This window comes from Caballeronia sordidicola, from assembly GCF_001544455.2.
Taxonomy (GTDB): domain Bacteria; phylum Pseudomonadota; class Gammaproteobacteria; order Burkholderiales; family Burkholderiaceae; genus Caballeronia; species Caballeronia sordidicola.
In genome coordinates, this window is record NZ_FCOC02000002.1 from 1 (window position 1) to 56,339 (window position 56,339).

General features: G+C 60.0%; 54 protein-coding genes, 1 other RNA gene and 1 pseudogene (1 of these 56 running past the window's edge). 23 read left to right on the forward strand and 33 right to left on the reverse strand.

Annotation, left to right across the window (positions count from 1 at the left end):
• Positions 1-161 (reverse strand): annotated as a pseudogene (locus AWB64_RS32165) (YceI family protein); the annotation flags it as partial.
• Positions 162-317: 156 nt separating this feature from the next.
• Complete coding sequence (locus AWB64_RS03175) at positions 318-878, reverse strand: cytochrome b (RefSeq protein ID WP_060817203.1); 561 nt, start codon at positions 876-878, stop codon at positions 318-320.
• 446 nt (positions 879-1,324) lie between these two features.
• On the opposite strand from AWB64_RS03175, the gene AWB64_RS03180 reads away from it, so the two are divergent.
• The 5 genes from AWB64_RS03180 (at position 1,325) to AWB64_RS03200 (ending at position 5,930) form a co-directional block, all read left to right on the forward strand.
• Positions 1,325-2,089, forward strand: a complete 765-nt coding sequence (locus AWB64_RS03180; RefSeq protein ID WP_082850352.1) for a paraquat-inducible protein A — start codon at positions 1,325-1,327, stop codon at positions 2,087-2,089.
• Positions 2,086-2,781 carry a paraquat-inducible protein A gene (locus AWB64_RS03185; RefSeq protein ID WP_082850353.1) on the forward strand — a complete coding sequence of 232 codons (696 nt, stop codon included), beginning with the start codon at positions 2,086-2,088 and terminating at the stop codon, positions 2,779-2,781. The genes AWB64_RS03180 and AWB64_RS03185 overlap by 4 nt, the downstream gene beginning before the upstream one ends.
• Positions 2,774-4,453: a PqiB family protein gene (locus AWB64_RS03190; RefSeq protein WP_060817204.1), complete on the forward strand. Its 1,680-nt coding sequence runs from the start codon at positions 2,774-2,776 to the stop codon at positions 4,451-4,453. Before AWB64_RS03185 ends, AWB64_RS03190 begins: the two co-directional genes overlap by 8 nt.
• Positions 4,450-5,154 (forward strand): PqiC family protein, encoded by a 705-nt coding sequence (locus AWB64_RS03195; RefSeq protein ID WP_060817205.1) that lies wholly within the window; start codon positions 4,450-4,452, stop codon positions 5,152-5,154. Before AWB64_RS03190 ends, AWB64_RS03195 begins: the two co-directional genes overlap by 4 nt.
• Positions 5,155-5,318: 164 nt before the next feature.
• Entirely contained in the window at positions 5,319-5,930 is a 612-nt protein-coding gene (locus AWB64_RS03200; RefSeq protein WP_060817206.1) for a glutathione S-transferase C-terminal domain-containing protein, read from the forward strand.
• A 72-nt stretch (positions 5,931-6,002) separates the two neighbouring features.
• On the opposite strand, the gene AWB64_RS03205 is transcribed toward AWB64_RS03200, so the two are convergent.
• The 4 genes from AWB64_RS03205 to AWB64_RS03220 form a co-directional block, all read right to left on the reverse strand.
• The gene (locus tag AWB64_RS03205; protein WP_060817207.1) at positions 6,003-7,028 is read right to left on the reverse strand and encodes an alpha/beta hydrolase; all 1,026 of its coding nucleotides are present in this window, start codon (positions 7,026-7,028) and stop codon (positions 6,003-6,005) included.
• A 553-nt stretch (positions 7,029-7,581) separates the two neighbouring features.
• On the reverse strand, positions 7,582-8,157 hold the full coding sequence (locus AWB64_RS03210; protein ID WP_060817208.1) for a TetR/AcrR family transcriptional regulator: 576 nt from the start codon (positions 8,155-8,157) through the stop codon (positions 7,582-7,584).
• 244 nt (positions 8,158-8,401) lie between these two features.
• Positions 8,402-9,679, reverse strand: coding sequence for a tRNA 2-thiouridine(34) synthase MnmA (gene mnmA / locus AWB64_RS03215; protein WP_082850354.1), 1,278 nt, complete (start codon positions 9,677-9,679; stop codon positions 8,402-8,404).
• Positions 9,592-10,077, reverse strand: coding sequence for an NUDIX hydrolase (locus AWB64_RS03220; protein WP_060817734.1), 486 nt, complete (start codon positions 10,075-10,077; stop codon positions 9,592-9,594). Before AWB64_RS03220 ends, mnmA begins: the two co-directional genes overlap by 88 nt.
• A 226-nt stretch (positions 10,078-10,303) precedes the next feature.
• Between AWB64_RS03220 and AWB64_RS03225 the strand changes: the two genes are divergently transcribed.
• From AWB64_RS03225 to AWB64_RS03235, 3 genes are read left to right on the forward strand one after another with little or no spacing between them, the layout of a single operon-like run.
• The gene (locus AWB64_RS03225; protein WP_060817735.1) at positions 10,304-11,455 is read left to right on the forward strand and encodes a Re/Si-specific NAD(P)(+) transhydrogenase subunit alpha; all 1,152 of its coding nucleotides are present in this window, start codon (positions 10,304-10,306) and stop codon (positions 11,453-11,455) included.
• 1 nt (position 11,456) lies between these two features.
• The gene (locus tag AWB64_RS03230; protein WP_060817210.1) at positions 11,457-11,786 is read left to right on the forward strand and encodes an NAD(P) transhydrogenase subunit alpha part 2; all 330 of its coding nucleotides are present in this window, start codon (positions 11,457-11,459) and stop codon (positions 11,784-11,786) included.
• Positions 11,783-13,225, forward strand: coding sequence for an NAD(P)(+) transhydrogenase (Re/Si-specific) subunit beta (locus tag AWB64_RS03235; protein WP_060817211.1), 1,443 nt, complete (start codon positions 11,783-11,785; stop codon positions 13,223-13,225). The genes AWB64_RS03230 and AWB64_RS03235 overlap by 4 nt, the downstream gene beginning before the upstream one ends.
• A 97-nt stretch (positions 13,226-13,322) precedes the next feature.
• Here the strand turns inward: AWB64_RS03235 and AWB64_RS03240 are convergent, their stop codons facing one another.
• Positions 13,323-13,628, reverse strand: a complete 306-nt coding sequence (locus AWB64_RS03240; RefSeq protein ID WP_060817212.1) for a helix-turn-helix domain-containing protein — start codon at positions 13,626-13,628, stop codon at positions 13,323-13,325.
• Positions 13,621-13,908 carry a type II toxin-antitoxin system RelE/ParE family toxin gene (locus AWB64_RS03245; protein ID WP_157766580.1) on the reverse strand — a complete coding sequence of 96 codons (288 nt, stop codon included), beginning with the start codon at positions 13,906-13,908 and terminating at the stop codon, positions 13,621-13,623. The genes AWB64_RS03240 and AWB64_RS03245 overlap by 8 nt, the downstream gene beginning before the upstream one ends.
• A gap of 356 nt (positions 13,909-14,264) precedes the next feature.
• Between AWB64_RS03245 and AWB64_RS03250 the strand changes: the two genes are divergently transcribed.
• The 3 genes from AWB64_RS03250 to AWB64_RS03260 are packed head-to-tail and all read left to right on the forward strand — an operon-like array spanning position 14,265 to position 18,243.
• Positions 14,265-15,602 (forward strand): THUMP domain-containing class I SAM-dependent RNA methyltransferase, encoded by a 1,338-nt coding sequence (locus AWB64_RS03250; RefSeq protein ID WP_060817213.1) that lies wholly within the window; start codon positions 14,265-14,267, stop codon positions 15,600-15,602.
• Positions 15,603-15,632: 30 nt separating this feature from the next.
• Complete coding sequence (locus AWB64_RS03255; RefSeq protein WP_060817214.1) at positions 15,633-17,036, forward strand: aminopeptidase P N-terminal domain-containing protein; 1,404 nt, start codon at positions 15,633-15,635, stop codon at positions 17,034-17,036.
• Positions 17,026-18,243, forward strand: a complete 1,218-nt coding sequence (locus AWB64_RS03260) for a UbiH/UbiF/VisC/COQ6 family ubiquinone biosynthesis hydroxylase (protein WP_060817215.1) — start codon at positions 17,026-17,028, stop codon at positions 18,241-18,243. Before AWB64_RS03255 ends, AWB64_RS03260 begins: the two co-directional genes overlap by 11 nt.
• Here AWB64_RS03260 and AWB64_RS03265 read toward each other — a convergent pair.
• Positions 18,240-18,515, reverse strand: coding sequence for a hypothetical protein (locus tag AWB64_RS03265; RefSeq protein ID WP_060817216.1), 276 nt, complete (start codon positions 18,513-18,515; stop codon positions 18,240-18,242). The genes AWB64_RS03260 and AWB64_RS03265 overlap by 4 nt on opposite strands.
• Between AWB64_RS03265 and dusB the strand changes: the two genes are divergently transcribed.
• From dusB to ruvB, 6 genes are all read left to right on the forward strand, one after another.
• Entirely contained in the window at positions 18,514-19,626 is a 1,113-nt protein-coding gene (gene dusB, locus AWB64_RS03270; protein WP_060817217.1) for a tRNA dihydrouridine synthase DusB, read from the forward strand. The two genes, AWB64_RS03265 and dusB, sit on opposite strands and share 2 nt — an antisense overlap.
• Positions 19,623-19,856 (forward strand): Fis family transcriptional regulator, encoded by a 234-nt coding sequence (locus AWB64_RS03275; RefSeq protein ID WP_056355686.1) that lies wholly within the window; start codon positions 19,623-19,625, stop codon positions 19,854-19,856. Before dusB ends, AWB64_RS03275 begins: the two co-directional genes overlap by 4 nt.
• A gap of 105 nt (positions 19,857-19,961) precedes the next feature.
• A complete protein-coding gene (gene purH, locus AWB64_RS03280) occupies positions 19,962-21,527 on the forward strand; it encodes a bifunctional phosphoribosylaminoimidazolecarboxamide formyltransferase/IMP cyclohydrolase (protein ID WP_060817218.1) in 1,566 nt (521 codons plus the stop codon).
• A 117-nt stretch (positions 21,528-21,644) separates the two neighbouring features.
• Positions 21,645-22,187, forward strand: a complete 543-nt coding sequence (ruvC, locus tag AWB64_RS03285) for a crossover junction endodeoxyribonuclease RuvC (protein WP_060817219.1) — start codon at positions 21,645-21,647, stop codon at positions 22,185-22,187.
• Between the two features lie 21 nt (positions 22,188-22,208).
• Positions 22,209-22,799 carry a Holliday junction branch migration protein RuvA gene (gene ruvA / locus AWB64_RS03290; RefSeq protein WP_060817220.1) on the forward strand — a complete coding sequence of 197 codons (591 nt, stop codon included), beginning with the start codon at positions 22,209-22,211 and terminating at the stop codon, positions 22,797-22,799.
• Between the two features lie 125 nt (positions 22,800-22,924).
• Entirely contained in the window at positions 22,925-23,989 is a 1,065-nt protein-coding gene (gene ruvB, locus AWB64_RS03295; protein WP_060817221.1) for a Holliday junction branch migration DNA helicase RuvB, read from the forward strand.
• 5 nt (positions 23,990-23,994) lie between these two features.
• Here the strand turns inward: ruvB and AWB64_RS03300 are convergent, their stop codons facing one another.
• Genes AWB64_RS03300 through tyrS form a run of 3 tightly spaced genes read right to left on the reverse strand, consistent with a single transcriptional unit; the run spans position 23,995 to position 26,424 of the window.
• Positions 23,995-24,657 (reverse strand): histidine phosphatase family protein, encoded by a 663-nt coding sequence (locus AWB64_RS03300; RefSeq protein WP_060817222.1) that lies wholly within the window; start codon positions 24,655-24,657, stop codon positions 23,995-23,997.
• A gap of 47 nt (positions 24,658-24,704) precedes the next feature.
• A complete protein-coding gene (dtd, locus tag AWB64_RS03305; protein WP_060817223.1) occupies positions 24,705-25,163 on the reverse strand; it encodes a D-aminoacyl-tRNA deacylase in 459 nt (152 codons plus the stop codon).
• Positions 25,164-25,167: 4 nt separating this feature from the next.
• On the reverse strand, positions 25,168-26,424 hold the full coding sequence (gene tyrS / locus AWB64_RS03310) for a tyrosine--tRNA ligase (RefSeq protein ID WP_060817224.1): 1,257 nt from the start codon (positions 26,422-26,424) through the stop codon (positions 25,168-25,170).
• A 405-nt stretch (positions 26,425-26,829) separates the two neighbouring features.
• On the opposite strand from tyrS, the gene AWB64_RS03315 reads away from it, so the two are divergent.
• Complete coding sequence (locus AWB64_RS03315) at positions 26,830-27,963, forward strand: anhydro-N-acetylmuramic acid kinase (RefSeq protein WP_374728603.1); 1,134 nt, start codon at positions 26,830-26,832, stop codon at positions 27,961-27,963.
• A 109-nt stretch (positions 27,964-28,072) separates the two neighbouring features.
• On the opposite strand, the gene erpA is transcribed toward AWB64_RS03315, so the two are convergent.
• From erpA to rplM, 3 genes are all read right to left on the reverse strand, one after another.
• Complete coding sequence (gene erpA, locus AWB64_RS03320) at positions 28,073-28,438, reverse strand: iron-sulfur cluster insertion protein ErpA (RefSeq protein WP_031357523.1); 366 nt, start codon at positions 28,436-28,438, stop codon at positions 28,073-28,075.
• 233 nt (positions 28,439-28,671) lie between these two features.
• Positions 28,672-29,064 (reverse strand): 30S ribosomal protein S9, encoded by a 393-nt coding sequence (gene rpsI, locus AWB64_RS03325; protein ID WP_056355701.1) that lies wholly within the window; start codon positions 29,062-29,064, stop codon positions 28,672-28,674.
• Positions 29,065-29,075: 11 nt separating this feature from the next.
• Positions 29,076-29,504: a 50S ribosomal protein L13 gene (rplM, locus tag AWB64_RS03330; RefSeq protein WP_031357525.1), complete on the reverse strand. Its 429-nt coding sequence runs from the start codon at positions 29,502-29,504 to the stop codon at positions 29,076-29,078.
• A 646-nt stretch (positions 29,505-30,150) separates the two neighbouring features.
• Between rplM and AWB64_RS03335 the strand changes: the two genes are divergently transcribed.
• Complete coding sequence (locus AWB64_RS03335; protein ID WP_060817225.1) at positions 30,151-30,573, forward strand: OsmC family protein; 423 nt, start codon at positions 30,151-30,153, stop codon at positions 30,571-30,573.
• 62 nt (positions 30,574-30,635) lie between these two features.
• On the opposite strand, the gene rnpB is transcribed toward AWB64_RS03335, so the two are convergent.
• The 3 genes from rnpB to pyrC form a co-directional block, all read right to left on the reverse strand.
• Positions 30,636-31,053, reverse strand: an RNA gene (gene rnpB, locus AWB64_RS03340) — RNase P RNA component class A.
• 44 nt (positions 31,054-31,097) lie between these two features.
• Entirely contained in the window at positions 31,098-31,952 is an 855-nt protein-coding gene (locus AWB64_RS03345; RefSeq protein ID WP_082850355.1) for a DUF3025 domain-containing protein, read from the reverse strand.
• A 34-nt stretch (positions 31,953-31,986) separates the two neighbouring features.
• The gene (gene pyrC / locus AWB64_RS03350) at positions 31,987-33,081 is read right to left on the reverse strand and encodes a dihydroorotase (protein WP_060817738.1); all 1,095 of its coding nucleotides are present in this window, start codon (positions 33,079-33,081) and stop codon (positions 31,987-31,989) included.
• Between the two features lie 247 nt (positions 33,082-33,328).
• Here pyrC and AWB64_RS03355 point away from each other — a divergent pair, with 247 nt between their 5' ends.
• Both AWB64_RS03355 and AWB64_RS03360 read left to right on the forward strand, forming a co-directional pair.
• Positions 33,329-34,231 (forward strand): class II glutamine amidotransferase, encoded by a 903-nt coding sequence (locus AWB64_RS03355; RefSeq protein ID WP_075643232.1) that lies wholly within the window; start codon positions 33,329-33,331, stop codon positions 34,229-34,231.
• Positions 34,232-34,290: 59 nt separating this feature from the next.
• A complete protein-coding gene (locus AWB64_RS03360; RefSeq protein ID WP_060817226.1) occupies positions 34,291-34,635 on the forward strand; it encodes a YegP family protein in 345 nt (114 codons plus the stop codon).
• A gap of 86 nt (positions 34,636-34,721) precedes the next feature.
• Here the strand turns inward: AWB64_RS03360 and AWB64_RS03365 are convergent, their stop codons facing one another.
• From AWB64_RS03365 to AWB64_RS03395, 7 genes are all read right to left on the reverse strand, one after another.
• Positions 34,722-35,447: an amino acid ABC transporter ATP-binding protein gene (locus AWB64_RS03365; protein ID WP_060817227.1), complete on the reverse strand. Its 726-nt coding sequence runs from the start codon at positions 35,445-35,447 to the stop codon at positions 34,722-34,724.
• Entirely contained in the window at positions 35,444-36,121 is a 678-nt protein-coding gene (gene gltK / locus AWB64_RS03370) for a glutamate/aspartate ABC transporter permease GltK (RefSeq protein ID WP_060817228.1), read from the reverse strand. The genes AWB64_RS03365 and gltK overlap by 4 nt, the downstream gene beginning before the upstream one ends.
• Positions 36,121-36,861 (reverse strand): amino acid ABC transporter permease, encoded by a 741-nt coding sequence (locus AWB64_RS03375; RefSeq protein WP_060817229.1) that lies wholly within the window; start codon positions 36,859-36,861, stop codon positions 36,121-36,123. Before AWB64_RS03375 ends, gltK begins: the two co-directional genes overlap by 1 nt.
• Positions 36,862-36,931: 70 nt before the next feature.
• Positions 36,932-37,825 (reverse strand): glutamate/aspartate ABC transporter substrate-binding protein, encoded by an 894-nt coding sequence (locus AWB64_RS03380; RefSeq protein ID WP_060817230.1) that lies wholly within the window; start codon positions 37,823-37,825, stop codon positions 36,932-36,934.
• 279 nt (positions 37,826-38,104) lie between these two features.
• Positions 38,105-39,421, reverse strand: a complete 1,317-nt coding sequence (locus AWB64_RS03385; protein WP_060817231.1) for a Glu/Leu/Phe/Val family dehydrogenase — start codon at positions 39,419-39,421, stop codon at positions 38,105-38,107.
• 109 nt (positions 39,422-39,530) lie between these two features.
• A complete protein-coding gene (locus AWB64_RS03390; RefSeq protein ID WP_060817232.1) occupies positions 39,531-40,499 on the reverse strand; it encodes a LysR family transcriptional regulator in 969 nt (322 codons plus the stop codon).
• Between the two features lie 262 nt (positions 40,500-40,761).
• On the reverse strand, positions 40,762-42,636 hold the full coding sequence (locus tag AWB64_RS03395; RefSeq protein ID WP_060817740.1) for an ABCB family ABC transporter ATP-binding protein/permease: 1,875 nt from the start codon (positions 42,634-42,636) through the stop codon (positions 40,762-40,764).
• Between the two features lie 288 nt (positions 42,637-42,924).
• Between AWB64_RS03395 and AWB64_RS03400 the strand changes: the two genes are divergently transcribed.
• A complete protein-coding gene (locus tag AWB64_RS03400) occupies positions 42,925-43,335 on the forward strand; it encodes an acyl-CoA thioesterase (protein ID WP_099050483.1) in 411 nt (136 codons plus the stop codon).
• Here the strand turns inward: AWB64_RS03400 and AWB64_RS03405 are convergent.
• Together AWB64_RS03405 and AWB64_RS03410 are read right to left on the reverse strand one after the other, a co-directional pair.
• Entirely contained in the window at positions 43,281-46,469 is a 3,189-nt protein-coding gene (locus AWB64_RS03405) for a sensor domain-containing protein (RefSeq protein ID WP_063493155.1), read from the reverse strand. The genes AWB64_RS03400 and AWB64_RS03405 overlap by 55 nt on opposite strands.
• Before the next feature lie 168 nt (positions 46,470-46,637).
• Positions 46,638-47,114 carry a nitrate reductase associated protein gene (locus AWB64_RS03410; protein WP_060817233.1) on the reverse strand — a complete coding sequence of 159 codons (477 nt, stop codon included), beginning with the start codon at positions 47,112-47,114 and terminating at the stop codon, positions 46,638-46,640.
• A gap of 193 nt (positions 47,115-47,307) precedes the next feature.
• Here AWB64_RS03410 and fdhD point away from each other — a divergent pair, with 193 nt between their 5' ends.
• The gene (gene fdhD / locus AWB64_RS03415) at positions 47,308-48,144 is read left to right on the forward strand and encodes a formate dehydrogenase accessory sulfurtransferase FdhD (RefSeq protein WP_060817234.1); all 837 of its coding nucleotides are present in this window, start codon (positions 47,308-47,310) and stop codon (positions 48,142-48,144) included.
• A gap of 64 nt (positions 48,145-48,208) precedes the next feature.
• Here the strand turns inward: fdhD and AWB64_RS03420 are convergent, their stop codons facing one another.
• From AWB64_RS03420 to AWB64_RS03445, 6 genes are all read right to left on the reverse strand, one after another.
• Positions 48,209-48,973, reverse strand: a complete 765-nt coding sequence (locus tag AWB64_RS03420) for an enoyl-CoA hydratase (RefSeq protein WP_060817235.1) — start codon at positions 48,971-48,973, stop codon at positions 48,209-48,211.
• Positions 48,974-49,049: 76 nt separating this feature from the next.
• Positions 49,050-50,249 (reverse strand): acetyl-CoA C-acyltransferase, encoded by a 1,200-nt coding sequence (locus AWB64_RS03425; RefSeq protein ID WP_060817236.1) that lies wholly within the window; start codon positions 50,247-50,249, stop codon positions 49,050-49,052.
• A gap of 44 nt (positions 50,250-50,293) precedes the next feature.
• Positions 50,294-52,729, reverse strand: coding sequence for a 3-hydroxyacyl-CoA dehydrogenase/enoyl-CoA hydratase family protein (locus AWB64_RS03430; protein WP_060817237.1), 2,436 nt, complete (start codon positions 52,727-52,729; stop codon positions 50,294-50,296).
• A gap of 76 nt (positions 52,730-52,805) precedes the next feature.
• Entirely contained in the window at positions 52,806-54,593 is a 1,788-nt protein-coding gene (locus AWB64_RS03435) for an acyl-CoA dehydrogenase C-terminal domain-containing protein (RefSeq protein WP_060817238.1), read from the reverse strand.
• An 83-nt stretch (positions 54,594-54,676) separates the two neighbouring features.
• Entirely contained in the window at positions 54,677-55,276 is a 600-nt protein-coding gene (locus tag AWB64_RS03440; protein ID WP_060817239.1) for a TetR/AcrR family transcriptional regulator, read from the reverse strand.
• Positions 55,277-55,460: 184 nt separating this feature from the next.
• A protein-coding gene (locus tag AWB64_RS03445) for a phospholipase D-like domain-containing protein (protein ID WP_060817240.1) crosses the window boundary here: on the reverse strand, positions 55,461-56,339 show its 3' portion. It continues 399 nt past the right edge of the window; the window shows 879 of its 1,278 coding nt (coding positions 400-1,278); its start codon lies beyond the right edge, outside the window — the gene reads right to left on this strand; the stop codon is at positions 55,461-55,463.

Genomic DNA, 56,339 nt, shown 5'->3' on the forward strand with positions numbered 1-56,339 from the left:
TTGAACTTGCCATCGACGGGCACGTTCATTTGTTTGGACGTCGCCGTGACGGTGCTTTTGGTTGTATCGACCTGGGCTTGGGCGAACGCGGAAACCGCAGTGACAAGCGACGCCGCGGAAACGCCAGCAATCAACCAACGGGAAATTTTCACGTGTTTCATGTGTGTCCTGAAGCAATCCGGATAGTGGGACGAGCCGCTATTTGAGGAGCAAACGCAAGTCTGTGCAACCCGCCACGAAGAAACTGGCTATCAACAAACAGGAATCAATAATTGTCGATTTCCGGCGAATACATCGCAAAAAAGCACGCAGGGAAATTATCGGAGGAACGGAATCATGCGCGCAAGCAGGCCGTCGCGATCGACAAAATGGTGCTTCAGCGCTGCAAGCACATGCATGGCGACCAGCACCAGCAGCGTGTAATTCAGGTAGATGTGGACCATTTTGAGCGTGACCTTCAGCGCGGCGTCCGGGCCGATGATGGTCGGCAACGGGACCAGGCCAAGATAGACGACCTGGATTCCGGCGGCCGAACTGTACAGATAGCCAGACACCGGAATGATCAGCATCAGCACGTAGAGCAGGAAATGCGTGAGATGCGCGACGCCCTTCTGCCATGCCGGCATGCGCCGTGGCATTGACGGCGTCTTGTGCGTGCTGCGCCAGAGCACACGGATCACGGCGAGCGCAAACACGGTCACGCCGATCCATTTGTGCCACGAGAAATACTTGAGTTTGGTTGGCGTGAAACCGGGGATATCGGTCATGATCCAGCCGAGATAGAAACCGCAGACGATCAATAGCGCAATGAGCCAGTGGAGGCCAATCGCGGTGCGGCTGTAGCTCTCGGAGCTGGCGAAGTTCGGGCTGCGTTCCATACGGTGTCCACCAGAAGAAGTGCGGAATTGACGTTTCCGACCCATAGGTTTATCGCTGGGAGATGCGGTAAACCCGGGATACAGGTCTTAAGGCCGCCATCCTACCCGAACAAGTAAAAAACGGCTTTGAGGAGAGAAATAGTTGCCGATCTACAGTTGCTGCGTAGTTGACATCAGGCTGACGCCGCGATGAAAAATCGCATCGGGGGCAGCAAGCCGCGTCCGCTAAACGATAGCAACATGGAATGATCGGACTCGACACTCGAATATCTGGCGCATGCCAAGACCGATTGTTTCTGGGCGCCGCTGCGCTCGAGCGACACCGTGCGCCGGTGTTTGTTAGTTTGTTACCATGCGCGCTGGCCCGGCCCTTGCTCTTTTAAGCGGCTGCCCCGGAACCAGAACACACACGATACTGAACACGCCCGCGAGCCAGCATTGCACTCATGGAAGAAAACGATCTGATTGCCTGCCACGAATGCGACACGCTTTTTCACAAGCGTACGCTGCCCGCGCGCAGTTCCGCGAAATGCACGCGATGCGGCGCCACGCTCTACCCCAGCGTATCGTCGAATCTGGACAAACTGTGCGCCGTCACGCTCGCCGCGCTGATCACGTTCCTGATTGCGCAGGCGTTTCCCATTGTCGAACTCGAAACGAACGGGATCACGTCGCAAACCACGTTGATCGGCGCGATTGTCGCGTTGTGGGGCGAGAACATGGAAGTGATCGCCGTCATGGTTTTTTGCGCGACGATCCTCTTTCCGCTCACCGAGCTTGTCGCCATGCTGTATCTCGTGGTCGCGCTGCGTGCCGGATTCATCCCCGCCGGATTCAGTCAGGTGCTGCGCGCGATCCAGTTTGTGCGGCCCTGGGGAATGATCGAAGTCTTCATGCTCGGCGTGCTGGTCACGCTGGTCAAAATGATCAGCATCGCGCGAGTGATTCCCGAGGCGGCGCTGTTCGCATTCGGCGCGCTGACGTTGCTTTTCGCGTTGATCCTGACCTTCGATCCCCGCGCACTATGGGAAATTGCGGAGCGGCTGACCAAACGCGGCCCCCTGCGATACACCCCGTTCGGCGGCCTGCAATCCGGCATGGGCCCGGACCGGCAGACCGATCTTCAGTCCGATTCGCCGCTTGATTTGCTGCGGCCGCTCCTGCCGTCAGGCACACCGCCGGACGCAGCTCCTCCACCGCCGAAGCCATGAACGACCTGCCCGAATCTGCCGGACCGACCGGCGCCGCAGCGCCGGCCGAAAGCGCGCCGGTCTACACCACTGCCGCGCGTGCGGGGTTGATCGGCTGCCACGCGTGCAGTCTCGTGCAAAAACGCGCGCACACGGTCGAAACGCAGCGCTGCACCCGTTGCGGCGCGAAGCTGCACCGGCGCAATCCCGATTCCGTCGCGCGCACCTGGGCGCTGCTGGTGTCCGCCGCGATCCTTTATATTCCGGCGAACCTGTATCCGGTGCTACATACCTCATCGATTGTCGGTTCCGAGGACGACACCATCATGAGCGGCGTCGCCATGTTCTGGAACGACGGCGACTATCCGCTCTCGGCGGTGATTTTCATTGCCAGTATTCTCGTGCCGATGCTCAAGCTCGGCACCCTCGCCTATCTCACCTGGGCCACGCAAACCGCCTCCAAATGGCGTCCGCGCCAGCGCACGACGCTTTACAGGATCGTGGAAAAGATCGGCCGATGGTCAATGCTCGATGTTTTCGTCGTCACCCTTACCGTGGCGCTCGTGCGCTTCGGGTCGCTGGCGGTCATCACGCCAGGTCCGGGCGCGCTGGCGTTCGGCTGCGTCGTGGTGCTGACCATGCTCGCCTCCATGCAATTCGACCCGCGGCTGATGTGGGATCACATCGAACCTTCAGGAAAGAAATATGACTAGCCCGCAAGGCCCCTCAAACGACACGGCCAAGGGCCCGAACGAGCCTTCGCGAAATGCAGGCGGATCGCCACCCGGCGGTCTGCCGCCCAATCTCCCCGATCCTGTAATCGAGCCTCGCAGCCGCTGGATTCCATCGCTCGTATGGGTGATTCCGCTGGTCGCGGCGCTGATTGGCATTGCGCTGGTCGTGAAATCCGTGGCCGGGCGCGGGCCGACCATCACCATCAGTTTCGTGAGCGCCGAAGGACTCGAGACCGGCAAGACCAAGCTGAAATACAAGGACGTGGATGTTGGCACGGTCAAGAACATCACGTTGTCGAAGGATCATTCACGGGTTCTCGTCGATGTCCAGTTGACCAAGGTCGCCGAGGATTTCGCGGTGAAGGACACGCGTTTCTGGGTCGTGCGCCCGCGCGTGGCGGCGAGCGGCGTGACGGGGCTCGGCACGTTGTTGTCTGGCGCCTATATTGGCGTGGACGCGGGGAAGTCGAAGGAAGACGAGACCCATTTCGTGGGGCTCGAAACGCCGCCGGCGGTCACGGGCGATCAGAAGGGACGTCAATTCACCTTGCGCGGCGAGTCGCTGGGTTCCATCGATATTGGCTCGCCGATTTATTACCGTCGTGTGCAGGTGGGCCAGGTCGTGGGCTTTTCCCTCGATAAAGACGGCACCGGCGTCACCATGCAAGTGTTCGTGAACGCGCCCTACGATCAATACGTGGGCACGAATTCGCGCTGGTGGCACGCAAGCGGCGTGGATCTGCGGCTCGATTCCAGCGGCTTCAAGCTCAACACGCAATCGCTCGCAACCGTGGTGCTGGGCGGCATTGCGTTCCAGACGCCGCCGAACCAGGAACCTGGTCAGCAGGCGCCGGACAACATGACGTTCCGCCTCGGTTCCGACGAATCGGACGCCATGCGCGATCCGGACGGCCAGCCAATCCGCGTTGTCATGAACTTCAACCAGTCGTTGCGCGGCTTGTCGGTGGGTGCGCCCATCGATTTCCGGGGCATTTTGCTTGGCAGCGTGACGGGTATCGCGATTGACTATGATCCGAAAACCCGCACGTTCCAGATGCCGGTGACCATGAATATCTATCCGGACAGGCTCGGCAAGCGTTTCCGCGACTCCGCGCCGCGCCAGAACACCGTGGCGGGGCAGGAACTGCTGCAGAAGCTGGTGGCGAACGGCTTGCGCGGACAATTGCGGACCGGCAATCTGCTGACCGGACAGCTGTATGTCGCGCTCGATATCTTCCCGAAGGCGGCAAAGGCCACGGTGAACGTCGCGGCCGATCCGCTCGAATTGCCGACAGTGCCCAACACGCTGGACGAACTGCAGCTGCAGGTGGCGGATATCGCGAAGAAGCTGGACAAGATTCCTTTCGACGATATTGGCAACAACCTGAACAGCGCACTGAAGAACGCGAACAGCCTCTTCAAGCAGCTCGATACCCAAGTGGCCCCGGAAGCGCGTGACACGCTCACGGCCGCGAAGAAGACCTTCAGCGAAGCGCAAAGCACGCTGCAGCAAGACTCGCCGCTGCAGTCGGACGTTCATCAGGCGCTGCAGGAACTCACGCGGACGCTGCAATCGCTCAATGCGCTCTCCGATTATCTGGAACGTCATCCGGAGTCGTTGCTGCGCGGAAAACCAGGAGATAAGCCATGAGTCTGGCCAGAATTTTCAAGGCCGCCGGCGGCGTGGCGGCATTGGGCCTCGTGGCCGCGCTCGCCGCATGCAGCAGTTCGCCGCCCGCCCGTTTCTATACGCTTGGCGGCGGTTCAGGCGACGCCGCTGTGAAAACGGTGGCGCCTGCTTCGTTCTATCTGGAACTGGCGCCAGTCGACATGCCGCCGCAAGTTTCCAAGAACCAGATGGTCGTGCAGGACGGCACGGCGCAAGTGCGCGTGCTGGAGGATCAGCGCTGGGCGTCGCTGCCCGCCGACGAAGTGCGGCGCGCGTTATCGGCGGATCTGTCGCAGCAGCTTGGCGCAATCGATGTCTATGGCACGCCGTATCCGGCGGGCGCGGCGGTTTATCGTGTGAAGGTAAATGTGCAGCGCTTCGAGTCGTCGCCGGGAAAACGCGCGTTGATCGACGCCGTCTGGAGCGTGCGCGGCGTCAGCAATCAAGCTGTGCTGACGTGCCGGACAGTCACCGAACAACCGGTTGGCGACGGCTTTGACGCGCTCGTGGCAGGGCATCGGCAAGCCGTGGATGCGCTTTCCCAGGCAATTTCCGCAGGCGTGCGCACGGTAAGCTCGGCGCCGCCGTTGACGGCATCCGTCGCGACGAAAAGCGCGAAACCGGCAACGCCCATTGCGCCGCGTCTGCTGCCCTGCCCCGTGAACGCGGTGCCCGCGCAGTGAACTGAGACGCCGGCCAGATCCTGACGCAACCCGGTTGCACCGAAAGGCGCGCCGGGTTTTTTGTCGCCCGACCACAACGCCGGCATCTTGAAATTAAGTCGGCGTGCGTCGGGCCGGTTAAGATCGCTCTCCATGACTACTCTTTTGCAGAATCCACAACACAGATGATGAAACTGATCGGTTCGCTCAACAGCCCGTATGTTCGCAAGACGCGGATTGTGATGGCAGAAAAGAAGATTGACTGCGAACTGGTGCTCGAAAACGTCTGGGCATCTGATTCGAAAATCCATAGTTTCAATCCGCTTGGCAAGGTGCCGTGCCTGATTCTGGACGACGGCGAAGCCGTTTTCGATTCGCGCGTGATTTGCGAATACGTCGATACGCTTACGCCGGTCGGCAAGCTCTTGCCGCAGGAACGCCGTGAACGCACGGAAGTCCGATGCTGGGAAGCCCTCGCCGACGGCATGCTGGACGCCGCCGTGCTGATCCGGCTGGAAGGCACGCAGCGCGAAGAAGCGCAACGAAACGACGCGTGGATCGCGCGGCAGCAGCGCAAGATTGATGACGGCCTGAAAGCGATGTCCAAAGGACTCGCCGCCAAGAACTGGTGCTCGGCCAATCACTTCACGCTCGCCGACATTGCCTGTGGCTGCGCACTCGGCTACATCGACTACCGGATGCCCGATCTGAACTGGCGCGAGGATTACCCCAATCTCGACAAGCATTTGCAGCGTTTGTCGCTGCGCCAGTCTTTTATCGATACGCTGCCTGTCTGAGTTCTCGGCACGCGTCACGAAGTCACGAAGAAAAGCCCCTTTGCCGGGGCTTTTCTTTTTATTCCAACCCGCTTACTTCGCCAGCGCCTTCTTGAGCACCGTGTTCGCCTGATCGATCGCGGCGCGCGTGGCCGGCGTCTTCGCGAGCGCGTTGAGCATCACGAAGTCGTGGAACGTGCCTTCGTAGCGCACGGCCGTCACCCGGACGCCCGCCTGCGAGAGCTTGCGCGCGTAGGCTTCGCCTTCGTCGCGCAGCACGTCGTTTTCGTCGGTGATGACGAGCGCGGGCGGCAGATCCTTCAATTGATCCAGCGACGCCCGCAGCGGCGACGCCGTGATCTTCTCCCGATCGGACGCGTTCGGCGCGTAGGCGTCCCAGAACCACTTCATGGCGTTCCTGGTGAGCCACGGGCCGTCCGCGAATTCGTTGTATGAGCCGTCGTCGAAGTTCGCGTCGGTGACCGGATAGAACAGCACCTGATAACGCAGCGCCGGGCCGCCCTGCTCCTTCGCCATCAACGTGACGGCTGCCGCCATGTTGCCGCCCACGCTGTCACCGGCCACGGCCATGCGGGTTGCATCGACGTTGAACTGCTTTGCATGTTCGGCCACATAGCGCGTTGCCGCGTAAGCCTGCTCGATCGGCACCGGGAATTTGGCCTCGGGCGAGCGGTCGTAGTCGACAAAAACCACGGCCGCCTGTGCGCCGTTGGCGATTTCGCGGATCAGGCGGTCGTGCGTGTTCTTATCGCCGAGAACCCAGCCGCCGCCGTGGAAATACATGATCACAGGGAGCACGCCCTTTGCATGCGCCGGGCGCACGACGCGGATGGCGATCTTGCCGGTCGGACCGGCCTCGATCACGCGGTCTTCGATTTGCGCGGCTTCCTTCTGGATTGGCTGCGACTGGGCGCCGGCGAGCACGTTGCGGGCATCGGCGGGAGACAGGGTGTAGATCGGCGGCCCTTTTTGCGCCGTGAGCGCGTCGATGAACTGCTGTGTCGCCGGTTCGAGCACGGGCGCAGCCTGCGCAATGGCGCTTGCGCCGAGCGTTGCAGCAACTGCAGAGGCGATGACGAGAGACTTGAGCTTGAACATGCTGACTCCTGTTAGTGACGGTGCGGTGGATAAGTGATGAATAATGTGAAGCGTTAAATCGGCTAAAAATGCTCGGGAAATGCCTAAAAAAGTCTGTGAATTCAAATGCATCTACTTGTAGATAGACAACTATATTCAGTGCTTCCAGAATCTTTACGGCCTTTCTTGCTGCCTTTCTTGCGGCTTTGCAGCGCCTTCGTCAACGTAAATATGGGTTACCGCGTGGATCGATGCAGACTGCTAAAGGTCAAGGGCGACAACCACTTACAATGAATTACCCGCTTTTGCGCAATTCAAATGCATATCGCTAGTGGTTTACTCGTCAACCAGACCGGTCCGCTATGCACTGTCACACCATCTTCAAATACGGTAAAAAAGTAAGATAAAAACGCCATGAATCTACAATTTCGGCCGACTATCGGAAATCAAAATCTATCTACTCAAAGATAGACAAAAATCGATAAAGAGTTATTCATTCGTAGCAATATTCCGAACAATCCCGGAAAGCGCGCATTTCATTACAGCGTCACACTTCTCGCACTCGCGATTTCAATCAGCGCTTTACTGTTTGCGTGACTTCATCAAGACGTACTTTGGAATGAAACAGGCGGCACGCCAACAAACTACCTTGATACGCCGCAAATAGCGCCCGGGCGGTCACATCGGGTTTCCCGTTGACTCGCAAGGTCTCCTGCTTCTCGCCTTCGGCCAGCACCTTTGCCAGCCACGATTCATTCGCTTTAAAAAAAGCCTGCACTGCATGACGGACATCTTCCGGTAATGACTGAATATCCGCAGCCAGCATTCCACACAAACAAACCTGATCGCCTTCGCCTACGATCTTGCCGAACAATTTCACGTACCGATCGAGTTTCTTCTCCGCAGAAGCGGAACTGTCGATGGCGTAAATCGATGACATGACGTCAGCGCTATACGTGTTCACCGCCTCAAGCACCAGATCTTCCTTCGACGGGAAGTAATAGTGAATGCTCGATGTCTTTACCCCAACCAGCGTCGATAGGTCCCGATAACTGAAACCGTTATACCCGCGCGTCATCAACAGGATTTGCGCGTGTTCGAGTAACTGCTCGCGAACGGTGTTTTTGTCTGGGGTTTTCTCGTTGTTCATTTCGGGGTTCTGCTTAGATACTGCAGTCGTTTTTTGCGCCAATGTGCTTCACTAATACCTTGTACCTAGGCTCTTGCGGTGTCGTGCTCTAACTTCAACCTAAGCCATGGCCGTAATTTATCTACTAGAAGATAGATTGTCAAGCGATGTAACGTCGATATCCGCATCTTTTTCTAGAGTCTTTCACAATGTACAAGGAAGCGGGCTGCGGCCCGCTTCCTTTGATGCATCGATACATACAGCTTTATCGCGACGTCAGCAACGCAGCCCGCGCCTCTTGCCGCGCCGGCTGCGCAGTCGCCGCGTGCTCGATTATTCCGCCACCCAGGCAAACATCGCCCCGATAAAGCACCGCCGATTGTCCCGGCGTAACGGCCCATTGGGCATCGTTGAAACGCAACTCGAACCGGCCATCCGCTTGCGGCGCGCCCACCACGCACGCCGAATCCGACTGCCGATACCGCGTCTTCGCCGCACATTCCAGGCCCTCGGCCGGCGCCACGCCTGCCACCCAGCTGGTATTTCCGGCCACGAGCGAATGTGACAACAGCCACGGATGATCGTGTCCCTGCACCACATACAGCGTGTTGGAAGCCATGTCCTTGCCCGCGACGAACCACGGATCGCCGCTGCCGTCCTTGCTCCCGCCAAGGCCAATGCCCTTTCTCTGTCCGAACGTATAGAACGCCAGCCCGACATGCTCGCCGATCACCTTGCCATCGGGCGTTTTCATTGGACCGGGCTGGGTCGGCAAATAGCGGTTCAGGAACTCGCGAAAAGGCCGTTCGCCAATGAAGCAGATGCCCGTTGAATCCTTCTTCGCTGCATTCGGCAAGCCGATCTGCGCCGCGATTTCGCGGACCTTCGTCTTCGGCATCTCGCCGAGCGGAAACAGCGTCTTCGACAATTGCGCCTGATTCAGCCGATGCAAAAAGTAAGACTGGTCCTTGGTGTGATCCGTGGCCTTCAGCAACTCGAACAGGCCGTCGCGTTCACGCACGCGCGCGTAATGTCCGGTCGCGATGGTTTCGCCGCCAAGCGACATGGCGTGGTCGAGGAAAGCCTTGAACTTGATCTCGGCATTGCAGAGCACGTCCGGATTTGGCGTGCGGCCAGCCGAATATTCCCGCAGGAATTCCGCGAACACGCGGTCCTTGTATTCGGCGGCGAAGTTGACCGCTTCCACGTCAATACCGATCAGATCCGCGACGGACACCACGTCGATCCAGTCCTGCCGCGTCGAGCAGTATTCGCTGTCGTCGTCATCTTCCCAGTTCTTCATGAACAGGCCGATCACGTCGTAGCCCTGCTCCTTGAGCAGCCACGCGGTCACCGACGAATCCACGCCGCCCGACATGCCCACCACGACTTTCTGTTTTCCGGCCTTGCTCATTTTGCTCTCTGCGTTGTCTTCTCTGTGCGGCTTCTGCCTGGCTAAATCCGATCCTGCACCGGCGCGACCGAATGCGTATGAATGAAGTCGAGCGGCACGCGCCGCCCGGCAAGGTAATGATCGAGACATTCGAGCACGGCCGGCGACCTGTGCCGGTCAGCGCAGGCGCGCAACTCGCCGGCGGTAAGCCAGATGGCGCGCACGATGCCATCGTCCAGTTGCGCGCCCGGCACCGGGCCCGAAGTCGTGCCGCAAAACGTGAATCGCAGATACGTCGCCGATTTTCCCGGCCGCTCGAAATGCGTGAGATACGCGCCAACGAGCGCCTGCGGCTCGAAGTTATGCCCGGTTTCTTCCAGCGTTTCGCGCTTGACGGCGTCCACAAGCGTTTCTCCCGCTTCCAGATGCCCGGCCGGCTGATTAATCTTGAGCCCGTCGGACGTGTGCTCCTCGATCACGAGAAAGCGCCCGTCCCGCTCCACAATGGCAGCGACCGTTACGCGCGGTGTCCAGCGTTCTGTTTTCATGGGACCGTATTTTACCGTTTTGCGCGTTTTCCCGTCGTTCGCGGCGTGCATGCGGGTTGTTGTCCGATGGCGTCATTTTTCACGAATGTTTCGGTTACAGTGGCAATCAGCCGTAAAAAGCAGCTTAAAGAAGCGCTTATTCATGTGCGGACGTTTCCATCGAGCAAGAAATAGCGCGAGCGGCTGCACACGGTCATGACAGAACTAGAACGTGAGGAGGATGAAGATGCATATCGGAGTGCCTGCCGAAACGCGGGCGAACGAGGCGCGCGTCGCGGCCACGCCGGAAACGGTCAAGAAGCTCGTGTCGCAGGGTCATCGCGTCACGGTGCAACGCGGCGCGGGACTGCCGGCGAGCTATATAGACGAGGCATTCGCCGCCGCCGGCGCCGAGCTTGTCGATGCCAATACCGCGTTCGCCGCCGATCTCGTCCTCAAGGTTCATTCGCCCAACGAAACCGAGCTGCTATTACTGAAATCCGGCGCCGTGCTGGCCGGCATGCTCGACCCCTTCAACGCCGATAACAACACGCGGCTCGCCGCATCGGGCGTCACCGCTTTCGCACTCGAAGCCGCGCCGAGAACCACGCGGGCGCAGAGCCTGGACGTGTTGTCGTCGCAGGCGAACATTGCCGGATACAAGGCTGTGCTGGTCGCCGCCAATATCTATCAGCGCTTCATGCCCATGCTGATGACCGCGGCCGGCACCGTCAAAGCCGCGCGCGTGCTTGTGCTGGGCGCGGGCGTCGCGGGTTTGCAGGCCATCGCCACGGCCAAGCGCCTGGGCGCTGTGATCGAAGCGTCGGACGTGCGCCCTGCCGTGAAAGAGCAAATCGAGTCGCTCGGCGCGAAGTTTCTGGAAGTCCCCTACGAAACCGATGAAGAGCGCGAAGCCGCGGTCGGCGTCGGCGGATACGCGCGTCCCATGCCCGCAAGCTGGCTCGCGCGGCAATCCGTGCTGGTCGCCGAGCGCGCGAAGCAAGCGGATATCGTGATCGCGACCGCGCTGATTCCCGGGCGTCCCGCGCCAACGCTGATTGCCGCCGAAACGGTCCAGCAGATGAAGCCGGGTTCCGTCATTATCGATCTGGCTGCCGGGCGCGGTCCCGAATACGAAGGCCGGCGCGGCGGCAATTGCCCGCTGACCGAGCCCGATCAGGTCGTGATGAAACACGGTGTGCATCTGGTCGGCTATACCAATCTTGCATCGATGGTCGCAACCGATGCTTCCGCCCTCTACGCCCGCAACCTGCTCGACTTCATCAAGCTGATCGTGACGAAGGAAGGCACGTTGAACATCGACATGGCCGACGACATTGTCGCGGCCACGCTCCTGTGCCGCGACGGCCAGGTCACGCGCGGGATCAAAGGAGACTGACATGGAACTGGTTAATCACACGGTCATCAACCTGATCATCTTCGTGCTCGCGATTTACGTCGGGTATCACGTGGTCTGGAACGTCACGCCCGCGCTGCACACGCCGTTGATGGCGGTGACAAACGCGATTTCGGCGATTGTGATTGTCGGCGCAATGCTCGCGGCAGGATTGACAATAGGCGGCGCTGGCAAGTTCTTCGGCACGCTCGCGGTGTTGCTGGCGGCGGTCAACGTGTTCGGCGGATTTCTCGTCACGCGGCGAATGCTGGAGATGTTCAAGAAGAAAGCGCCGAAGCAGATTGCCGCTGCGTCGAAGGAGATTGCGCAATGAGCATGAGCGTAGTCACCCTCCTGTACCTCGTCGCCTCGGTGTGTTTCATCCAGGCGCTCAAAGGATTGTCCAACCCGAAGACCGCGCGTTTGGGCAACACGTTCGGCATGGCCGGCATGGCGATAGCGATTCTCACGACCATTGCGTTGATCGTGAAGCAGGCGGCCGCGCTCGGATCGGATTTGTCGCTGGGCCTCGGGCTGCTGTTTGCGGCGCTCGTGGTCGGCGGCGCGATTGGCGCGTATGTCGCGGCGAAAGTCGAGATGACGAAGATGCCCGAACTCGTCGCCGCCATGCACTCGCTGATCGGCCTGGCCGCGGTGTGCATCGCCTATGCCGTCGTGTCGGAACCTTCCGCATTCGGACTCGCCGCGTTGGGCGAACCAATTCCCGTGGGCAATCGCGTGGAGTTGTTTATTGGCACGTTCGTGGGTGCGATCACGTTCTCCGGTTCGGTGATCGCGTTCGGCAAGCTCTCGGGCAAATATCAGTTCAGGCTGTTCAAGGGCGCGCCGGTCGTGTATCCCGGCCAGCACATGATCAACTTGCTGCTCGCCATCGCGATGCTCGGCTTCGGCATCATCTTCATGTTCACGCAATCATGGCTGCCGTTCGTGATCATGACGCTGATCGCGTTCGCGCTGGGCGTGCTGATCATCATCCCGATCGGCGGCGCGGACATGCCGGTGGTCGTGTCCATGCTGAACTCGTATTCGGGCTGGGCCGCGGCGGGTATCGGTTTCTCGTTGAACAATCCCATGCTGATCATCGCGGGATCCCTGGTTGGTTCGTCGGGTGCGATTCTTTCGTACATCATGTGCCGCGCGATGAACCGCTCGTTCTTCAACGTGCTACTGGGCGGGTTCGGTAACGAAGGCGGCGCGGCGGCAGGCGATGGCGCGAAGGAACAGCGCCCGGTGAAATCCGGTTCCGCCGATGACGCCGCGTTCATGCTCGGCAACGCGGAAACCGTGGTGATCGTGCCGGGTTATGGACTGGCCGTGGCGCGCGCTCAGCATGCGCTGAAGGAACTTACCGACAAGCTGATCGAGAAAGGCGTCGACGTGAGGTATGCCATTCACCCGGTCGCGGGGCGTATGCCGGGACATATGAATGTGCTGCTGGCCGAAGCCGAGGTGGACTACGAACTCGTCCACGAGATGGAAGATATCAACGGCGAGTTCCAGCAAACGGACGTGGTTCTGGTGCTTGGTGCGAATGACGTGGTGAATCCGGCGGCTAAAACCGATCCCAAGTCGGTGATCGCCGGGATGCCGATTCTTGAGGCGTATCGGGCGAAGACGATTATCGTGAACAAACGGTCTATGGCAGCGGGTTATGCGGGGCTGGATAACGAACTGTTCTACATGGACAAGACGATGATGGTTTTCGGGGACGCGAAGAAGGTTATCGAGGATATGGTGAAGGCGGTGGAGTGAGGGCGCGCTGCCGGGGTGGAACGGAACGTCGGTGTACTCATAAGAGACACCGGCGTTTTTTGCTCGATGCCCGTTCGACGGCCCTTTTGGCACACCTTTAAAACATTGCTTCCAGGCCTTTACGGTCAACCAGATCGAGCAGTTTCAGCGATGGTCCGTTTGGCCGCTTTTGGCCCTGCTCCCATTTCTGCACCGTCGAGGCACTCGTGTTCAGGCACGCCGCAAACACCGCTTGACTCGCCCTGCTGCGCTGACGCAGCCGCTTGATCTGCGCCGCGCTGTAATCCTTGATTGGTGGCAGACATAGCGCATCGAACTCCCGCAATGTCATGGCGTCCATTGTTCCGGCCTGGTGTAGGCCTTCAGCGGTTTCATATACCGCCTTCAGTAGTTTGTCATTCATTGCTTTCCACCTCGATTAACTCGCCTGCATGCAGCGCCTGGACTAATGTGCGCGCGTCATAGCCCAACAACTGTGATGCCAACAACTTCAACGCTACCAGCCCCGTGCCGCTCACGTTGGCCCGCTCGGTCTTGGCAAATCCGAAAACAAAAAATGCTCGCTCATCCGTTCGAAACGCCAATAGCGTTCGTAATCCGCCTCGTTTGCCTCGTCCGTTGATACCCACTCGTTTTTTGAAAACGTGCCCGCCCAAATTGGCATCTATCAGACCTTGGCTCATCTCCCTAACGGCATTCACAGCGCCGTGTTCAACACGCTTTCCGAATCAGCCCAGCGTGCAAACCACTTGGTTTTGAAAACGCGCAAATTTTCCTCCCGCAATTATAGCACTTAGTGCGATAGATACCCGTGTTGTTCGAGTTCCTACTGTTGAGCCACGATATCGAATTTGAGGTCGCGACATAACTAGCCGATTGGCTAACATGATCTGCCGCTCCTGTTAGGACCGCATTCGAATCTGCCTCTGCTATCGCACTTTCTGAAAAGCTCGTCCTCCTCTGCTCTTCTGGCCGCTTCGTCCCCTCCCCGCCCGCCGCGTACAATATCCCCCTTCGATTCCCCTAAAAGCACCGCCCCATGGCCACTACTTTCCTTTTCGACTGGTTTGTCCCTTGCCCGCGCGGTCTCGAGGCGCCGCTGGCGGCCGAACTCGCCGAAATCGGAGCGAAGCACGTAGAAGGCTCCCAATTCAGAACCGGCAAGGAAGTCCCGGGCGGCGTGCATTTCCGCGGCTCCTGGGCGGCCGGCATGGCGGCCAACCTGCATTCGCGCATCGCGAGCCGCGTGCTGCTCAAGCTCGCCCAAGGCCCGTACAGAAGCGAACACGACATCTACGAACTCGCGTACCAGCAGCAATGGGAAAAATGGTTCTCGCCAAACGAAACCATTCGAGTCGATATCACCGCGATCAAATCACCGCTGCGCAGCCTCGAATTCGCGACCCTGCGCGTAAAAGACGCGGTGTGCGACCGTCTGCGCGAGCTGACCGGCAATCGTCCGAGCGTGGATACCGCCCAGCCCGACGTCCGTGTCTTCGCGTTCCTGACGCTCAACGAATGCACGCTTTACATCGATACCTCCGGCGATCCGCTCTTCAAGCGCGGCTGGCGCCTCGACAAAGGCGCGGCTCCGCTGCGTGAAAACCTCGCAGCCGGCATTCTGCGGCTGACCGGCTGGACGCCCGGCACGCCGCTGTTCGATCCGATGTGCGGCAGCGGCACGTTCCTCGCCGAAGCCGCGCAGGTGGCGCTGAACATCGCGCCGGGTGTGGAACGCCGCTTTGGCTTTGAAAAGCTGAAGCAATACGACGTGAACGCGTGGCAAAAGCTGAAAGGCGCGGCACTCGATGCAAAACATGCCGCGCGCTCGTCGCGCAAGGATTTGCAGATCTACGGCAGCGACATTTCCGGCGACATGCTCGACAAGGCCTATTCGAACCTCGAACGCGCGGGTCTGCCGGAGCTGTCGTTAAAACAGGTCGATGCGCGCCACATGACGCCGCCGACGAGCGAACCCGGCATCCTGGTCGCGAATCCGCCGTATGGCGAACGGATCGAAGTACGTGGGCGCGGTCCGCGCGGCGAACTTCGCGAACCGAAAAACCGTGGCCGCGATGAAGACGAAGAAGCGTTTCACCGCGCACAGCCCGATCCGGCCGACCAGGAGTTTTTTATCTCGTTCGGCAATGCAATGAAGCAGCGCTTTCCGGGCTGGCGCGCTTACGTGCTGACATCGGACAGAAAATTGCCGGGCATGCTGCGCCTGCGTGAATCGACGAAAACACCGCTTTTCAACGGTGCGCTCGAATGCCGCCTGTTCCGCTTCGACCTGATCGCCGGAAGCGTGCGCAATCGCCCGGCAGCGGCGGAACCCACGGCAGACCAGGCACCTGCAACGCCCGACGCAAACGAATAAAGCAGGGCGAAGCGGCGCTACAATCGCTGCATGAACTCATCGAATGAAGCCCAATCCATCGGTCTCGACGTCTATCGCGACCGCCGTGAGCGCGTCCTCGCGGCGTTGCGCGAATCGGGCGGCGGCGTTGCCATCGTGCACACCGCGCGCGAAGTCTTGCGCAACCGCGACGCCGACTATCCGTACCGCCACGACAGCTACTTCTACTACTTGACGGGCTTCACGGAACCGGAAGCCACGCTGGTTCTGGACGCAAGCGCCCACCCAGAAGAACCCGCGGCCATCTTGTTCTGCCGCGAGAAAAACGTCGAGCGCGAGACGTGGGAAGGCTTCCGCTACGGTCCCGAAGGCGCGCGCCTCGCGCTCGGTCTGGACGCAGCATTTCCCATCGATCAGCTCGACGCCGAAATGCCCCGCCTGCTCGCCGATAAACCCGCGTTGCATTACGCGCTAGGCGTTTCCACCGAACTCGACACTCAAGTCCGCAACTGGCTCGCGGCCGTCCGGGCGCAGAGCAGGATTGGCGTGAAAGCGCCATCGAAAGCGGTCGACCTGCTGCCCATGCTGGACGAAATGCGTCTGATCAAGGACGAGCACGAACTCGCGATCATGCGCCGCGCGGGCACGATCTCGGCCGAAGCACACCGACGCGCGATGCAAACCTGCCGTCCCGGCATGCACGAATACGAAATCGAAGCCGAATTGCTGTACGTGTTCCGCAAACGCGGCGCGCAAGCGCCCGCGTACGGTTCGATTGTCGCGGCCGGCGCGAATGCGTGCGTACTGCATTACCCGGCGGGCAACGCGATCGCGCGCGAAGGCGACCTGATTCTCATCGACGCCGCGTGCGAACTCGACGGCTACGCGTCCGACATCACGCGCACGTTTCCGGCGAGCGGACGGTTCACATCGGCGCAACGGGAAATCTATGACATCGTGCTGGCCGCGCAATACGCCGCCGTCTCCGCCACGCGCGCAGGCGTGAGTTTCGACGCGCCGCACGAAGCCGCGGTACGCGTTTTGTCGCAAGGTTTGCTCGACACGGGAATCATCGACAAGAACACATTCGCGACCGTCGATGACGTCATAGCCGAACGCGCGTACCAGCGTTTCTACATGCACCGCACGGGCCATTGGCTCGGCATGGACGTGCACGACGCGGGCGATTATCGCGATGCCAACGCGCCGCTGGACGACCACGGCGCGCGTGCGTGGCGCACGTTGAAGCCGGGCATGACGCTGACCATTGAACCCGGCTTGTACATCCGCGCCGCCGAAGATATCCCGGAACGCTACGCGAACATAGGCATCCGGATTGAAGACGACGCCATTGTCACGGCCGACGGCTGCGAACTGACAACACGCGAAGTTCCCGTCGATGCCGACGAAATCGAAGCCTTGATGCGCAACGCGCAAGCCCCCGATGCAAATTGAAACCGCAGAAACCCTCGGCCATGAATTGCCGGCTGATTATCACTTCGACGTCGCCATCGTCGGCGCCGGACCGGTCGGCCTCGCACTCGCAGGGTGGCTGGCGAAGCGCAGCGCGACGTCGCGTTTATCGGTGGCGTTGATCGATGCCCGCGCGCCCGGCGCGGCCTCGAGCGATCCGCGCGCGATCGCGGTCTCGCATGGCAGCCGGGCGATGCTGGAGTCGTCACTCGGTTTTCCCGCCGATGCCACGCCGATCAAGCGCATCCATGTTTCGCAGCGCGGCCGGTTCGGCCGGACCCTGATCGATCACGACGAACACGGCTTGCCAGCACTCGGATATGTGGTGCGTTACGGCTCGATTGTCGCGACGCTCTCGCGGGCCGTGGCCGAAACCAGCGTTCACTGGTTTACGGAAACGACGGCATCCACGCCCTTGCACGATCACGATGGCGTGACGTTGCCGATCCATTCTTCGGCCACGGGCGACCGCACCATTCGCGCGCGCATTCTGGTGAATGCCGAAGGCGGGTTGTACAAGGAATCGGATGCATCGACTTCCATAAAGAACACGCGCGACTACGGTCAGACGGCGATTGTCGGGACGGTCAGCGTGTCGTCGCCGCAACCGGGCGTTGCCTGGGAACGCTTCACGCCAGAAGGCCCGATTGCGTTGCTGCCGTCGGGCGGCGCGCGCCAGGCAGACTACGCGCTCGTGTGGTGTTGCGCGCCGGAAGAGGCGAGCCGCCGCTCACAACTTTCCGACAATGCATTTCTCGCCGAACTCGGCGCGGCTTTTGGCGAACGCATGGGCCGTTTCACGAAAATCACCGGCCGCGCGATGTTTCCGCTTGGGCTCAACGCGCTGAATGCGCTCGTCGATCGGCGCACTGTCGCCATTGGCAACGCGGCGCAAACGCTGCATCCGGTCGCGGGGCAAGGGCTCAATCTCGGCTTGCGTGACGCGCACGCGCTATGCGACGTGTTATCGACCAATGGTCCTACTACCGTCGCGCTGAGCCTCTTCGCCCAGCGGCGCGCGCTCGACCGGCGAATGACAATTGGCGCCACGGACACGCTTGCGCGAGTTTTCACGATCGATTTCGCGCCGCTTGCGACAGTGCGCGGCCTGGCCTTGAGCGCGCTGGAGTTCGTGCCGCCGGTTAAAACCGCGCTGGCGCGCCAGATGATGTTCGGGCAACGGCGCTAATCGTTTGCTTGTGTCAAAAACGGCTCCGCACTTCGCGCCATCCGGCCAAATCCGCTGAGCGCGTGTGTGTCAACTTCGACGGACTGCATATTTCGAGCCGTTCTATTGCGCGAAAAACCGAGCAAGGCCTCTATGAAGCCGGCAACTTTCATAGAAGATTTAACAACTTGCAGTGCGATTGCATCTAATTGACGCAGCGCGTTCGCGTTAAAATAGCTGTTTTCCTTCAGCGCTGATCGCGTCTCTCCAATCACGGACGCTGCGAGTTTCATGCCTATTTCCACACTGGCCATCGGCCCCCACATCTTGCGCAACAACCTGTTCGTCGCCCCCATGGCCGGCGTAACGGACCGCCCTTTCCGGCAGTTGTGCAAACGCATGGGCGCGGGCTACGCGGTGTCCGAAATGGTTGCATCGAATGCGCAATTGTGGAAAAGCGAAAAGACCATGCGGCGCGCGAATCACGCCGGCGAAGTCGAGCCTGTTTCTGTTCAGATCGCGGGCGCTGACCCGGCAATGCTGGCTGAAGCGGCGCGGCACAACGTCGCGAACGGCGCGCAGATCATCGATATCAACATGGGCTGCCCAGCCAAAAAGGTTTGCAATGTGGCGGCCGGTTCCGCCCTGCTGCAAAACGAAACGCTCGTTGCCGAGATCGTGCAGGCCGTAGTGAACGCAGTTGGCGTGGGTCCGGACGCCGTCCCGGTCACGCTGAAAATCCGCACGGGCTGGAATCGCGAGAACAAGAACGCGCTGAATATTGCGCGGATTGCGCAGGACGCCGGCATTTCCATGCTGACCGTTCATGGCCGCACGCGCGCCGACCTTTATAAGGGCGACGCGGAATACGAGACCATTGCCGCGGTCAAGGCGTCCGTGCGCATTCCGGTCGTGGCGAACGGCGACATCGGCACGCCGGAAAAAGCACGCCACGTGCTGGCCGTGACCGGCGCCGACGCAATCATGATCGGACGCGCCGCGCAAGGACGTCCGTGGCTCTTTCGCGAAATCGAACACTTCCTGCTGACGGGTGAATATTTGCCGGCTCCGCGTATCGACGAGATCCAGCAACTGATGAACGCGCATCTCGAAGATCACTATGATTTCTATGGCGAATTCACGGGCGTTCGTACAGCGCGCAAACACATCGGCTGGTACACTCGCGGCCTTTCCGGCGCCAACACGTTCAGACATCGGATGAACACGCTGGACTCCACACGAGAACAATTGCTCGCCGTGAACGAATTCTTCGACGCCCAAAAGGCGTTGTGCGACCGTCTTGTCTATGTCGAAGAACCCGGCACAGACGCTGACGGAGGCGGCACCAACGAAGCGTTCGAATCGTGCGGCGCGCAGAACCACACAGACCGATTAGCCGCATGAGCAGACACAACATAGAACAATGCGTCCGCCAGAGCCTGGACAATTATTTCCAGGACCTGGACGGTTCGAAACCGCACGACGTCTACGAAATGGTGATTTCGTGCGTGGAAAAGCCGATGCTCGAAGTCGTGCTGAAACAAGCCGACGGCAACCAGTCGCTCGCAGCGGAGTATCTCGGCATCAATCGCAACACGCTCAGGAAGAAGCTCCAGCAGCACGGCCTGATTTAGTCACTTGTCTCATTGATGTATCTCCCGGACCGTCGCGGCGTACGGCGGTCGATCCGAATTTACTGATTCCCTCGACTCCCCTACCGGCTCCCCGCCGTTCCCATCATGATCAAGCAAGCGCTCCTTTCCGTTTCAGACAAGTCCGGCATCGTTGAATTCGCGAAATCGCTTTCGGAGCTGGGCGTAAGCCTGCTTTCGACTGGCGGCACTGCAAAACTTCTCGCCGATGCCGGCCTGCCCGTCACCGAAGTCGCCGACTACACCGGTTTTCCGGAAATGCTCGACGGCCGCGTGAAAACGCTGCATCCGAAGGTTCACGGCGGCATTCTGGCGCGCCGCGACTTGCCCGAACACATGGCGGCGCTCGAGCAGCACGGCATTCCGACCATCGACTTGCTGGTGGTGAATCTTTATCCGTTCGTGCAGACAGTCTCGAAGGAAGAATGCTCGCTGGAAGACGCCATTGAGAATATTGATATTGGTGGCCCGACCATGCTGCGTTCGGCGGCGAAGAATCATCGTGACGTGACGGTAATCGTCGATCCTTCGGATTACGCGACCGTTCTCGAGGAAATGCGTGCGTCCAGCAACACGGTCAGCTACCCGACCAACTTCCGGCTTGCAACCAAGGTATTCGCGCACACGGCTCAATATGACGGCGCCATCACGAACTATCTGACGAGCCTGACCGACGCGTTGGAACACAAGAGCCGCAATACGTTTCCGTCGACGTTCAATCTCGCCTTCACCAAGGTGCAGGACCTGCGTTACGGCGAGAACCCGCATCAAAGCGCGGCGTTTTATCGTGACCTCGCGACGCCCGCTGGCGCGCTTGCGAACTACACGCAGTTGCAGGGTAAGGAACTGTCGTACAACAACATCGCGGATTCCGACGCTGCGTGGGAATGCGTGAAGACGTTCGACGTACCCGCGTGCGTGATCGTCAAGCACGCGAATCCGTGCGGCGTGGCGGTGGGTGAAGGTGCGCACGAAGCGTATTCGAAGGCTTTCCAGACCGATCCTACGTCGGCGTTCGGCGGCATCATTGCGTTCAATCGGGAAGTCGACGAAACGGCGGCGCAAGCAGTTGCAAAGCAGTTCGTGGAAGTGCTGATGGCGCCTTCCTTCAGCGAAGCGGCCAGGCAGATTTTCGCGGCGAAACAAAACGTGCGCCTGCTGCAAATCGATCTTGGCGACGCTCACAACGCGTTCGACCTGAAGCGCGTGGGCGGCGGCTTGCTGGTTCAATCGCTCGACTCGAAGAACGTCCAGCCGCACGAGTTGCGCGTGGTCACGAAGCGTCATCCGACGCCGAAGGAAATGGACGATCTCATGTTCGCGTGGCGCGTGGCGAAGTACGTGAAGTCGAACGCCATTGTGTTTTGCGGCGGCGGCATGACGCTCGGCGTGGGCGCCGGGCAAATGAGCCGGGTAGATTCGGCGCGTATTGCGAGCATCAAGGCGCAAAACGCGGGTTTGTCGCTGGAGGGCTCCGCGGTGGCATCGGATGCGTTCTTCCCGTTTCGCGACGGGCTCGACGTGGTAGTCAACGCGGGCGCGACCTGCGTGATCCAGCCGGGCGGTTCCATGCGCGACGACGAAGTCGTGGCTGCCGCGGACGAACACAACATTGCGATGGTGCTCACCGGAACGCGGCACTTCCGTCACTGAGACAGCCACTGAGAACGTCTGATCTTCGGAAAGCCCGGCGGCCGGCAGGTTCACCGGGCTTTTTACTTTCTGCGCCGCGCTGTTAGTATCGCAAGCACTACGTTCCAACGGCATTCCATGAGAATTCTCGGCATTGACCCGGGCCTGCGCGTGACTGGATTCGGCGTTATCGATAAAACCGGCCACACGCTCACCTACGTGACCAGCGGCGTCATCAAGACCGCGGACGCCGATCTGCCGTCGCGGCTGAACACGATCTTCGACGGCATCTCCACGTTGGTCCGGCAACACGCGCCCGATCAGTCGGCGATCGAGAAAGTGTTCGTCAACGTCAACCCGCAGTCCACACTGCTGCTCGGCCAGGCCCGGGGCGCGGCAATCTGCGGCCTGGTCGCGAACGGCGTACCGGTTGCCGAATACACCGCGCTGCAATTGAAGCAGGCCGTGGTGGGCTACGGCCGCGCAACGAAAGATCAGATGCAGCAGATGGTGGTGCGGCTGCTCGCCCTTTCGGGCGTGCCAGGAGCGGACGCCGCCGATGCCCTCGGCATGGCCATCTGCCACGCGCACGCCGGCGGCGCAACCGCCATCCTGGGCGGCATTGCGCCGTCTCTGGCAAAAAAGGGCCTGCGCGTTCGGCGCGGCCGCCTTGTCGGCTAACTCCATTACAAGTTCCTCAACATGATTGGTCGCATTGCAGGCGTCTTGCTTGAAAAAAACCCGCCGTATCTGCTCGTGGATTGCGGCGGCGTGGGTTATGAAATTGCCGTGCCAATGAGCACCTTCTACAACCTGCCGAACATCGGCGAGAAGATCGTCCTGCTGACCCAGTTGATCGTGCGTGAAGACGCGCATTTGCTGTATGGCTTCGGCACGCAGCCGGAACGCACGACCTTTCGCGAACTGCTCAAGATCAGCGGAATCGGTGCGCGTATGGCCCTCGCGGTGTTGTCGGGCATGAGCGTCCAGGAACTCGCGCAAGCCGTGACCATGCAGGACGCCGCGCGCCTGACGCGTACGCCCGGCATTGGCAAAAAGACGGCGGAGCGGCTGCTCCTGGAACTGAAGGGCAAGCTCGGCGCGGATCTGGGCACGGCAGCAGGCACGGTGGCCGGCCCGGATCACGCGAGCGATATCCTGAACGCTTTGCTGGCATTGGGTTACTCCGAAAAAGAAGCGCTCATGGCGGTAAAGAATGTTCCTGCCGGAACAGGCGTGTCGGAAGGCATCAAGCTGGCCTTGAAGGCACTGTCGTTGCAACCCTCGCGCTGACCTTCAAGTGCGGCTCGATCCAGTCGCAAGACTGGTACGGAATGAGTCTCCCACACCGTTGATCCGGCCAACAGTCGGCCGAACGGCCAGCTTTCGGCGTATTCGTCACGCGGTACAATCGACGCATGATAGAAACCGACAAACTCGCCGCCGAACGCATCATCTCGGCTACACCTGTCTCGCCGAACGAGGAAGTGTTCGAGCGGGCGTTGCGGCCGCGCCAGCTCGAGGAATATGTCGGGCAGGAAAAGATCCGGGATCAGTTGCAGATCTTCATCGAGGCCGCGCGCAGGCGCTCCGAAGCGCTCGATCACGTCCTGCTGTTCGGGCCGCCGGGTCTCGGCAAGACCACGCTTGCGCACATCATTGCGCGGGAAATGGGTGTGAATCTGCGGCAAACATCGGGGCCGGTGCTGGAACGCGCCGGCGATCTTGCCGCGCTGCTGACGAATCTCGAGAAAAACGACGTACTTTTCATCGATGAGATTCATCGGCTGTCGCCGGTCGTCGAGGAAATCCTGTATCCGGCGCTCGAGGATTATCAGATCGACATCATGATCGGCGAAGGTCCGGCGGCGCGCAGCGTGAAGCTGGATTTGCAGCCGTTTACGCTGGTCGGCGCCACCACGCGCGCGGGCATGCTGACCAATCCGCTGCGGGACCGCTTCGGGATTGTGTCGCGGCTGGAGTTCTATACGGCGGGAGAATTGGCGCGAATTGTCACGCGATCGGCTTCGCTCCTGAAAGCGAACATTGTTCCCGAGGGCGCGTTCGAGATTGCCAAGCGCGCGCGAGGCACGCCGCGGATTGCGAACCGCTTGCTCAGGCGCGTGCGCGATTACGCCGAGGTGCGGGCAAACGGCAATATCACGGCGGACGTTGCCGATGCCGCGCTGAAGATGCTTGACGTCGACCCCGTTGGCTTCGATTTGATGGACCGGAAGCTGCTGGAAGCCATCTTGTACAAATTCGATGGCGGTCCGGTCGGTGTCGACAATCTGGCTGCCGCGATTGGCGAAGAGCGCGACACGATTGAAGACGTGCTCGAGCCCTATCTTATCCAGCAGGGCTATTTGCAGCGCACCCCGCGCGGACGCGTGGCCACGCTTCTCACCTACCGCCATTTTGGTCTCGCGGCTCCCGATGCCGGTCCTGTTCGTGATCTCTGGGACGCGAACCTGCCCGAGTAGTCGCTTTAGCGCGGCACTTCCTTAAGGTCGTCGTCGCTGCTGGGCGCCGCAAGGTGAGCCACGTCGCCCCATGACACGACCTTCGCCTGGCCGTTCTCAAAGTCCACAACGTTGATGCTCGTGTTCAGCAGCAGCCAGTCACGCGGCGCCTCCAGCGGGATTTCGCGGGCAAATCGATAAATACAGTCAAGCACGCCGCCATGTGCGACACACGCAATCCGTCCACCCGGATGCGCGGCCACGATCGGTTCAATTGCGTTCAGCACGCGCCGCGAAAATTCCCGCTGAGACTCTCCGCCAGGAGGCGTGAAGTCGGGGTCGTGACTTTGCCAAACCGCATGTTCGGCAGGAAATCTGGCGAGGATTTCGGCGCTGTCGTAACCTTGAAAGTCACCGTACCAACGTTCGCGCAAACCTTCGTTCAGCTTCAGCGATAAACCAAGCGCATCGGCAAAGGGCTTGGCCGTTTGCCGCGCTCGCTGAAGGTCACTGGAATACACAGCGTCAAGGCGCGCTCCGGTTTGCGACTCCTGCAGCAGGCGTTGAGCGAGTTGCCCGGCCTGAGCAACCCCGCTCGCGGCAAGCGGAATATCAATATGTCCCTGAATCCGCTTGATGCGGTTCCAGTCAGTCTCGCCGTGCCTGATAAATAGGACTTGCGTGGTCATCGGGATTCCAAAGGATGCGTCGGAGCTAGTCAGCGCAAAGAGTGAACTCAGGCGCGCACCTGCAGCCAGAACGTGACTGGCCCGTCGTTGACCAGAGACACTTGCATGTCGGCGCCGAATTCACCCGTTTCGACAATCGGATGCGCGGCGCGCGCCTGTGAGACAAAATAGTCGAAGAGCCTTCGGCCTTCTTCAGGTGGCGCTGCGGGCGTGAAGCTTGGCCGCAAGCCGCTGGATGTATCGGCGGCGAGCGTGAATTGCGATACCAGCAACACGCCGCCGGCACGCCCGGTTCCGTCGATGTCACTTACGGGCAGATTCATCTTGCCCGCTGCGTCGCTGAAAATCCGGTACGCCAGCATCTTTGCCAGCAGCTTGTCGGCCAACGCCGGCGTGTCGCCTCGTTCGGCGCATACAAGCGCCAGCAGGCCTGCGTCGATTGCCCCTGTCACACGGCCGCGCACGTGAACATCGGCGCGCAGGACGCGCTGGATGAGCGCAATCACGTGCTCAAGCCGTCAGCGTGACGCGCGCGAAGCGGCGCTTGCCCACTTGCACGACAAACTCACCGGCGTCGATTTTCAGGCCTTTGTCCGACACGGTCGCGCCGTCGATCTTCACCCCGCCTTGTTCGATATTGCGCAGCGCTTCGCTTGTCGATGGAACCAGTCCCGCCTGCTTCAGCAGTTGTCCAACCGCGAGCGGCGCGCCGCTCAGCGTCACCGATGCAATCTCGTCCGGCACCCCGCCCTTCGCACGGTGATTGAAGTCTTCGAGCGCACGCTCGGCATCCGCCGGCGAGTGGAACCGCGAGACGATTTCCTGCCCAAGCAGCACCTTGAAATCGCGCGGATTACGCCCGCCTTCAGACTCGCTCTTGAATCGCGCGATCTCGTCCATGCTTCTGAACGACAGCAGTTCGAAATAGCGCCACATGAGCGTGTCGGAAATGCTCATGAGCTTGCCGAACATGTCAGTAGGCTTCTCGCTGATACCGATGTAGTTGTGCTTCGACTTCGACATCTTTTCAACGCCATCCAGCCCTTCAAGCAGCGGCATGGTCAAAATGCATTGCTGTTCCTGGCCGTACTGCTTTTGCAACTCGCGTCCGACCAGCAGGTTGAACTTCTGGTCCGTGCCGCCGAGTTCCAGATCCGCGTTCAACGCCACCGAGTCATATCCCTGCATGAGCGGATAGAGCAACTCATGAATTGAAATGGGCATGCCGCCCTGATAACGCTTGGTGAAATCCTCACGCTCCAGAATGCGCGCCACGGTATAACGTGACGCCAACTTGATCATGCCGTCGGCGCCAAGCGGCATCGACCATTCGCTGTTGTAGCGAATCTCGGTCTTCTCGCGGTCCAGGACCAGCGCGGCCTGTTCGAAATAGGTCTTGGCGTTGGATTCGATCTGTTCACGCGTGAGCGGCGGACGCGTGGCGTTACGCCCCGACGGATCGCCAATAAGCGACGTGAAATCGCCGATCAAAAAAATGACCGTGTGACCGAGGTCCTGCAACTGGCGCATCTTGTTCAGCACGACGGTATGGCCGATGTGAATGTCCGGCGCGGTCGGGTCGAGGCCAAGCTTGATACGCAGCGGCTTGCCGCTCAAGGCGCTGCGCGCGAGTTTCTGCGCGAACTCCGCTTCAATGAGCAGCTCGTCGCAACCCCGTTTGGCGACGGCAAGCGCAGCCTGCACTTCGTCGGTAAGGGGTAAGGTTTTCGCAGCCGAAGCCGGAGAGTCGTTCGGTTCTGTGGTCATGCCTGCAACTTTTCGGGTGATTTATTCGGGATGCGGGCTTACGCGCATCGGGCAATGGTCGCGGCGCCCGGGCCCTTGCCTGCGGTCGGCAAGCTCGGGAATCAGCGCGGCTTTCGCTTGGTTCAGGCATCGGATTTTACGTTATGTCGTGCGCCTTCGCCCCGTTTTCCCCTTTGCGTTAGCCATTCGGCCATGTTTTATGCGCGAGATCTGCGAACGTGGACTCCAAAAACATGGCCGAATGGCTAACGTCCCGGTGAACGGCTTAACGGGCTGCTTTGATGTGTGGATAATCCATCCATGGCGGCCATTTTGACCGCAGGAGTCAAGCGTTGATTGCCCGAGCGGCTCACGCGACAACTCGCATCGAAAAGGAGAGGCAACGTGGCGCGACGTACCGAGGCAGTGGCAACAGAGGGCGCAGCGAACGGCGTGTACTTCGGGCTGATGTCAGGCACGAGCATGGACGGCGTGGACGGTGTCGCGGTGCAATTTATGGCCGGCCAGCCGCCTGTGGTGCTGGGCGAGGCGCATGTGGGATTCTCGGAAGGGCTGCGTGAAGCGCTTTTCGCGCTTCAGGCTCCCGGCGAGAACGAACTCGAACGTGAAGCGCTGGCAGCAAATGCGCTGGCTACGCGTTACGCGGTCTGCTGTCACGAACTCGCGAGCATGAGCGGTCAGTCGGCCGCGAAAGTCCGCGCGATCGGCGTCCACGGGCAGACGGTACGGCATCGCCCGGAAAAGGGTTACACGCGGCAAATCAACAATCCGGCGTTACTGGCCGAGATGACGAACATTGACATAGTCGCGGACTTTCGCAGTCGCGACGTCGCGGCTGGCGGCCAGGGTGCACCACTCGTTCCCGCATTTCACGCGACTATTTTTGGTTCGAAAAATGAAACGCGCGTCGTGTGCAACCTGGGCGGCATCAGCAATATCACCGTTCTTTCGGCGGATGGCGGAGTATATGGATTTGATTGCGGACCGGCCAATGCGCTGCTCGACGAATGGGCGTACCGCCATCTGAATCGTCCCTTCGACGAAGGCGGCCATTTCGCATCGCAAGGACAAGTGCATCGACCGCTGCTGAATGCCTTGCTCGACGAACCGTTCTTCGAGCAGCGGCCGCCGAAAAGCACTGGGCGCGATCTCTTCAACCCCGCATGGCTCGATGCCAAACTCGTCGGATTCGAGCAGGTGTCGCCTGCCGACGTACAGGCAACGCTCGTTTCCCTGACGGCAATCACCATTGCACGTGAAATCGAACGGCATGCATCCGATTGTCGTGCGGTCTACGTCTGCGGCGGTGGTGCACGCAATCCGGTACTTATGAATGCAATCCAGCAAGCGCTCGCCGAGACCGGCGTTTCCGGCGTTCCTGTCATGACCACAGACGCACTCGGTGTTCCGCCACAGCAGGTCGAAGCGCTGGCGTTCGCATGGTTGGCAATGCGGTGCATGGCGCGTGAAGCCGGGAATGTGGCGGCAGTCACGGGTGCCGCGGGTGAACGCGTTCTAGGGGCGATTTATCCGCGCTGAGTTGAAAAAAAGGCATCACGAATGGCGCCATCGGCTTTGGCTGTAAAAACAAAACGGAGCCCGAAGGCTCCGTTTCACCATGACATCTGACCGCGTATTACGATCGAAATCAGGCCGAAAATGACGATCCACAACCACACGTGCTGGTTGCATTTGGATTCTTGATCACGAATTGCGCGCCGTTCAGGTCGTCCTTGTAATCGATCTCTGCGCCAACAAGGTACTGATAGCTCATTGAATCGATCAAAAGTTGCACGCCGGCCTTGTCCATGACGGTGTCGTCTTCGTTGATGGCCTCGTCGAACGTAAAGCCATACTGGAAGCCCGAACAGCCGCCGCCTTGCACGAACACGCGCAGCTTCAGCTCCGGATTGCCTTCTTCGTCGATCAGTTGCTTGACCTTGTCAGCGGCTGCGTCCGTGAAGACGAACGGCAACGGCATTTCGGTCGTGGGGGTGTCGGTGACAGCGTTCATTCGAACTCTCCAAAAAAGCTTCTAGTGCCTATTGTAGGGCTGATCTCAATATCGTGCTGGAAGCCCATGTAATCAATAGGCTATCGCGCCACACTATCTCGATTTCACTATCGGCAGGTTGGAGCCATGAAGTTCGAACAATATGCTGCGCAAACGAAAAAAGCCGCCAGCGCAAACACGCAGGCAGCTTTTTGAGCGATTTCGCCGCAATAGCGACGAAACAGCCAGACAGCTTAACGCTTCGAGAATTGTTTCCGGCGACGTGCCTTGTGGAAACCAACCTTCTTACGTTCGACTTCACGAGCGTCGCGGGTAACGAAGCCTGCTTGCGACAGCGTAGGCTTGAGCGTTGCGTCGTAGTCCATCAGCGCGCGCGTGATGCCATGGCGAACTGCACCCGCCTGCCCCGTTTCACCGCCGCCGTTCACGTTGACCTTGATGTCGAACGTGGTGGCGTGGCTCGTCAGTTCGAGCGGCTGGCGCACGATCATCAGCGACGTTTCGCGCGAGAAATAATCAGCAATGGGCTTGCCATTGACAATGATCTCGCCCGTACCGGACTTGATGAACACGCGGGCAACGGCGCTCTTGCGGCGGCCCGTACCGTAATTCCAATTACCGATCATATGGGCTCCCTTTAGATCTCGAGCGCTTTAGGCTGTTGAGCCGTATGCGGATGCGTTGCGCCAGCGTAGACCTTGAGCTTCTTGATCATAGCGTAGCCGAGCGGACCTTTCGGCAACATGCCCTTAACAGCTTTCTCGAACGCGCGGCCCGGGAAGCGTTCTTGCATCTTGTTGAACGTCGTTTCGTAGATGCCGCCCGGATAGCCCGAGTGACGGTAGTACTTCTTGTCAGTACCCTTGTTGCCCGTGACGCGCAACTTGCTGGCGTTGATGATGACGATGAAATCGCCAGTGTCGACGTGCGGGGTGAACTCGGGTTTGTGCTTGCCGCGAAGTCGGGCGGCCACTTCACTGGCGACACGTCCGAGAACCTTATCCGTCGCGTCAATCACGTACCATTCACGCGTCACCTCATGGGCTTTTGCGGAAAACGTCTTCATGATCGATCCAAAAAATAATTCTGCCCTGCTTTGTCCCGCTTGTATGTTCGTGCGCATCGAGGCGCGTGCGGGCTCTCCCTGGTTCTCGTCCGCGGGCATGGTGCGGATAGAGAACTTTGAATTATAAGGGAAATTTCAATCCGAAGTCAAAACAACGAAATACGGCCGACGAACAAGCCGAAAATGTCGTCGGCCCAAGGGCGTTTTCTGGTTTCCTCCGCTCCCGCGGCCAACACAAGCGTAGAAATGAAGGCGAAAAAAAGCCCGAGCCTTGGGCTCGGGCTGAATCCACCTAGGAGGAGGTGGAGGAGACAGGAGGAAGTATATGAACTGGGTTTGTGCAAAGCAAGTAAATTTGCATTGTGAGATTGAATTTCATAATGCAAAATAACGAAATTAACGTATCAACCCGTAATTTTCTTTTGAAATCAATTGCTTGATTCGAACATCCAAGTGATGATTCGCATAGACGACTTACAGTACACCCTATTGAAAGTAGGGAAATCCCCCGATTTATCTGCCAGATCGCACCGCAGCACCTGCGCTCGAACGACGAAAAGGAAACGCCAGCGTCAATTCCCACAATCGGCTAAAACGCTACAATCAGCACGAATAGATGCGTGCCGTACGGCACTGGAGTTTTCTCATGGAATGCAAAGTTAGCTGGATGGGACAAGATGGAATGGCGTTCGCTGCGGAAACGGGCAGCGGACATCTGGTGACAATGGACGGTGCGCCCGAGGGCGGCGGCCGTAACCTGTCGCCGCGTCCCATGGAAATGGTCTTGCTTGGCACGGGCGGCTGCACCGCGTATGACGTGGTGATGATCCTGAAGAAAAGCCGGCAGGAAGTGGTCGGTTGCTCGGTTTCGCTCAAGGCCGAGCGCGCAAGCGAGGACCCGAAAATCTTCACCAAGATCCATTTTCATTTTACGGTGACAGGCAAGAACCTGAATCCGGCGACCGTTGAGCGCGCGATCACACTTTCGCACGACAAATACTGTTCGGCGTCGATCATGCTTGCCAAAACGGCCGAACTGACGCATTCGTTCGATATTGTCGCGAGCTGAAAAAGCGCGGAAACAACGAAAAAAGCCGGCGTTGCTCTGACGCCGGCTTTCTTTTTAAATAGTCACAAAGCAGGCCGATAAGCCGGATTCTGTGCGCCCGCAACGCCCGAAAGCGTCACGCGCGTGGCAGCCATTCCTCTAGTCGCGCCATTGCTGACGCGCTCAAGCTCCCTACCCGCAGACGAGACGGAGGCACCGTCCTGCATCTCGAAGATGCGCGCCTGCCTACTTGGAATTGCTCCGGGTGGAGGTTACCGTGCCGGTCTGCCTTGCAGCAGCCGCGGTGCGCTCTTACCGCACCGTTTCACCCTTACCTGATCCCCGGACTTACGCCCGGGGCCATCGGCGGTTTGCTTTCTGTTGCCCTGTTCCGCGTGTCGCCACGGATGGCCGTTAGCCATCACCCTGCCTGTTGGAGTCCGGACTTTCCTCGCCCTCCCCGGCCGAAACCGGATCAGCCGCGACTGCCTGGCCTGCTTTGCGGCATCGATTTTAACATGCGCCAACCGCGCTCATTGCGCCTATCAAGCCCGCAAACGGCGGCCCGCACGGAATACCCGGGGGTCATCGTAAAAAGAATGCGCTTCGTTTTCCGGCCACCATCCGGGAACGCCCAGCACGGGCAGCGGCGTGAAGCATCGGCTGGAGATGGCTTCGGTTTTGAGGCGCTCCGATACTTCACGGTCCAGAATGGCGCGGCGTTCGGTATCGGCGGCGAGGAAATACGCCGGCTCGACTTCTACGATCCACGCGTGTCCCGTGCACGCCTTGTATGGCGCGATCAGTTTTTCCAGCAGCGCATGGCCGAAAATCCGCGCTTCGCACGCGCGCCCCCATGCAGTCCGATGTCCGATAAACACCGCCCGCCAATCGAAAGCGCGCAGCGCCGCCGCGAGCGCCGGGTCAGCGCAGGCGAGCAACACCGCGTTTTCATCGAAGAGTGTCAGAGCGTCGCGAGCGGCACCGCGTATTGGACCGATGCCCAGCGCATCGATTTCCGCGGCCTGGCGCGCGTTCAGCGCCGCCTTGATGCGCGGATACTGGAACCACATCGCGCCGTTGAAGAAGTCGTGCAGGTTATGGCGCGTCGGCACGCAGCCGGTCGCCGCAATATGTCCTTCATACGACGCTCCCGCCGGCAGTTGGTCCTGCGCAATAAAGGACAGCGGCTTGTCGCGCCCGGTCATGCGAGGTTCGGTACGCGCGTCGGCGTTCAGCGTGCTCAGATAGGCTGGATAACTTTCGAGCGCTGCTTTCTGCCAGCGTTGACCGCGATGGGCCAACGGCGAAAGCCACGCGCGTGACCAGTCGATGTCATCGAATCCCGGCATCGCGCGGGAACCGGACGGTTGCTCCGATGGATTTGCCGGACTGGACATTCAACAAACTCCACAGCCATAAGCGCGGTTCGCCTTAAACCAGCCGCCAGCCTATGGATTCACCGCCGCCCAGCGGAACGATTTCGTGGTCGCCGGCCATGAATTCGGCGGGCAACGTCCATTGCTCGCGTTGCAGCGTGATTTGCTCGGTAGCGCGCGGCAGGCCATAAAAATCCGCGCCGTGAAAACTTGCAAAACCTTCGAGCTTGTCGAGCGCGCCGGCTTGATCGAAGGCCTGGGTGTACAACTCGAGCGCGTGCAGCGCCGTATAGCAGCCCGCGCAACCGCAAGCGTGCTCCTTCAACCCCTTCGCGTGCGGCGCGCTGTCCGTGCCGAGAAAGAATCGCGGATTCCCGGAAGTAGCCGCCGCCACCAACGCCAGGCGATGCGTCTCGCGCTTCAAGACCGGCAAGCAGTAGTAATGCGGCCGGATCCCGCCAACAAACAGCGCATTGCGGTTGTACAGCAGATGATGCGCGGTCAGCGTGGCGCCGGTCGGGCCGTCGGCGTCGCGGACATAATCAGCGGCGTCCTTGGTCGTGATGTGCTCGAACACCACCTTCAGCGCCGGGAAATCGCGACGCAACGGCGTCATTACGCGATCGATAAACACTTTCTCCCGATCGAACATATCGATAGCCGGGTCAGTCACCTCGCCATGCACCAGAAGCGGCAAATCATGCTCCTGCATCGCTTCGAGCGTTTTTGCGCACTTTGCAATGCTGGTCACGCCGGCATCGGAATTCGTCGTTGCACCTGCCGGATAAAGCTTCACGCCGTGGACAAAACCGCTTTCACGCGCGCGGCGGATTTCGTCGGGCGGGGTGTTGTCGGTGAGATAAAGCGTCATCAGCGGTTCGAACCGCGCGCCTGGACCGTCCTTTGGCAACGCGGCGAGAATCCGTCCGCGATACGCCGCCGCCATTTCGGTTGTCGTGACCGGCGGGCGCAGGTTCGGCATGATGATCGCGCGGCCGAACTGGCGCGCGGTGTGCGGCAGGACTGCGGCGAGCACGGCGCCGTCACGCACATGCAAATGCCAGTCATCGGGACGGGCAAGCGTCACGGAATGAGCGGAATCACCGGAAGCGGCGGGCAACGCAGACGAAGAGGAAGCAGAAGCGGACATTGGCGTAATGACGATGGAATAATCGGATGACGAAAACGGGATCGGGCTCGCGGCAACCACGTGACTTTCTTGATGAACCGCTCAAACCGGTAACTTTGCCTCGCCGCCGGCACCCGCACCGTGGAAAATCAACAACGATGCCGCCAGCGGCCCGACGCTGCGATTTTTTGGCAGTTTCGTCGGTGCTATGCTTTGGATACTCGTATTGTAACGGGTAGCTCCATTCACCTAGTCTGCAGCCTCAGCAATGTGCCAACTTCTCGGAATGAACTGCGCGGAACCCACGGACGTGACTTTTTCGTTCACCGGGTTCGCGGCGCGCGGCGGCGTGACCGACCATCACGCGGACGGCTGGGGCATTGCATTCTTCGAAGATAAGGCGTGCCGGCTTTTTATCGACCATCAGTCGTCGGCGAGTTCTCCGCTCGCCGAGATGGTGAAACGTTATCCGATCAAGTCCAAGAATACGATCGCGCATATCCGCAAGGCCACGCAAGGGCACATCCTGCTTGAAAACTGCCATCCGTTCATGCGTGAGCTGTGGGGCCGGCACTGGATTTTTGCGCACAATGGCGACCTGCAGGATTACAAGCCCTGTCTGAACGGACAGTATCAGCCGGTCGGCACAACGGACAGTGAACTCGCGTTCTGCGCATTGCTGCAAGGACTGCGCCGCGAATTTCCCGGCTGCCAGCCGCCGCTCGAAGAACTCTTTGCCGCGCTCGAAAAGCTGACGGGGGAAATCACGCAATTCGGCGTGTTCAACTTCCTGATGTCGAATGGACAGGCGCTGTTCTCGCATTGCTCGACGCATTTGTACTATCTGGTGCGAAGCTGGCCGTTCTCGACCGCGCATTTGATCGACGCCGACATGTCGATCGATTTTGCGAAATACACCACGCCGGAAGACCGCGTGGCGGTCATCGCAACGTCACCGCTGACCGACGACGAAATCTGGACCCGCTTCAAACCGGGCGATCTCGCGTTGTTCCAGCATGGCGCGTTGCTAAAAACGGTCAACGTGCCGGTGCCGGCTGACGTGGCGGAGAAAGCGCGCGAACCGTTGTGCAAGGTGTGCGTTGAATCGGTGCTGCGCGCCGATGCCATCGAGACGACTGCCGACATGGAGACCGAACTCGGCATTGAATAGCATTACGCGTTGAGAATAACCTGCATTCACGCTCGTTCCACTCATAGGGAGCACATGCCATGTCAGGAAAGTTCGTCATCGACAAAGCCCGCAACGGCCAGTTCTATTTCAATCTGCGCGCCGCCAACGGCGAGTCCATCCTTAAAAGCGAAATGTATGTCACGCGGGCTTCCGCGGAACACGGCATTGCGTCGGTCAAGGCTAATGCGTTGATCGAGGAACGTTATGAGCGCAAGACCGATAAAAGCGGCGCGCCGTACTTCAACCTGAAAGCGGGAAATCACGAAATCATTGGCGTGAGCGAGGCGTATAGCAGCGCGTCGGCTCGCGATGCCGGAATCGAATCCGTGAAGAAAAACGCTGCGGACGCGGTGACGCAGGACAACACGAAAGCGCACGAATAAAAAGGCCGTTCCAACATGAGTTGAGAACGGCCTTTCGCCATGCGCGCATGCGCCGGAGCCTGAGAAGGCTCCGGGCACGCGGATTTTCAATGCAGGATCTTCGCCAAAAAGTCCTTGGCCCGATCCGATCTCGGATTTTCGAAGAACGCTTCCTTCTTGTCGTCTTCGACAATCAGTCCGCGATCCATGAAGATCACCCGATGCGCCACCTTCTTCGCAAAGCCCATTTCGTGCGTCACGCACATCATGGTCATGCCTTCCTGCGCGAGTTCGACCATCACGTCGAGCACTTCGTTGATCATTTCCGGGTCGAGCGCGGACGTGGGTTCGTCGAAGAGCATGGCGATCGGATCCATCGATAATGCCCGCGCAATCGCCACACGCTGCTGCTGACCGCCCGACAACTGGCCGGGGAATTTATCGGCATGAGCGGCAAGGCCCACGCGATCGAGCAGCTTCAAACCCTTCGCCGTCGCTTCATCCTTCGAACGCCCAAGCACCTTGATCTGCGCCAGCGTCAAATTCTGCACGATCGACAAATGCGGAAACAGCTCGAAGTGCTGGAACACCATTCCGACCTTCGCACGCAGCTTCGACAGATTGGTTTTCTTGTCGCCGATCGATTGACCGTTGATGCTGATCTCGCCCTTCTGAAACGGCTCGAGTCCGTTCACGGTCTTGATCAGCGTCGACTTGCCCGAACCCGAAGGTCCGCACACCACCACCACTTCGCCCTTTTTGACTTCCGTCGTGCAATCGGTGAGCACTTGGAACGGGCCATACCACTTCGAAACATTCTTGAGTGAGATCATCGAGCGACCTTTTTCTGAAGACTTTTGACCAGACCGGATGCGGCCAGGCACACCACGAAATAACAGGCGCCGGCGAACAACACCATTTCGACGGTCGTGCCGTCGCGGTCACCCACGTTCGTCGCCGTGCGGAAAAAATCCGCCAGGCTGATCACATATACAAGCGACGTATCCTGGAACAACACGATCGCCTGCGTGAGCAGGAGCGGCACCATTGCGCGAAACGCCTGCGGCAGGATGATGAGTTTCATCGACTGCATGTAGGTCATGCCGAGCGCGAATGCCGCATTCACCTGACCGCGCGACACCGCCTGAATGCCCGCGCGAATGATCTCCGAATAGTACGCAGCCTCGAAAAGCGAGAACGCGACCATGGCGGAAGCCAGGCGAATATCGACTTCCGCCGACAAACCCAGCACATTTTGCAGGAATTGCGGCACGATCAAAAAGAACCACAGCAAAACCATGACGAGCGGTATTGAGCGAAACAGCGTGACGTAGCCTTTCGCGAACCATTCGAGCGGCTTGATGCCCGAAAGACGCAGCAACGCGAGCACCGTGCCCCACAAGATGCCGACCACCAGCGCGAGCAGCGTGATCTTGAAGGTGATGATCGCGCCGGTCCAAAGCGTAGGCAGCGAACTGATGACGCTGCTCCAGTTGAAATGATGCATTACTTGCCTCCAATGTAGCCGGGCAGCCGGGTCTTCGCTTCCACCCAGCGCATCAGTTGCATGACGACCAGATTGATCAGCATGTAGGCAAGCGTCACGGCAATGAACGACTCATAAGATTGCGCGGTGTAATCGACGAGTTGGCGTGCCTGCGCCGACAGTTCAAGCAAGCCGATGGTGGACGCTACCGCCGAGTTCTTGAACACGTTCAGGAACTCGGAGGTCAATGGCGGCACGATGATCCGGTAAGCAACCGGCATCAAGACGTACCGATACGTCTGCCATTCGGTGAAGCCCATTGCGAGGCCCGCTGCGCGCTGTCCGCGCGGCAACGTGGCAATGCCCGAACGCACTTGCTCGCACACGCGAGCACCCGTGAACAGCCCGAGACACACAATGGATGAGGTATAGAACTGCACGTTGGGCGGCAGTTGCTTGAACCAGTTGCCGATGGACGGCGGCAGCAATTCGGGTATGACGAGATACCAGATGAAGAACTGTACGAGCAGCGGAATATTGCGAAAGATCGCGACATACACCGTGCCGATGCCAGCGAGCTTGCGATTGGGCACCGTGCGCAGAATGCCGAACAGCGAACCCACGACGAGCGCCACGACCCATGAAGCAAGCGATACGGTCACGGTCACCCAGAAACCGGAAATAAGCCAGCCGAGATACGTGGTCGGCTCACCGGTCGAGACGGGGCTTAGAAAAACGCCCCAGTTCCAGTGGTAGGACATGGACTCCCTCCAAAAGAAAACGGAAGAAGCAGCGCTCCTTCCGTTTCCATCAATCCAGACGTGATCGAGATTAGTCGATAGCCTTGTCGTTCGGGCTCTTGAAAAGCGCCTTCATGTCGTCGCTTTCCGGGAAGTTCAGGTTCAGGCCCTTCGGCGGAATCGGGCTTTCGAACCACTTCTTGTAGATCTTGTCGCCTTCGCCCGAAGTTTCTACTTTGGCGATGGCGTCGTCGACCACCTTCTTGAACTCCGGATCGTTCTTGCGCAGCATGCAGCCATACGCTTCACGCGATTGCGGCGTACCGACAATCACGAAGTCGCCCGGGTTGCTCGACTTCGCGCGTTCGCCGGCCAGCAACGCGTCGTCCATCATGAAAGCAACGGCGCGTCCCGTCGACAGCGTCAAAAACGAATCGCCGTGATCTTTCGCGCTGATGATGTTCATGCCCATGTTCTTGTCCTGGTTCATCTTGCGAAGCAGGCGCTCGGACGTGGTGCCCGCGGTCGTCACGACCGTCTTGCCCTTCAGGTCGGCGAAGTCCTTGATCCCCGAATCCTTCTTGGTCATCAGGCGCGTGCTGATCACGAAGATGGTGTTGGAGAACGCGACTTGTTGCTGACGTTCAAGGTTGTTCGTGGTCGAGCCGCACTCCAGGTCGATCTGGTTACCCGTCACGAGCAGCAGGCGGTTTTGCGACGTCACCGACTTCTGCTGGATCTTCAGGTTCGGCATGTTGAGCTTTTCCTTGACGGCGTCGACCACCTTCAAGGCAAACTCGTAGGAATAACCGATGACTTGCTGCTTGTCGTCGTAATACGAAAACGGAATCGACGATTCACGGAAACCCAGGTAGATATTTCCGGAATCCTTGATCTTCTTGAGCGTATCGTTGTTCTGGGCTTGTGCACCTGAGGCGAAAACACCCAGTGCTGCGAGAAGCAGTGCGGCTTTTTTAAACTTCATGGTTTTGATCTCCTTGAAAACGGGGCAATTTTAGCAGGGTAATAAATTTGAAAGAATGAATGTTGTCCACACTTGCTAATTTTGAGACACCCGCTGTACGCCTTGCGCAGCGCGCACTTTAACGACTTTTCCGCCGTTTTGCTTTGTCTCTTTTATTCTTTTTCGTCTTACGCGAAAAACCCGGCGCGTCGTTCAGGACGTCACCGGGCATTCGGAGTTTTATTGCACTAGCAAGGCTTCATGAAAGCCGCCGCTCGCAAACGTTCTCAGCCGCCGAAATCATGGATAAAGACCGCGCATTTCACGCGCTTGAAGAATCCGCGTACACGCCACAATAAATGCCGCCGTGCGCACGGATACGTTGTGCTCGCTTGCAACAGTCCACACCGCCGCGAACGCTTCGCGCATCACGCGTTCGAGACGCTGGTTGATTTCGTCCTCGGTCCAGAAGAAGCTCGAGAAATCCTGAACCCATTCGAAGTACGAAACCGTCACACCGCCCGCATTCGCCACCACGTCGGGGATCACGAGAATGCCTTTGTCGTGGAGTATGTCGTCGGCGGCGGTCGTGGTCGGGCCGTTTGCGCCTTCGACCACGATCTTCGTGCGAATCTTCGGCGCGTTTTCTTCCGTGATCTGGCCTTCGAGCGCGGCCGGAATCAGAATGTCGCTTTCGATGGTCCAGAATTCGTCCTTGCCGATCACATCCGCGCCTTCGAAGCCGCTGACGCCGCCATGCTTCGCCACATGATCGAAAAGCGCGACTGCGTCGATACCCGACGATTTGTAGAGCGAACCGGTGTGGTCCTGCACCGCGACCACTTTCGCGCCGGCCTCCTGGAACAGACGCGCCGCGATCCCGCCGACGTTGCCGAAACCCTGCACGGCGACCCGCGCGCCTTCGATGTCAAAGCCAATCCGCCGCGCCGCTTCCGCGCCGACCACGAACACGCCGCGTCCCGTGGCTTCCTTGCGGCCGAGCGAACCGCCGAGCGAGATTGGCTTGCCGGTCACCACGCCCGTTGCCGTCTGGCCCTGGTTCATGGAGTACGTGTCCATCATCCACGCCATGATCTGTTCGTTCGTGTTGACGTCCGGCGCGGGGATATCCTGATTCGGCCCGATGATGATGCCGATCTCACTCGTGTAACGACGGGTCAGGCGTTCGAGTTCGCCACGCGACAGCGTGCGCGGATCGACACGAATACCGCCTTTCGCGCCGCCGTACGGCACGTTCACCGCCGCGTTCTTAACAGACATCCACGCCGACAGCGCCATTACTTCGGAGAGCGTCACGTCCTGGTGATATCGGACGCCGCCTTTGCCCGGTCCACGCGACATGTTGTGTTGCACCCGATAGCCTTCGAAGTGCGTGACCGTGCCGTTATCGAGTTCGATGGGGCAATCGACAATCAGGATGCGCTTCGGGCGCTTGAGGGTTTCGATCCAGCGCGACAGGGAGCCGAGATACGGCGCCACACGATCGACTTGCTGAAGATAGTTGCCCCAGGGGCCGAGATGGGAAGAATCGAGGTAGGACGGAATAGCGTGCTGAACAGCGGCGACAGGATGGTGTTCTTGTTGCGGCGAAGACATTGAAGCTCCAACGTTGTGTGGAATAGCTTCATTGTCGAAAATTCGCTTATTGAAATCCAATGCCGTTTCATCATTGCGTCATGTTTTTCTTGCATAACGCCTGAAACCCTTATGGAGACTGGGTTTCGGTTGACCGCGCGATCTCCTCGCCGACCGCCTCCCAGAGATTGCGCATCAGCGCCTGGCGCGGGTCGTCGCCCTTTGACGCCATCTTGTCACGATACAAACGGATCTCCATGGTCAGCGTGAACTGACCCGCCGGCGTGCCGCGTGTTCCCCGGTCGAGGCGGATCAGCAGGCCTTCGTCGACTTCATTGGCGACCGCGCTGTGCGGCAGGAATGCCACGCCGTGGCCAGCGAGTGTCATGGCCTTGAGGCCTTCGGCCATGTCGGTTTCGTAGACCTTCTCAAGATAAAGCCGGGCCGGCGATGTGGCGATGATCACCTCCGTCATGCGCCCAAGGTACGCGTTAGGCGTGTACGAGAGATAGGGGATGAGTGCATCGGCAGCGCCGGGCAATATATGGCGCGCCCGCCCACCTTTGTTCACCGATGAAAACGGGCTGATCAATTCGGTACCGAGCGTAAGCATGTCGTAGCGTGCGGGATCGAGTGCGACCGGGTGGCTCGGATGGTGATAGCCCATCACCAGATCGCATCCGCCTTCCACCAGCGACAAAACCGCGTCATGCACATTGAGCGCGCGCAGGCGGGTGTTGATGCGCCCCAGCCGCGCTTCGATGTGCTGCAGCCATCGTGGGAAGTAGGTCAGCGAAAGCGTGTGAGGCACCGCGAAGTCGATGGTCGCGTCGGGCACGCCAGTCTGCCCGCGCAAGAGCGTGCGCGCCTCGTGAAACTGCGAGAGCATTGCGAGCGCCTGTTCGTAAAAGACCTGGCCGGCTTGCGTGAGGCGCGTCGGATACACCGAGCGGTCGATCAGATCCGTGCCGAGCCACGCTTCCAGCGCCTGGATGCGGCGCGAGAACGCCGGTTGCGTGATATGCCGCAGTTCAGCCGACCGGCTGAAACTGCGCGTCTCCGCGAGAGAGACGAAATCTTCGAGCCATTTCAGTTCCATGCGGCGCCTTCGGGCTGGTTGGGGTGCGTCGCGGACGCATCGGCATTTTATCGTCGCACCTGAAACGCCCGCACCATTGTCACGCTGGCCGCACACGGCCGGTGCTGCGCCGCGAGTTTTTTATCTGCCGATGATCGTGGGCATGACTAAGGAACGTACCGGAAGCTATCAGGTAGGATCTGCGACGTTCGGTGTGCTAGCGGTGATTGCGTCTGGGTCTGTGCTTGCGTTGCGTATTCAGTGGCTGCGATGCGGCTCGCCTTCATGCGCGCACCGCTTCCGCCGAATCAGCCGGTTCCGCCGCCCTCTGCTGCTGCAACGCCCACATCTGCGAGAAAAGGCCACCAGCGCGCACCAGTTCCGCGTGCGTGCCGCGCTCCACAATCCGTCCGTGATCCATCACGATGATCTGCTGCGCGTGCACGACCGTCGATAACCGGTGCGCAATAATCAGCGTCGTGCGCTCCCGCGCAATCAGATCGAGTTCGTGCTGGATCGCGCGCTCGGATTTCGAATCGAGGGCGGAGGTGGCTTCGTCGAAGATCAGAATCGGCGGGTTCTTCAACACGGTCCGCGCAATCGCCACGCGCTGCTTTTCCCCGCCCGACAGCTTCAATCCGCGCTCGCCGACCGGTGTTTCGTAGCCCGCCGGCAAACTCTCGATGAAGTCGTGAATATGCGCCGCGCGCGCGGCCGCGATCACTTCGTCGCGGGAAGCGGAAGGACGGCCATACGCAATGTTGTAGTAGATCGAATCATTGAAGAGCACTGTATCCTGCGGCACGATGCCAATCGCCGCGCGCAGCGAATCCTGCGTGATGTCGCGAATATCCTGGCCATCCAGCAGGATGCGTCCGCCTTGCTCGCGGTCGAGATCGTAGAAGCGGAAAAGCAAACGGCCCAGCGTGGACTTGCCCGAACCACTGTGGCCGACGACCGCCGTCGTGGTGCCGGCTGGAATGGTGAAGTCGATGTCATGCAGGATCGGCCGCGAGCTTTCATAGGAAAAGCTCACCTTCTCAAAGCGCACTTGCGCGCCGGTGACGGAAAGCGGCAACGCGTCCGGCGCATCGGGCACTTCGCGTCCGGCGCCGAGCAGCGTGAACATGCGGTCCATGTCGGTGAGACTCTGCTTCAGTTCGCGATACACCACGCCCAAAAAATTCAGCGGAATATACAACTGCAGCATGAAGGTGTTGATCAGCACCAGATCGCCGAGCGTAAGACGTCCTGCAATCACGCCTTGCGTCGCGCGCCACAAAATAAACACCAGTCCGGTGCCAATAATGAATTGCTGCCCGAAGTTAAGCACCGACAAAGACCGCTGCGAACGAATCGCCGCCGCGCGATAACGCAGCAGATTTTCGTCGTAGCGCTGCGCTTCCCATTCTTCATTGCCGAAATACTTCACTGTTTCGTAGTTCAGCAACGAATCGATGGCGCGCGAATTCGCCTTTGAATCCAGATCGTTCATCGTGCGCCGGAAATGCGTGCGCCATTCGGTGAGCTTGATGGTGAAGACCACGTAAGTCACGAGCGCGATCAATGTGACGACGGCGTAATACGCTTCGTATTTCGTGACGAAAAATCCAAGCACGAGGCCAACTTCAACCAGCGTGGGCAGAATGCTGTAGAGCGAATATGAAACGAGTTGCTGAATGCCGCGCGTGCCGCGTTCAATATCGCGCGACATGCCGCCGGTTTGACGTTCGAGATGAAACCGCAGCGACAACGAATGCAGATGCCGGAACACTTTCAGCGCGAGTTGGCGCACCGCGCTTTCCGTGACTTTGGCGAAGAGGATTTCGCGCAGTTCGGTGAAAAGCGACGTCGACAACCTCACGACTGCATATGCCACCACGAGCAATCCCACGCCGCTCACAAGGATGATCGCCGCCGAATCCTGCGCACGTCCAAGCGCGGTCAGATGCTGAATGGAACTGAGGCTGTCGATGACCTTCTTCATCACGATAGGCACGCCCAGATTCGCCACCTTCGCGCCGATCAAGCACGTCAATGCGAACGCAACGCGCCATTTGTACGTGGTGAGATACGGCAGCAACGAGCGGATCGTCTGCCAGTCGTTGCGCGGACCTTGGACAAGTGGAACAGGTTCGGAGGGTGAATTGCGGCGCATGAATTTGAGGTCTGCAGAAGTCCACGTCGCCTCGCGAAACAAAACGAAACGACGTCGGACACACGATGTATCGCGGGCGGGCGCCCGTCTCAAAATGCGGGCTTTCCCGTACAATTCGATGCCTACCAACGCCACGGCCAAGTGCACAACGCCTGGCCAGAACGCGCCAAAAGCCGGCTAAACGAATCAAGATCGTTCAAGCGCGGGGCAACATCGTTTAATCCTGCATTGTCGCAGAAGGCGCAACGGCGCGCTTACAGCCGGACTGTAGACCGCCGGATCACTCTCATGGAACTCAAGCTCGTGACCAACTCACTGCAACTCCCGAACAAGCCGGTCGCGCTGCGCGTAGTACCGCAACCGTCCGATGCGAATGTCCACGGCGACGTCTTCGGCGGCTGGATCATGGCGCAGGTGGACATCGCGGGATCGATTCCGGCGAGCCGGCGCGCGAACGGACGCGTGGCGACCATTTCCGTCAATTCGTTCGTGTTCAAGCAGCCTGTGTTCGTCGGCGATCTACTGAGCTTTTATACGGATATTGTGAAGACGGGCAACACGTCGGTGACCGTATCCGTCGAGGTCTACGCGCAGCGCATGAGCCTCACGCAAGACGTGGTGAAAGTGACCGACGCCACGCTGACCTACGTGGCGACCGACAGCGACCGCCGTCCGCGTGCTCTGCCCGCCTTGGACTGACCGGGTTCGCCGGCTTCGCCGTTGCCAGCGGCTGACCAGCCGGTTTCCCGGTTACTGAGCAAAAGCGCCGGGATATCCTCGGCTGGCAGCGGCTGCGAGAAGAAAAAGCCCTGCATTTCGTCGCAATCGCGGGCAATCAGGAAGTCGAGTTGCGCCGCCGTCTCCACGCCCTCGGCGATCACCTGCAATTCAAGCGAATGAGCGAGCGCGATGATTGCTGACGTGATCGTCTCATTGCCGCTTGGCGTGCCAATATCCGCAACAAACGAGCGATCGATCTTGAGCCGATGCACCGGAAAACGCTTGAGATAAGCAAGGCTCGAATATCCGGTGCCGAAGTCATCGATGGCAATTCCGACGCCAAGCGCCGCCAGTTCCGACAAGGTCGTCACCGCTTCGTCGGCGTTGTGCATGATCGCGCTTTCGGTCAGTTCGAGTTCCAGGAACTGCGGCTCGAGCCCGGTCTCTGTCAGCACGGAAGTCACCAGTTCGCGAATATCGCGCTGCTGGAACTGCCGCGCCGACAAATTCACCGACATCCGCGCGCCCGGCAGCCCTTCGTCTTGCCATGCCTTGTTCTGCCGGCATGCTTCGCGCAATACCCATTCGGACAAAGGTCCAATCAATCCGCACTCCTCGGCAACCGGAATGAACGAAGTCGGCGACACAAGTCCGAACTCCGGGTCCATCCAGCGCACGAGCGCCTCCATGCCGACCACTTCACCCGTCGCGAGGTCGACCTGCGGCTGGTAGTGCAGCAGGAACTCGCCGTCGCGCAACGCGCGCCGCAAACGCCGCTCGACGTTCATCCGCGCACCCACGCTCGCGTTCATTTCCGGCTGATAGAACTGGTAGGTGTTGCGCCCCATGTCCTTCGCGCGATACATCGCGAGATCGGCTTTGGTGAGCACGGTTTCCGCGTCCGCGCCATCCTGCGGAAACAGGCTCGCGCCCATGCTGCAGCCCACGTACAGTTCCACGCCGTCGAGCCATACGGGGTCCGAAATCGCGCTCCGCACACGCTCCATCCAGCCGATCAGCGCGCTTTCGCACGCCATGTCGGGCAGCACGGCCACGAACTCGTCGCCACCGTGACGCGCGATGGTGTCGCCTGGACGGCCGCATCGCGCAAGCCGCTCGGCGACGACCGAGAGCAACCGGTCGCCAACGCTGTGGCCGAGGCTGTCGTTGACGTTCTTGAAGCCATCCAGATCGACGAAAACCACCGCGAGCGTGGTGTCGCCCGCGCGCGCCCGGTCGATTGCATCCTGCAGCCGGTCGCGCAACAGATTGCGGTTAGGCAAGCGCGTGAGCGCGTCGTAGTTCGCCTGATATTCGAGTTGTTCCTGATAACGGATCACTTCGGTGACATCGTTGATGACGCCGACATGATGGGTCGTCGCCCCGTTCGAATCGGGCACGGGCGCGACCAGCAGCTGATTCCAGAACAACACGCCGTCCTTGCGGTAGTTGCGCAGCACCGCGCTCACTTCGCGGTTCGCGGCGAGCCCTTCGCGGATTGCGTTGAGTCCTTCCTGGTCGAGGTCATCGCGTTGCAGGAAACGGCAATCCCGGCCCACGATTTCCGCCGGGTCATAACCCGTAATGCGCTTGAATGCCGGATTCGCATATTCGATCACGTTGCCTTTGGCCGTGGTCGCGGTAATCAGCACGGCATTCACGCAGGCATCGAGCGCCCGGCCTTGCAGGCGCAGCGCCAGTTCCGCCCGCTTGCGGCGGGTTGTGTCGTCGTACGTGCCCAACACGCCGATAATCCGCCCCGCTCCGTCCAGCAGCGGCAGCTTGCTCGTCACCGATGTGTGCAATTTCTCGCCATGATAAAGATCGCGCTCCTGGTTCATCACCGGCAGCCCGGTCGCGACAACAAGCCTGTCCTCCGTGCGAAGCGTTTCCCCAACGGCGGCCCACGGCAGCATGCAATCAGTCATGCCGACGATCTCTTCCTTGCTGGCGAGGCCGGCATCGCGCGCGAACGCCGAGTTGCATCCCAGATAGCGCGACTCGAGATCCTTCCAGAAAATCCGCTGCGGAATATTGTCGATGAGCGATTCCAGCATCTGCTTCGAGCGCCGCGCTTCGGTCTCCGCGTTGATCCGGTCGGTAACATCGTTCGCCAGCATGAAAATGCCCGGCTGCCCCGAAAACGTCAGCGAGTGCGAAGAGATATCGGCGCTGACCTCGGCGCCATCGCGCCGCTTGTGGCGCCACACGCCTGCGGAATGCTGGCTGCCCGGATGATCCCCGGCGCTGCGTGCAAGCAATGTAACGAAGTCGAGGAAATCGTTGTCGGCGTGAAGATCGCGCACCGTCATGGACAGGAATTCGAGCTCGTTGTAGCCATAGTGCGCGAGCGCCGCCGGATTTACCGCGACGAATCGATAGGTATCGGCGTCGACAATCCACATGGGCACTGGATGCGCGTCGAAGAGATCGCGAAAACGCTCGTTGCTGCGTTGCATGGCCCGCGCGACACGCAGCTTGTCATGCGCCGAACGCTCATGGCTCGCGAAGGTGTACATGAGCGCCGCGCCGCCCGCGAGCATGGACACGATCAACAGGAACACGGCGCGGCTCGATGCACGTGCCGAGTCGTTGAGCGTAGCGGCAAGCGAATCGGCTTCCCGCGCACGCAATTGCGCAAGTTCCACGTCGAGCGCTTCCTGGTCTTCACTCAAGCGCACGAACGCGGCGCGCGCCCAGTCTCGTGGCGCGCCCGGCGGGTCGGCGGCGGCGCGCTCGAACGCCGAATGCGCGTCGCGCTTGGCAATGCGCGCGTTTTCCGCGAGTGCATCGAAGGCGTTCCTCATGCCCGGCTCGAACGCGAACTGCGCGCGCAGGCCGCTTTCCAGGGCATTTATATGCGATTCGGCATCCTCACGGGAATCAGGGTCGAGTACGCCGGTCGCTTCATATCGTCCGATTTCGGGAAGGCTGTCGCCGAGCGCGCTTCGATACGCGTCGAGGTCGCGCATCAGGCTAAGCGAGCGGCGGGTGCGAACATCGGCATCACCTTGCAGGCCGATCTGCTCGTACGCGACGAACGCATTCGCGCCCATCGCCACGAGGACGACCGCGATGTTGACCAGCAGGCGGCGCGAAAAGAGTGATTTCATGATTCCGATAACCGTCCAGCGCGCGCTGGACGGATTGGGCGCGATTCATCGCATCGAATACGGGTTATCGGCAGGAAATCGCGGGAATTTAGAGTAAGCGCTTAGTCGAATGCGCGCGGCGAGCCTGGCTGGCGAGCGCCGCGCGCGTTCGAGCGCTTTGCGGGCGAGCTAATCGGCCAGACCGAACTCCCGCATGGCGGGGACAAAATCGTGATTCACTTCGGCCTTGCGCGACAACTTTGCGAGCGCGTAGCGCTGGAAGGCCGAAAGTCCGGACCACAGGCCGAGGCTCGGCGAACCGATACCGCACAGGCTGCTCTGGCGGATCACGCTTTCGGGCACCACGTCGGTATGGGCCCAGATGGGGTCGCTGTCGGGCGTAAATGTCTCGGGCTTCGAATCGGCGTGCGTGCGCAGCATTTCGGCAATCGCCTGATCGAACGCGGGTTCTATGGCGGCGTCGTCCTCCACCGGAAAGCGCGCAAGCAGTTCGCGGTCGCTATGCGGCAATCTGCGCCATTCATCGAGGGAAATGCGCTGGCCGAAGCGATCCAGATTAAAACGCACGACGAGCGGAATGAAGCTCAGATTCTCAGTCGACTCCAGTTCGAATCCGAACAGGCGCGGAGCGTCGTAAAGTGCCATGGCGGGTGCCTCGTGGGCAAGAAGGTCAAGGGAAGCGAGTGAGGCCGCTGTAGGTTATCGTAGGGCCTTGAACGGCTTGTAGTGTGTCTGTTGCACCATAAAGCAGCAAGCGTTATGCCCAGATTTCTCTTATAAATTCTTATAGGCAGCGGCTAAAACGCGACATCGTAAGCCATTAGCAAGAGATCCGATCATGAACGACACAGACATCGACGACCAGCCCGGCTATGTGGAACGCCATGTGAGGCGTCACAGACTCGGCGAAATCCGCGAGACCGCCGACGATGTCGGCCAGGAATGGCCCGTCGCGCTGGTCTACAACGGCATTTCCCACGCGGTGATGATGTGTACGCCGCGCGATCTGGAAGCCTTTGCGGTGGGGTTTTCGCTGACCGAAGGAATCGTGGAGCGCGGCAGCGACATTCACGACATCGAGGTATTTTTCCACGATGCTGGCGACACCTTGCCGCATGCCGAAGTGCATCTGCAGGTCGTGCAGCAGGCGTTTGTTGCGTTGAAGGAGAAACGCCGGGCGCTGGCCGGGCGCACGGGCTGCGGCGTGTGCGGGATCGAGAGTATCGATCTGCTCGACTTGCAGCCGGAACGCGTGCCGGATACCGGCTTCCTGAGCCGTCTGGCCAGCGACGCCATTGCCCATGCCGCGCGCGAATTGCCGGCGCATCAGCAACTATCGAAGCTGACCGGCGGCTTGCATGCAGCCGCCTGGTGCGACGAAACCGGCGCCGTCAAATACGCGTTCGAGGATGTGGGACGCCACAACGCGCTGGACAAGCTGATAGGCCATCTCGTGCTGCAACGTGTGGATACCACGCAAGGCTTCGTGTTTTTGTCGAGCCGGGCAAGTTACGAACTCGTGCGCAAGTCGGCGCGCGTGGGCGTGCCCATGCTCGTGACCATCTCCGCGCCGACCTCGCTGGCGATTTCCATCGCAGAAAAAGCGGGGCTGCGGCTGGTGAGCTTTGCCCGCGAGAACGGCTTCGTGGAATACGGGCACGCGCAAAGCGCGTGATTCAGGCGCGCGTGGACGTCTCAGCAAGCGCCACGAGCAGGTCGCGGTTCAAGCAGGTCGCGGTTCAATTGAAGCGGCTGAAATCCGGCTTGCGTTTCTCGAAAAACGCGGTAAACGCTTCCTTCGCTTCCGGCGATGTCAGCATGCTGGCGAAATGCCCTGCCTCGTTAGCCATCTGTGCGCTGACTTCATCGGCCTCGCCGCCTTTCATCAATGCCTTCGTCGCCTTCAGCGACGCAGGCGGCAACGCGGCAAGTTTCTTCGCCTGCCTGAACGCGAAGTCGCCCACTTCTTCCGCCGATAAAATCCGGTTCACGATGCCCATGTTCACGGCTTCGTTTGCATCGAAGGATTCTCCGAGCAGCAGCTTTTCAGCCGCCCGCTGATAACCGGCAATGCGCGGCAAAAGCAGGCTCGACGCCGCCTCCGGGCACAGTCCAAGCTGCACGAAGGGCAACGCGAACTTGGCCGTAGACGCCGCGTAGACTAGATCGCAATGCAGCAGCATGGTCGTACCGATACCCACGGCTCCGCCGTTCACAGCCGCCACCACTGGTTTCTGCGCAGTGCTGATGCGCCGCAGGAACTGGAACACCGGTGCGTCCGGCTTGGCGGGCGGCGCCTTCATGAAGTCCTCGAGATCGTTGCCCGCGCTGAATGTATCGCCCACGGCGCGAATCAGCACCGCGCGCACCGAAGGATCGTTTTCGGCATCGAAGAAAGCGTCCGCCATGGTCTGGTACATCTCGGCGGTCAGCGCGTTTTTGCGCGCCGGACGATTGATCGTGATGCAAAGCACGTTGTCGGCGTGTTCCGTGATGATGTCCATGTCTCGTCTCCTGAATGGAAAACGGCTCGCGAACCGGAAGGCGCGCGAACCGTCGTTATGCCTTGAGGATAAGCGCCTACATCCGTTCGATAATGCCCGCCGCGCCCATGCCCGTTCCCACGCACATGGTCACCATGCCGTACTTGAGGTTGCGCCGGCGCAAGCCGTGCACCACCGTTGCGGCACGGATCGCGCCCGTCGCGCCGAGCGGATGGCCGAGCGCAATCGCGCCGCCAAGCGGATTGATCTTCGACGGATCGAGTCCCAAGTCTTGGATCACTGCGAGCGATTGCGCCGCGAACGCTTCGTTGAGTTCGATCCAGTCGATATCGTCCTGTGTCAGGCCGGCCGCCTTCAGCGCGGCGGGAATCGCTTCCTTCGGCCCGATGCCCATGATTTCCGGCGGCACGCCACGCACCGCGAAACTCACGAAACGCGCAAGCGGCGTCAGGTTGAACTGCTTCAGGATCTTCTCGCTGACCACGATAAGTGCGCCCGCGCCGTCGGACGTCTGCGAGCTGTTGCCCGCCGTGACCGAACCCTTCGCGGCGAAGACCGGCCGCAATCTGGCAAGCCCTTCCATGGTCGTGTCCTGACGCGGACCTTCGTCGTTCTTGATCTCGCGAGCGTTGACGCGAATCTCGCCGGTCGCCAGATCCGGGAAATGTTCGTTCAGCGTGAACGCGGCGATTTCGTCGTTGAATTCGCCGGTGCGCTGCGCTTCCAGTGCACGCCGATGCGATTCCACCGAAAATGCGTCCTGCGCCTCGCGGCTGATCTTCCAGCGCTCGGCCACGCGCTCGGCCGTCAAGCCCATGCCATAAGCAATGCCGACGTTTTCATCGCGATCGAAGATATGTGGCGACAGCGACGGCTTGTTGCCCATCATGGGCACCATGCTCATCGACTCGCATCCGCCTGCGATCATTACGTCAGATTCACCCACGCGAATGCGGTCGGCGGCCATTGCCAAAGCGGTTACGCCCGATGCGCAGAACCGGTTGACCGTCACGCCGCCGACCGTATTCGGCAAGCCAGCCAGCAATGCGCCGATCCGCGCCACGTTCAGCCCTTGCTCGCCTTCGGGAATCGCGCAGCCGATGATCGCGTCTTCGATCAGCCTGGTATCCAGCCCGGGCACTTGCGCGACGGCGGAACGGATGGCGTGAACGAGCAATTCGTCCGGCCGTGTGTTCTTGAAAATGCCGCGCGGCGCCTTGCCGATAGGCGTCCGGCTCGCGGCGACAATGTATGCATCCTGCACTTGTTTGCTCATTTGCAACTCCGGTCCCATGCAATATTTGCGGTCACGTACGCGCCTTAGTTACGAACCGGCTTGCCGGTTTGCAACATGCCCATGATCCGTTCCTGCGTCTTCGCGGTGCCGAGCAAGTCGACAAACGCACGACGTTCGAGCGCCAGCAACCATTCTTCATCGACGAGACTTCCCGCTTCCACGTCCCCGCCGCACACCGCTTCTGCGATACGGCTCGCAATCAGGAAATCGTGATCGCTGATAAAGCGTCCGTCGCGCATGTTCACGAGCGACGCCTTGATGGTGGAGATCGCCGAGCGTCCGGCCACCGGAATCTGCGTAACACGCAACGGCGCGCGATAACCCGCGGCGCTCAAGGCGCGCGCTTCCTTCTTCGCGATATCGAGCAGTTCGTGCACGTTGAAAACGATCGTGTCCGATGCCTTGAGATACCCCATCGAACGCGCTTCCAGCGCCGATGCCGAGACCTTCGCCATCGCAGCGTTTTCGAATGATTTCTGCAGGAACTTGAGCAGATCGCTGGTCGCGTTGACAGCGCTAGCCGCGCTCGCCGCACGCAACGCGGCTTCCTTCAGGCCGCCGCCCGCAGGCACGAGGCCCACACCCACTTCGACCAGTCCCATATAACTTTCGATGTGAGCAACCCGCTTGGCCGAATGCAGCGCGAGTTCGCAACCGCCGCCGAGCGCGATGCCCGACACCGCCGCCACCACCGGCACGCTCGCGTACTTCACGCGCAACATGCCTTGCTGGAACTTCTTCACAAACGGTTCGATGCCCTTCGCACCGCCCATCATGAACGCGGGCATGGCTTCTTCGAGGTTCGCGCCAGCCGAGAACGCGCCGCCCGGATTGCCGAGCTTCAACGCGGAGGTTTGCCAGATCACGACGCCTTTGTAATCGGCTTCGGCAAGTTCGATAGCCTTCGTCAAGCCTTCGATCACCGCTGGCCCGATCGTGTTCATCTTGCTCTTGAACGACACCATCACGACGTCGTCCTCGCCCGCGCGGTCATCGACCCATGCGCGCACGGCATCGGTTTCGAACAAGGTCTTGCCGTAGGTCTTCGGATCAACGCCCGCTTCGCCAAGCAGCGGCGCGCGGAAAACCTGCTTCCTGTAGACATCGAGCGATGAACGCGGGATGAATTTCGAAGCGCTCGGCGACCACGATCCTTCCGCCATATGCACGCCGCCCTTCTCGGCCACGGGACCGTCGAACACCCACGATGGCAGCGGCGCCTTCGACAACGCCTTGCCTGCATCGATGTCTTCCTTCACCCATTGCGCGACCTGCGTCCAGCCAGCCGCCTGCCAGCCTTCGAACGGCCCTTCGTTCCAGCCGAAACCCCAGCGAATGGCAAGATCGATATCGCGCGCATTGTCCGCCACGGACTCCAGATGCACGCCGATGTAATGGAACACATCGCGGAAAATGGACCAGAGGAATTGCGCTTGCGGATGTTCCGATTCACGCAGGAGCTTGAGACGTTCCGCCGGCGGACGCTTCAGGATCCGGCCGACAAGTTCGTCCGCCTTGCCGCCGCCATCCACGTAGGTTCCCGTCTTCGGGTCCAGCACTTTGATGACCTTGCCTTCCTTCTTGTAGAAACCCGCACCCGACTTCTGACCCAGCGCGCCGTTCTTCACCAGACCGGCCAGCACGGCCGGCGTCTCGTACAAGGCGAAGAAGGGATCGTCGGGCAGGTTGTCCTGCATCGTCTTGATGACGTGCGCCATGGTGTCGAGACCGACCACGTCCGCCGTACGGAACGTCGCCGACTTCGCGCGGCCAAGACGTGCGCCGGTGAGGTCGTCGACTTCATCGAAACGCAGTCCGAACTTCTCCGCTTCCGCGATCACCGCAAGAATCGAGAACACGCCCACGCGATTCGCGATGAAATTCGGCGTGTCTTTCGCGCGCACCACACCCTTGCCAACCACGCTCGTGAGAAAGGTTTCGAGCTGATCGAGGATTTGCGGCTGCGTGGTATGGGTCGGAATGAGTTCGACCAGATGCATGTAGCGCGGCGGATTAAAAAAATGCACGCCGCAGAAACGCGCCTTGAGTTCGTCCGAAAAACCCTTCGATAACTCCGTGATCGAAAGCCCCGACGTATTCGTCGCGAAAATCGCCTTCTCACCGATATACGGCGAAATCTTCTTGTACAGATCGTGCTTCCAGTCCATGCGCTCGGCAATGGCTTCGATCACGAGATCGCACTCTTTGAGCTTCTCGATGTCGTCGTCGTAATTCGCTGGCTGGATATATTGCGCGTCGTCCTTCACGCCGAACGGCGCGGGCGACAGCTTCTTCAAGTTCTCGATAGCTTTCAGCGCGATGCCGTTCTTCGGGCCTTCCTTCGCCGGCAGGTCGAACAGCAGGACCGGCACCTGGGCGTTGATCAGGTGCGCCGCGATCTGCGCGCCCATCACGCCGGCGCCGAGTACCGCCACCTTGCGTATGTTCAGATTGCTCACGTTGTGTCTCCGGGAGAGGTATTCGGTGTGACCATGCGCCACGTCTTTGGAAGACGCGGCGCCATGCAAAAGAGACTTAGAACAAAGCTTCGTCGTATTCCATCAGCGTCTTCGATCCGGCGCGCGCGGCGCGAATCGTCGATGCCGTTTCAGGCAGCAATTTCGCGAAATAGAACCGGGCGGTGGCGAGCTTTGCCGCGTAAAACGGATCTCCTTCGGCCTGCTTGTCCAGCGCGATGCGCGCCATGCGTGCCCAGAAATACGAGAACACCAGATGCCCGACGGTACGCAGATACGGCACGGCGGCGGCGCCGACTTCGTCCGGATTCTGCATGGCCTTCATGCCGATTTCCATGGTCAGTTTCTGCACCTTGTCGCCAATGTCGGCGAGCGGGTTGATGAACTCCTGCATCTCCGGCTTGACGCCCTCTTCTTCCACGAAGTCCGTCACGAGCTTGCCGAACTTCTTCAGCTTCGCGCCCATGTCGCCAAGAATCTTGCGGCCGAGCAGGTCCAAAGCCTGAATCGAATTCGTGCCTTCGTAGATCATGTTGATGCGGGCGTCGCGCACGTATTGCTCCATGCCCCATTCGGAGATGAAGCCATGGCCGCCGTATATCTGCAGCCCCAAGTTCGTGCCTTCGAACGCGTTGTCCGTCAGGAAAGCCTTGATGACCGGCGTCAGCAGCGCGACCAGATCGGCGGCGTCCTTGCGCGCTGATTCGTCGGCGTGGGACAGTTCCTTGTCGATGTTGAGCGCCGCCCAGTACGTGAACGCGCGGCCTGCTTCGGCGTAGGCCTTTTGCGTGAGCAACATGCGGCGAACATCCGGATGCACGATGATTGGATCAGCGCCCTTTTCCGGCGCTTTCGGCCCCGTCAGCGAACGCATTTGCAGACGTTCCTTCGCGTATGTGAGCGAGTTCTGATACGCGATTTCCGTCAGGCCAAGCCCTTGCATGCCAACGCCGAGACGCGCGGCGTTCATCATCACGAACATGGCGTTCAAGCCCTTGTTCGGCTCGCCGACAAGCCAGCCTTTCGCCGAATCCAGATTGATCACGCAGGTGGAATTGCCGTGAATGCCCATCTTGTGTTCGATGGAACCGCACTTCACGCCATTGCGTTCGCCCGGAGCGCCGGCGTCGGTCGGAATGAACTTCGGCACGATGAAAAGCGAAATGCCCTTCGTGCCGGCCGGTGCGCCCGGCAAGCGCGCCAGCACCAGATGCACGATGTTCTCGGCAAGATCGTGTTCGCCGCTGGAGATGAAGATCTTCGTGCCGCTGATGGCATAGGAACCGTCGCTGTTCGGCTCGGCCTTCGTGCGCAACATGCCCAGGTCCGTGCCGCAATGCGGCTCGGTCAGGCACATCGTGCCGGTCCAGGTGCCTTCGACCAGCTTCGGCAAGTACGCCTTCTGAAGTTCCGGTGCGCCGTGCGCGTGCAGGCATTCGTACGCGCCGTGCGACAGGCCGGGGTACATCGTCCATGCCTGGTTCGCCGAATTCAGCATTTCGAAGAGCGCGTTGTTCACGAACGCGGGCAAGCCCTGGCCGCCGTATTCCGGATCGCAGCCGAGAGCCGGCCAGCCCGCTTCAACGTATTGCCGGTAGGCTTCCTTGAAGCCGGTTGGCGTGCGCACGACGCCATCGCCTTCGTACGTGCACCCTTCGCGGTCGCCGACCTGATTCAGCGGGAAAAGCACTTCGGCGCAGAACTTGCCGGCTTCTTCCAGAACCTGATTGATCGTGTCGGCGTCAAGGTCCGCATGCTTCGGCATGTTCTTGACCTCGTTTTCCACGTTGAGCAATTCGTGCAGCACGAATTGCATGTCACGCAGCGGCGCGGTGTACTGTCCCATTCTTCATCTCCAAGTGTCCAGGAAGCTTGGATCAAAAGCGCCGCCGAATCGATGCGTTAAAGCATTCGCCGATTCGCCTGCGTCTAGAGACCCTTGCTTTGATACGAAACAATCGTCTTTTCCAGCGCGTCCCGCGTCAGTTGCACCGCCTCCGGCAAATGCAGGAAACGCGCATCATGATGCAGGCCGAGCGTGAAACTATAGAGTTCAAAAAGCATCAGCGCAGGATCGGTATCCGCGCGCAGATGCCCCTCGTCCTTCGCCTGGTTGATCGCGCGCGTAAGCGCTGCCCGCCAGGTCGTCACGCTATGCACGAGTTGCTCGCGGACTGCACTATCGGCGCGATCGTCGTACTCCACCGCACCGCTGATGTAGATACAGCCCGTTGTCACTTCCTCGATGCGCTTTTCCATCCAGCGCGCCAGCATGGAACGCAAACGCGGCAAACCGCGTGCTTCGCGAAGGCTCGGATAAAACACTTCGTCTTCGAAGCGGCGGTGATACTCCTTCACCACTTCGACCTGCAGATCCTCGCGCGAGCCGAAATGCGCGAACACGCCGCTCTTGCTCATCTGCATCCGCTCGGCCAGCAAGCCGATCGTCAAACCCTCGAGTCCATCCCGGCTAGCCAGGTCCAACGCGGCGTCGAGGATTGCGACGCGTGTCTGTTCGCCTTTTCGCATGATTTTCTACCGTTCTCATCAAGTCAAAATAAAATCGAACGGCCGTACGATTATTGTAGCCGACCGTTCCTGAAACAAGCTTTTTATTAGAAACCGGGGTCTAACTTTCGATCTCCGCCATAGGACGTATCTCAAGTTTGTGCCGGTTCAGGGGCTGACAGCCAGTGGGAGTGGCCCGGGCACCTCAATCGTAACGGCCGATGGTGAGCATTTTCATCATCGTGCGATACGCGTTGTAGGCGAGCCAGTTAAGCAGACGCTCACCGGCCGGGCGCGCCGCGTATTGCTCGAGCGTGATGGGCCGGGCGTCCTCGAACGCTGCGAGGATCGAGTCGCGCAGCTTCACGATCTCGTTCTCGTGGTTCACCAGCACCATGTTCGCCTCGTTGTTCAGCACGAGGCTCAGCGCGTCGAGGTTGGACGAGCCAACCGTCGCCCAGTTCGAATCGACCACGGCCACTTTGCCATGCAGCATGGTTTTCTCGTATTCCGCGATCCGCACCCCGTATTTCAGCAGGTTCCGATACAAAAACGGCGTAGCGTAATCCAGCGCCACGAATTCCTTCCTGCCAATCACCAAGGTCACGCGAATACCGCGCTGCGCGGCGCGAACCAGCGCGCGACGCAGCTTGCGGCCCGGCATGAAGTACGGATTCGCCAGCATCACCTCGTTTTCCGCGTGCGAAATGGCCGCCAGATAGGCCTTTTCTATCGCCCTCCGGTTCAGCAGGTTATCGCGCGCAACGAAGGCCACGCATGGCCGGTCCACCGCGTGGATCATGCCGCGCCGCGCGCGCAAACGCGCTCGCAACGCGCGCCGGCTGCTTCTGGACGAGGCGCTTGCCGCCGCGCCCTGATCCTTTGGGCTGGCGCTGCGCGGCTTGACGCCGAGGCGAATCCGCTGCCATTGAAGATCGAACGCTTCACGCACGTCCGATACCACCGGCCCTCGCGTCTCCAGAGCGAAATCCCATCGCGCGAATTCGATGGGAACGCCATTCTGATGGTAGTCGTCCACTATGTTGATGCCGCCGCAAAACGCGATCTCTCGATCGATCACTAC

Coding starts and splice junctions, on each gene's coding strand:
- AWB64_RS03175 (WP_060817203.1), bottom strand. CDS start 878: ATGGAACGCAGCCCGAACTTCGCCAGCTCCGAGAGCTACAGCCGCACC.
- AWB64_RS03180 (WP_082850352.1), top strand. CDS start 1,325: ATGGAAGAAAACGATCTGATTGCCTGCCACGAATGCGACACGCTTTTT.
- AWB64_RS03185 (WP_082850353.1), top strand. CDS start 2,086: ATGAACGACCTGCCCGAATCTGCCGGACCGACCGGCGCCGCAGCGCCG.
- AWB64_RS03190 (WP_060817204.1), top strand. CDS start 2,774: ATGACTAGCCCGCAAGGCCCCTCAAACGACACGGCCAAGGGCCCGAAC.
- AWB64_RS03195 (WP_060817205.1), top strand. CDS start 4,450: ATGAGTCTGGCCAGAATTTTCAAGGCCGCCGGCGGCGTGGCGGCATTG.
- AWB64_RS03200 (WP_060817206.1), top strand. CDS start 5,319: ATGATGAAACTGATCGGTTCGCTCAACAGCCCGTATGTTCGCAAGACG.
- AWB64_RS03205 (WP_060817207.1), bottom strand. CDS start 7,028: ATGTTCAAGCTCAAGTCTCTCGTCATCGCCTCTGCAGTTGCTGCAACG.
- AWB64_RS03210 (WP_060817208.1), bottom strand. CDS start 8,157: ATGAACAACGAGAAAACCCCAGACAAAAACACCGTTCGCGAGCAGTTA.
- mnmA (WP_082850354.1), bottom strand. CDS start 9,679: ATGTCTCGATCATTACCTTGCCGGGCGGCGCGTGCCGCTCGACTTCAT.
- AWB64_RS03220 (WP_060817734.1), bottom strand. CDS start 10,077: ATGAAAACAGAACGCTGGACACCGCGCGTAACGGTCGCTGCCATTGTG.
- AWB64_RS03225 (WP_060817735.1), top strand. CDS start 10,304: ATGCATATCGGAGTGCCTGCCGAAACGCGGGCGAACGAGGCGCGCGTC.
- AWB64_RS03230 (WP_060817210.1), top strand. CDS start 11,457: ATGGAACTGGTTAATCACACGGTCATCAACCTGATCATCTTCGTGCTC.
- AWB64_RS03235 (WP_060817211.1), top strand. CDS start 11,783: ATGAGCATGAGCGTAGTCACCCTCCTGTACCTCGTCGCCTCGGTGTGT.
- AWB64_RS03240 (WP_060817212.1), bottom strand. CDS start 13,628: ATGAATGACAAACTACTGAAGGCGGTATATGAAACCGCTGAAGGCCTA.
- AWB64_RS03245 (WP_157766580.1), bottom strand. CDS start 13,908: ATGAGCCAAGGTCTGATAGATGCCAATTTGGGCGGGCACGTTTTCAAA.
- AWB64_RS03250 (WP_060817213.1), top strand. CDS start 14,265: ATGGCCACTACTTTCCTTTTCGACTGGTTTGTCCCTTGCCCGCGCGGT.
- AWB64_RS03255 (WP_060817214.1), top strand. CDS start 15,633: ATGAACTCATCGAATGAAGCCCAATCCATCGGTCTCGACGTCTATCGC.
- AWB64_RS03260 (WP_060817215.1), top strand. CDS start 17,026: ATGCAAATTGAAACCGCAGAAACCCTCGGCCATGAATTGCCGGCTGAT.
- dusB (WP_060817217.1), top strand. CDS start 18,514: ATGCCTATTTCCACACTGGCCATCGGCCCCCACATCTTGCGCAACAAC.
- AWB64_RS03265 (WP_060817216.1), bottom strand. CDS start 18,515: ATGAAACTCGCAGCGTCCGTGATTGGAGAGACGCGATCAGCGCTGAAG.
- AWB64_RS03275 (WP_056355686.1), top strand. CDS start 19,623: ATGAGCAGACACAACATAGAACAATGCGTCCGCCAGAGCCTGGACAAT.
- purH (WP_060817218.1), top strand. CDS start 19,962: ATGATCAAGCAAGCGCTCCTTTCCGTTTCAGACAAGTCCGGCATCGTT.
- ruvC (WP_060817219.1), top strand. CDS start 21,645: ATGAGAATTCTCGGCATTGACCCGGGCCTGCGCGTGACTGGATTCGGC.
- ruvA (WP_060817220.1), top strand. CDS start 22,209: ATGATTGGTCGCATTGCAGGCGTCTTGCTTGAAAAAAACCCGCCGTAT.
- ruvB (WP_060817221.1), top strand. CDS start 22,925: ATGATAGAAACCGACAAACTCGCCGCCGAACGCATCATCTCGGCTACA.
- AWB64_RS03300 (WP_060817222.1), bottom strand. CDS start 24,657: ATGACCACGCAAGTCCTATTTATCAGGCACGGCGAGACTGACTGGAAC.
- tyrS (WP_060817224.1), bottom strand. CDS start 26,424: ATGACCACAGAACCGAACGACTCTCCGGCTTCGGCTGCGAAAACCTTA.
- erpA (WP_031357523.1), bottom strand. CDS start 28,438: ATGAACGCTGTCACCGACACCCCCACGACCGAAATGCCGTTGCCGTTC.
- rpsI (WP_056355701.1), bottom strand. CDS start 29,064: ATGATCGGTAATTGGAATTACGGTACGGGCCGCCGCAAGAGCGCCGTT.
- rplM (WP_031357525.1), bottom strand. CDS start 29,504: ATGAAGACGTTTTCCGCAAAAGCCCATGAGGTGACGCGTGAATGGTAC.
- AWB64_RS03335 (WP_060817225.1), top strand. CDS start 30,151: ATGGAATGCAAAGTTAGCTGGATGGGACAAGATGGAATGGCGTTCGCT.
- AWB64_RS03345 (WP_082850355.1), bottom strand. CDS start 31,952: ATGTCCAGTCCGGCAAATCCATCGGAGCAACCGTCCGGTTCCCGCGCG.
- pyrC (WP_060817738.1), bottom strand. CDS start 33,081: ATGTCCGCTTCTGCTTCCTCTTCGTCTGCGTTGCCCGCCGCTTCCGGT.
- AWB64_RS03355 (WP_075643232.1), top strand. CDS start 33,329: ATGTGCCAACTTCTCGGAATGAACTGCGCGGAACCCACGGACGTGACT.
- AWB64_RS03360 (WP_060817226.1), top strand. CDS start 34,291: ATGTCAGGAAAGTTCGTCATCGACAAAGCCCGCAACGGCCAGTTCTAT.
- AWB64_RS03365 (WP_060817227.1), bottom strand. CDS start 35,447: ATGATCTCACTCAAGAATGTTTCGAAGTGGTATGGCCCGTTCCAAGTG.
- gltK (WP_060817228.1), bottom strand. CDS start 36,121: ATGCATCATTTCAACTGGAGCAGCGTCATCAGTTCGCTGCCTACGCTT.
- AWB64_RS03375 (WP_060817229.1), bottom strand. CDS start 36,861: ATGTCCTACCACTGGAACTGGGGCGTTTTTCTAAGCCCCGTCTCGACC.
- AWB64_RS03380 (WP_060817230.1), bottom strand. CDS start 37,825: ATGAAGTTTAAAAAAGCCGCACTGCTTCTCGCAGCACTGGGTGTTTTC.
- AWB64_RS03385 (WP_060817231.1), bottom strand. CDS start 39,421: ATGTCTTCGCCGCAACAAGAACACCATCCTGTCGCCGCTGTTCAGCAC.
- AWB64_RS03390 (WP_060817232.1), bottom strand. CDS start 40,499: ATGGAACTGAAATGGCTCGAAGATTTCGTCTCTCTCGCGGAGACGCGC.
- AWB64_RS03395 (WP_060817740.1), bottom strand. CDS start 42,636: ATGCGCCGCAATTCACCCTCCGAACCTGTTCCACTTGTCCAAGGTCCG.
- AWB64_RS03400 (WP_099050483.1), top strand. CDS start 42,925: ATGGAACTCAAGCTCGTGACCAACTCACTGCAACTCCCGAACAAGCCG.
- AWB64_RS03405 (WP_063493155.1), bottom strand. CDS start 46,469: ATGAAATCACTCTTTTCGCGCCGCCTGCTGGTCAACATCGCGGTCGTC.
- AWB64_RS03410 (WP_060817233.1), bottom strand. CDS start 47,114: ATGGCACTTTACGACGCTCCGCGCCTGTTCGGATTCGAACTGGAGTCG.
- fdhD (WP_060817234.1), top strand. CDS start 47,308: ATGAACGACACAGACATCGACGACCAGCCCGGCTATGTGGAACGCCAT.
- AWB64_RS03420 (WP_060817235.1), bottom strand. CDS start 48,973: ATGGACATCATCACGGAACACGCCGACAACGTGCTTTGCATCACGATC.
- AWB64_RS03425 (WP_060817236.1), bottom strand. CDS start 50,249: ATGAGCAAACAAGTGCAGGATGCATACATTGTCGCCGCGAGCCGGACG.
- AWB64_RS03435 (WP_060817238.1), bottom strand. CDS start 54,593: ATGGGACAGTACACCGCGCCGCTGCGTGACATGCAATTCGTGCTGCAC.
- AWB64_RS03440 (WP_060817239.1), bottom strand. CDS start 55,276: ATGCGAAAAGGCGAACAGACACGCGTCGCAATCCTCGACGCCGCGTTG.